The sequence below is a fragment of the Amycolatopsis alba DSM 44262 genome, assembly GCF_000384215.1.
GTDB classification, from domain to species: Bacteria; Actinomycetota; Actinomycetes; order Mycobacteriales; family Pseudonocardiaceae; genus Amycolatopsis; species Amycolatopsis alba.
Genome location: NZ_KB913032.1, coordinates 6,501,895 through 6,558,073, shown reverse-complemented (window position 1 = coordinate 6,558,073; position 56,179 = coordinate 6,501,895). Strand labels below are relative to the sequence as shown.

Annotated in this window: 54 protein-coding genes and 1 riboswitch (2 of these 55 running past the window's edge); of the genes, 22 read left to right on the top strand and 32 right to left on the bottom strand. The window is 69.0% G+C overall.

Going from position 1 to position 56,179, the window contains the following annotated elements; all coding sequences use genetic code 11:
* Both fabI and fabG read right to left on the bottom strand, forming a co-directional pair.
* Window positions 1-282, bottom strand: the 5' end (the start) of a protein-coding gene (fabI, locus tag AMYAL_RS0130735) for an enoyl-ACP reductase FabI (RefSeq protein WP_005150156.1). It extends 486 nt beyond the left edge of the window; 282 of the gene's 768 nt are visible here — the first part of the coding sequence; its start codon is at window positions 280-282; its stop codon lies beyond the left edge, outside the window.
* A gap of 49 nt (window positions 283-331) precedes the next feature.
* Window positions 332-1,036 (bottom strand): beta-ketoacyl-ACP reductase, encoded by a 705-nt coding sequence (gene fabG, locus AMYAL_RS0130730; RefSeq protein ID WP_016334125.1) that lies wholly within the window; start codon window positions 1,034-1,036, stop codon window positions 332-334.
* A gap of 191 nt (window positions 1,037-1,227) precedes the next feature.
* Here fabG and AMYAL_RS0130725 point away from each other — a divergent pair, with 191 nt between their 5' ends.
* From AMYAL_RS0130725 to AMYAL_RS0130700, 6 genes are all read left to right on the top strand, one after another.
* The gene (locus AMYAL_RS0130725) at window positions 1,228-2,577 is read left to right on the top strand and encodes an MFS transporter (protein WP_020635118.1); all 1,350 of its coding nucleotides are present in this window, start codon (window positions 1,228-1,230) and stop codon (window positions 2,575-2,577) included.
* A 16-nt stretch (window positions 2,578-2,593) separates the two neighbouring features.
* Window positions 2,594-3,256 carry a response regulator transcription factor gene (locus AMYAL_RS0130720; protein WP_020635117.1) on the top strand — a complete coding sequence of 221 codons (663 nt, stop codon included), beginning with the start codon at window positions 2,594-2,596 and terminating at the stop codon, window positions 3,254-3,256.
* Window positions 3,257-3,259: 3 nt separating this feature from the next.
* Entirely contained in the window at window positions 3,260-4,660 is a 1,401-nt protein-coding gene (locus tag AMYAL_RS0130715; RefSeq protein WP_020635116.1) for a sensor histidine kinase, read from the top strand.
* Window positions 4,657-5,598, top strand: a complete 942-nt coding sequence (locus tag AMYAL_RS0130710; protein ID WP_020635115.1) for a TAXI family TRAP transporter solute-binding subunit — start codon at window positions 4,657-4,659, stop codon at window positions 5,596-5,598. Before AMYAL_RS0130715 ends, AMYAL_RS0130710 begins: the two co-directional genes overlap by 4 nt.
* Window positions 5,599-5,697: 99 nt before the next feature.
* Window positions 5,698-6,984: an alpha/beta hydrolase family protein gene (locus AMYAL_RS0130705; protein WP_143267650.1), complete on the top strand. Its 1,287-nt coding sequence runs from the start codon at window positions 5,698-5,700 to the stop codon at window positions 6,982-6,984.
* Window positions 6,985-7,042: 58 nt separating this feature from the next.
* A complete protein-coding gene (locus AMYAL_RS0130700; RefSeq protein ID WP_020635113.1) occupies window positions 7,043-7,474 on the top strand; it encodes an acyl-CoA thioesterase in 432 nt (143 codons plus the stop codon).
* Here AMYAL_RS0130700 and AMYAL_RS0130695 read toward each other — a convergent pair.
* Window positions 7,462-9,057: an alkaline phosphatase D family protein gene (locus tag AMYAL_RS0130695; RefSeq protein WP_020635112.1), complete on the bottom strand. Its 1,596-nt coding sequence runs from the start codon at window positions 9,055-9,057 to the stop codon at window positions 7,462-7,464. The genes AMYAL_RS0130700 and AMYAL_RS0130695 overlap by 13 nt on opposite strands.
* A gap of 111 nt (window positions 9,058-9,168) precedes the next feature.
* Between AMYAL_RS0130695 and AMYAL_RS0130690 the strand changes: the two genes are divergently transcribed.
* Both AMYAL_RS0130690 and AMYAL_RS0130685 read left to right on the top strand, forming a co-directional pair.
* Window positions 9,169-9,630, top strand: a complete 462-nt coding sequence (locus AMYAL_RS0130690; protein WP_020635111.1) for a tRNA (cytidine(34)-2'-O)-methyltransferase — start codon at window positions 9,169-9,171, stop codon at window positions 9,628-9,630.
* Window positions 9,631-9,820: 190 nt separating this feature from the next.
* Window positions 9,821-11,800 (top strand): hypothetical protein, encoded by a 1,980-nt coding sequence (locus AMYAL_RS0130685; protein ID WP_245193157.1) that lies wholly within the window; start codon window positions 9,821-9,823, stop codon window positions 11,798-11,800.
* 24 nt (window positions 11,801-11,824) lie between these two features.
* Here the strand turns inward: AMYAL_RS0130685 and AMYAL_RS0130680 are convergent, their stop codons facing one another.
* The 5 genes from AMYAL_RS0130680 to AMYAL_RS0130660 all read right to left on the bottom strand — a co-directional run bounded on the left by AMYAL_RS0130680 (window position 11,825) and on the right by AMYAL_RS0130660 (window position 16,846).
* A complete protein-coding gene (locus tag AMYAL_RS0130680) occupies window positions 11,825-12,805 on the bottom strand; it encodes a VWA domain-containing protein (RefSeq protein ID WP_020635109.1) in 981 nt (326 codons plus the stop codon).
* Window positions 12,802-13,686 (bottom strand): DUF58 domain-containing protein, encoded by an 885-nt coding sequence (locus tag AMYAL_RS0130675; protein WP_221473007.1) that lies wholly within the window; start codon window positions 13,684-13,686, stop codon window positions 12,802-12,804. The genes AMYAL_RS0130680 and AMYAL_RS0130675 overlap by 4 nt, the downstream gene beginning before the upstream one ends.
* Window positions 13,687-13,756: 70 nt before the next feature.
* Window positions 13,757-14,824, bottom strand: a complete 1,068-nt coding sequence (locus AMYAL_RS0130670) for an AAA family ATPase (RefSeq protein ID WP_020635108.1) — start codon at window positions 14,822-14,824, stop codon at window positions 13,757-13,759.
* 124 nt (window positions 14,825-14,948) lie between these two features.
* Window positions 14,949-15,491, bottom strand: a complete 543-nt coding sequence (gene mobA / locus AMYAL_RS0130665; protein ID WP_020635107.1) for a molybdenum cofactor guanylyltransferase — start codon at window positions 15,489-15,491, stop codon at window positions 14,949-14,951.
* Window positions 15,492-15,493: 2 nt separating this feature from the next.
* The gene (locus AMYAL_RS0130660) at window positions 15,494-16,846 is read right to left on the bottom strand and encodes an NlpC/P60 family protein (RefSeq protein WP_026467585.1); all 1,353 of its coding nucleotides are present in this window, start codon (window positions 16,844-16,846) and stop codon (window positions 15,494-15,496) included.
* Between the two features lie 342 nt (window positions 16,847-17,188).
* On the opposite strand from AMYAL_RS0130660, the gene acnA reads away from it, so the two are divergent.
* Both acnA and AMYAL_RS0130650 read left to right on the top strand, forming a co-directional pair.
* The gene (gene acnA, locus AMYAL_RS0130655; RefSeq protein WP_020635105.1) at window positions 17,189-19,996 is read left to right on the top strand and encodes an aconitate hydratase AcnA; all 2,808 of its coding nucleotides are present in this window, start codon (window positions 17,189-17,191) and stop codon (window positions 19,994-19,996) included.
* 75 nt (window positions 19,997-20,071) lie between these two features.
* Complete coding sequence (locus tag AMYAL_RS0130650) at window positions 20,072-20,872, top strand: alpha/beta fold hydrolase (protein WP_020635104.1); 801 nt, start codon at window positions 20,072-20,074, stop codon at window positions 20,870-20,872.
* Here the strand turns inward: AMYAL_RS0130650 and AMYAL_RS0130645 are convergent.
* From AMYAL_RS0130645 to AMYAL_RS0130635, 3 genes are all read right to left on the bottom strand, one after another.
* Complete coding sequence (locus AMYAL_RS0130645; RefSeq protein ID WP_020635103.1) at window positions 20,869-21,345, bottom strand: MgtC/SapB family protein; 477 nt, start codon at window positions 21,343-21,345, stop codon at window positions 20,869-20,871. The two genes, AMYAL_RS0130650 and AMYAL_RS0130645, sit on opposite strands and share 4 nt — an antisense overlap.
* Before the next feature lie 588 nt (window positions 21,346-21,933).
* On the bottom strand, window positions 21,934-22,305 hold the full coding sequence (locus AMYAL_RS48635) for a discoidin domain-containing protein (RefSeq protein WP_020635102.1): 372 nt from the start codon (window positions 22,303-22,305) through the stop codon (window positions 21,934-21,936).
* 199 nt (window positions 22,306-22,504) lie between these two features.
* On the bottom strand, window positions 22,505-23,410 hold the full coding sequence (locus AMYAL_RS0130635) for a LysR family transcriptional regulator (protein ID WP_020635101.1): 906 nt from the start codon (window positions 23,408-23,410) through the stop codon (window positions 22,505-22,507).
* A 156-nt stretch (window positions 23,411-23,566) separates the two neighbouring features.
* Here AMYAL_RS0130635 and AMYAL_RS0130630 point away from each other — a divergent pair, with 156 nt between their 5' ends.
* Genes AMYAL_RS0130630 through AMYAL_RS0130620 form a run of 3 tightly spaced genes read left to right on the top strand, consistent with a single transcriptional unit; the run spans window position 23,567 to window position 26,252 of the window.
* Window positions 23,567-24,985, top strand: a complete 1,419-nt coding sequence (locus AMYAL_RS0130630; protein ID WP_039795888.1) for an MFS transporter — start codon at window positions 23,567-23,569, stop codon at window positions 24,983-24,985.
* A 14-nt stretch (window positions 24,986-24,999) separates the two neighbouring features.
* Window positions 25,000-25,890 (top strand): SDR family oxidoreductase, encoded by an 891-nt coding sequence (locus tag AMYAL_RS0130625; RefSeq protein WP_020635099.1) that lies wholly within the window; start codon window positions 25,000-25,002, stop codon window positions 25,888-25,890.
* 14 nt (window positions 25,891-25,904) lie between these two features.
* Window positions 25,905-26,252, top strand: coding sequence for a darcynin family protein (locus tag AMYAL_RS0130620; RefSeq protein WP_020635098.1), 348 nt, complete (start codon window positions 25,905-25,907; stop codon window positions 26,250-26,252).
* Between the two features lie 193 nt (window positions 26,253-26,445).
* On the opposite strand, the gene AMYAL_RS0130615 is transcribed toward AMYAL_RS0130620, so the two are convergent.
* The 7 genes from AMYAL_RS0130615 to AMYAL_RS0130585 form a co-directional block, all read right to left on the bottom strand.
* Window positions 26,446-28,053 carry an alpha/beta hydrolase gene (locus tag AMYAL_RS0130615; protein ID WP_020635097.1) on the bottom strand — a complete coding sequence of 536 codons (1,608 nt, stop codon included), beginning with the start codon at window positions 28,051-28,053 and terminating at the stop codon, window positions 26,446-26,448.
* Between the two features lie 156 nt (window positions 28,054-28,209).
* A complete protein-coding gene (locus AMYAL_RS0130610; protein ID WP_020635096.1) occupies window positions 28,210-28,632 on the bottom strand; it encodes a nitroreductase family deazaflavin-dependent oxidoreductase in 423 nt (140 codons plus the stop codon).
* 46 nt (window positions 28,633-28,678) lie between these two features.
* Window positions 28,679-29,656 (bottom strand): L-histidine N(alpha)-methyltransferase, encoded by a 978-nt coding sequence (gene egtD, locus AMYAL_RS0130605; RefSeq protein ID WP_020635095.1) that lies wholly within the window; start codon window positions 29,654-29,656, stop codon window positions 28,679-28,681.
* A complete protein-coding gene (gene egtC, locus AMYAL_RS0130600) occupies window positions 29,653-30,417 on the bottom strand; it encodes an ergothioneine biosynthesis protein EgtC (protein ID WP_020635094.1) in 765 nt (254 codons plus the stop codon). Before egtC ends, egtD begins: the two co-directional genes overlap by 4 nt.
* 5 nt (window positions 30,418-30,422) lie before the next feature.
* The gene (gene egtB / locus AMYAL_RS0130595) at window positions 30,423-31,772 is read right to left on the bottom strand and encodes an ergothioneine biosynthesis protein EgtB (RefSeq protein WP_020635093.1); all 1,350 of its coding nucleotides are present in this window, start codon (window positions 31,770-31,772) and stop codon (window positions 30,423-30,425) included.
* Window positions 31,769-33,031, bottom strand: a complete 1,263-nt coding sequence (locus AMYAL_RS0130590; protein ID WP_020635092.1) for a glutamate-cysteine ligase family protein — start codon at window positions 33,029-33,031, stop codon at window positions 31,769-31,771. Before AMYAL_RS0130590 ends, egtB begins: the two co-directional genes overlap by 4 nt.
* Window positions 33,032-33,161: 130 nt before the next feature.
* Window positions 33,162-34,085 (bottom strand): LysR family transcriptional regulator, encoded by a 924-nt coding sequence (locus AMYAL_RS0130585; RefSeq protein WP_020635091.1) that lies wholly within the window; start codon window positions 34,083-34,085, stop codon window positions 33,162-33,164.
* A gap of 171 nt (window positions 34,086-34,256) precedes the next feature.
* On the opposite strand from AMYAL_RS0130585, the gene AMYAL_RS0130580 reads away from it, so the two are divergent.
* Window positions 34,257-35,447, top strand: coding sequence for a Glu/Leu/Phe/Val dehydrogenase dimerization domain-containing protein (locus tag AMYAL_RS0130580; protein WP_020635090.1), 1,191 nt, complete (start codon window positions 34,257-34,259; stop codon window positions 35,445-35,447).
* Window positions 35,448-35,692: 245 nt separating this feature from the next.
* On the opposite strand, the gene pip is transcribed toward AMYAL_RS0130580, so the two are convergent.
* Window positions 35,693-36,640, bottom strand: a complete 948-nt coding sequence (gene pip, locus AMYAL_RS0130575; protein ID WP_026467584.1) for a prolyl aminopeptidase — start codon at window positions 36,638-36,640, stop codon at window positions 35,693-35,695.
* A 173-nt stretch (window positions 36,641-36,813) separates the two neighbouring features.
* On the opposite strand from pip, the gene AMYAL_RS0130570 reads away from it, so the two are divergent.
* The gene (locus tag AMYAL_RS0130570) at window positions 36,814-37,647 is read left to right on the top strand and encodes an SCO6745 family protein (protein WP_020635088.1); all 834 of its coding nucleotides are present in this window, start codon (window positions 36,814-36,816) and stop codon (window positions 37,645-37,647) included.
* 4 nt (window positions 37,648-37,651) lie between these two features.
* Here the strand turns inward: AMYAL_RS0130570 and AMYAL_RS0130565 are convergent, their stop codons facing one another.
* The 4 genes from AMYAL_RS0130565 to AMYAL_RS0130550 are packed head-to-tail and all read right to left on the bottom strand — an operon-like array spanning window position 37,652 to window position 40,767.
* Window positions 37,652-38,383 (bottom strand): ESX secretion-associated protein EspG, encoded by a 732-nt coding sequence (locus tag AMYAL_RS0130565; protein ID WP_020635087.1) that lies wholly within the window; start codon window positions 38,381-38,383, stop codon window positions 37,652-37,654.
* 24 nt (window positions 38,384-38,407) lie between these two features.
* The gene (locus AMYAL_RS0130560) at window positions 38,408-39,748 is read right to left on the bottom strand and encodes a WXG100 family type VII secretion target (protein WP_020635086.1); all 1,341 of its coding nucleotides are present in this window, start codon (window positions 39,746-39,748) and stop codon (window positions 38,408-38,410) included.
* The gene (locus tag AMYAL_RS0130555; protein ID WP_245193153.1) at window positions 39,745-40,335 is read right to left on the bottom strand and encodes a DUF3558 domain-containing protein; all 591 of its coding nucleotides are present in this window, start codon (window positions 40,333-40,335) and stop codon (window positions 39,745-39,747) included. Before AMYAL_RS0130555 ends, AMYAL_RS0130560 begins: the two co-directional genes overlap by 4 nt.
* Before the next feature lie 33 nt (window positions 40,336-40,368).
* On the bottom strand, window positions 40,369-40,767 hold the full coding sequence (locus AMYAL_RS0130550; protein WP_020635084.1) for a hypothetical protein: 399 nt from the start codon (window positions 40,765-40,767) through the stop codon (window positions 40,369-40,371).
* Window positions 40,768-40,969: 202 nt separating this feature from the next.
* On the opposite strand from AMYAL_RS0130550, the gene AMYAL_RS0130545 reads away from it, so the two are divergent.
* The 5 genes from AMYAL_RS0130545 to AMYAL_RS0130525 all read left to right on the top strand — a co-directional run bounded on the left by AMYAL_RS0130545 (window position 40,970) and on the right by AMYAL_RS0130525 (window position 45,804).
* Window positions 40,970-41,566, top strand: coding sequence for a TetR/AcrR family transcriptional regulator (locus AMYAL_RS0130545; protein ID WP_020635083.1), 597 nt, complete (start codon window positions 40,970-40,972; stop codon window positions 41,564-41,566).
* A gap of 163 nt (window positions 41,567-41,729) precedes the next feature.
* Complete coding sequence (locus tag AMYAL_RS0130540) at window positions 41,730-43,076, top strand: hemolysin family protein (RefSeq protein WP_026467582.1); 1,347 nt, start codon at window positions 41,730-41,732, stop codon at window positions 43,074-43,076.
* The gene (locus tag AMYAL_RS0130535) at window positions 43,073-44,116 is read left to right on the top strand and encodes a hemolysin family protein (protein ID WP_020635081.1); all 1,044 of its coding nucleotides are present in this window, start codon (window positions 43,073-43,075) and stop codon (window positions 44,114-44,116) included. Before AMYAL_RS0130540 ends, AMYAL_RS0130535 begins: the two co-directional genes overlap by 4 nt.
* Entirely contained in the window at window positions 44,113-45,024 is a 912-nt protein-coding gene (locus tag AMYAL_RS0130530; RefSeq protein ID WP_020635080.1) for a hypothetical protein, read from the top strand. The genes AMYAL_RS0130535 and AMYAL_RS0130530 overlap by 4 nt, the downstream gene beginning before the upstream one ends.
* Before the next feature lie 93 nt (window positions 45,025-45,117).
* Window positions 45,118-45,804 (top strand): hypothetical protein, encoded by a 687-nt coding sequence (locus AMYAL_RS0130525; RefSeq protein WP_245193151.1) that lies wholly within the window; start codon window positions 45,118-45,120, stop codon window positions 45,802-45,804.
* A gap of 486 nt (window positions 45,805-46,290) precedes the next feature.
* Here AMYAL_RS0130525 and AMYAL_RS0130520 read toward each other — a convergent pair whose 3' ends face one another.
* Window positions 46,291-47,118, bottom strand: coding sequence for an aldo/keto reductase (locus AMYAL_RS0130520; protein WP_020635078.1), 828 nt, complete (start codon window positions 47,116-47,118; stop codon window positions 46,291-46,293).
* Between the two features lie 46 nt (window positions 47,119-47,164).
* Window positions 47,165-47,992 (bottom strand): helix-turn-helix domain-containing protein, encoded by an 828-nt coding sequence (locus tag AMYAL_RS0130515; protein ID WP_020635077.1) that lies wholly within the window; start codon window positions 47,990-47,992, stop codon window positions 47,165-47,167.
* 114 nt (window positions 47,993-48,106) lie between these two features.
* Between AMYAL_RS0130515 and AMYAL_RS0130510 the strand changes: the two genes are divergently transcribed.
* On the top strand, window positions 48,107-48,469 hold the full coding sequence (locus AMYAL_RS0130510) for a nuclear transport factor 2 family protein (RefSeq protein ID WP_020635076.1): 363 nt from the start codon (window positions 48,107-48,109) through the stop codon (window positions 48,467-48,469).
* A 4-nt stretch (window positions 48,470-48,473) separates the two neighbouring features.
* Here AMYAL_RS0130510 and gcvP read toward each other — a convergent pair whose 3' ends face one another.
* Window positions 48,474-51,353: an aminomethyl-transferring glycine dehydrogenase gene (gene gcvP / locus AMYAL_RS0130505; protein ID WP_020635075.1), complete on the bottom strand. Its 2,880-nt coding sequence runs from the start codon at window positions 51,351-51,353 to the stop codon at window positions 48,474-48,476.
* Window positions 51,354-51,524: 171 nt separating this feature from the next.
* Window positions 51,525-51,626, bottom strand: a riboswitch (glycine riboswitch).
* Between the two features lie 46 nt (window positions 51,627-51,672).
* Window positions 51,673-52,254: a MerR family transcriptional regulator gene (locus tag AMYAL_RS0130500; protein ID WP_020635074.1), complete on the bottom strand. Its 582-nt coding sequence runs from the start codon at window positions 52,252-52,254 to the stop codon at window positions 51,673-51,675.
* Between the two features lie 295 nt (window positions 52,255-52,549).
* Between AMYAL_RS0130500 and AMYAL_RS0130495 the strand changes: the two genes are divergently transcribed.
* Window positions 52,550-53,164: a TetR/AcrR family transcriptional regulator gene (locus tag AMYAL_RS0130495; protein ID WP_020635073.1), complete on the top strand. Its 615-nt coding sequence runs from the start codon at window positions 52,550-52,552 to the stop codon at window positions 53,162-53,164.
* Between the two features lie 364 nt (window positions 53,165-53,528).
* Here the strand turns inward: AMYAL_RS0130495 and AMYAL_RS0130490 are convergent, their stop codons facing one another.
* The 5 genes from AMYAL_RS0130490 to clsA form a co-directional block, all read right to left on the bottom strand.
* Entirely contained in the window at window positions 53,529-54,002 is a 474-nt protein-coding gene (locus tag AMYAL_RS0130490; RefSeq protein ID WP_005150031.1) for a bifunctional nuclease family protein, read from the bottom strand.
* 219 nt (window positions 54,003-54,221) lie between these two features.
* On the bottom strand, window positions 54,222-54,983 hold the full coding sequence (ftsR, locus tag AMYAL_RS0130485; protein ID WP_039794407.1) for a transcriptional regulator FtsR: 762 nt from the start codon (window positions 54,981-54,983) through the stop codon (window positions 54,222-54,224).
* Complete coding sequence (garA, locus tag AMYAL_RS0130480) at window positions 54,980-55,447, bottom strand: glycogen accumulation regulator GarA (RefSeq protein WP_020635071.1); 468 nt, start codon at window positions 55,445-55,447, stop codon at window positions 54,980-54,982. Before garA ends, ftsR begins: the two co-directional genes overlap by 4 nt.
* Window positions 55,448-55,575: 128 nt before the next feature.
* Window positions 55,576-55,959, bottom strand: coding sequence for a glycine cleavage system protein GcvH (gene gcvH / locus AMYAL_RS0130475; protein ID WP_020635070.1), 384 nt, complete (start codon window positions 55,957-55,959; stop codon window positions 55,576-55,578).
* 63 nt (window positions 55,960-56,022) lie between these two features.
* Window positions 56,023-56,179: the 3' portion of a cardiolipin synthase ClsA gene (gene clsA, locus AMYAL_RS0130470; protein ID WP_020635069.1), read on the bottom strand. 479 nt of this gene lie beyond the right edge of the window; 157 of the gene's 636 nt are visible here — the last part of the coding sequence; the start codon falls outside the window, past its right edge; the stop codon is at window positions 56,023-56,025.

Sequence of the window (56,179 nt, the reverse complement as noted above, 5' to 3'; positions counted from 1 at the left end):
GAACCCGATCGAGTGCAGCACGCCGTCGAGCCCGTCGACGTGCTCACGGACGCGGTCGGCGAGCGAGTCGAGGTGCTCCTGGTTGGTGACGTCCAGCTCCAGCACCGGCGCCTCCTCGGGGAGACGCTTGGCGATGCGCTCGACGAGCGACAGCCTGCCGAAGCCGGTGAGCACGACCTTCGCGCCCTCCTGCTGCGCGATCTTGGCCGCGTGGAACGCGAGCGAGGCGTCGGTGATGACGCCGGTGATCAGCAGGCGCTTGCCTTCGAGCAGTCCTGGCACGGGACCTCCAGTCCGGAGTGGTTTCGATCAGTACGGGAAAACGGGGACGTCAGTGGCCCATGCCGAGGCCGCCGTCGACCGGCAGCACCGCGCCGTTGACGTAACCGGCCTCTTCGGAGGCGAGGTAGCGGACAGCGGCGGCGATCTCCGACGGCTCGGCGTACCGGCCGGAGGGAACCTGGGCGAGGATCTCCTTCTTGCGGTCCTCGCCGAGTTCGTCGGTCATGTCCGTGGCGACGAAGCCGGGGGCGATGACGTTCGAGGTGATGTTGCGCGAGCCCAGCTCACGCGCGAGCGAGCGGGCGAGACCGACGAGACCGGCCTTGCTCGCCGCGTAGTTGACCTGACCGGCCGAACCGGTGAGGCCGACGACGGACGAAATGAAGATGTAGCGGCCCCACTTCCCGCGCAGCATGCCGCGGGAGGCGCGCTTGGCGACCCGGTACGCGCCGGTGAGGTTGGCGTCCACCACGCGGGTGAACTGCTCCTCGCTCATCCGCATGAGCAGGGTGTCGTCGGTCATGCCCGCGTTCGCGACGAGGACCTCGACCGGGCCCTGGTGCTCCTCGACGAGCTTGAAGGCGGCGTCGATCTGCTCGGCGTCGGTGACGTCGGCCTGCACCCCGAAGAGGCCTTCGGGCGCGCCGGAACCGCGGTGCGTGATCGCGACCTTGTGCCCCTGCGCCGCGAGGTCCTTCGCGATCGCCAAACCGATGCCGCGGTTGCCGCCGGTGACCAGTACCGACCGTCCCACTTCAGCTCTCCTCGCCTCGTCTTCGTCCGTGACCGCACTGAGGCTATCGGCTCACCCGGCGCACGCCGGAGCCGCGCCACCCCTACCTCCGGGTAACCGCGACCGTCCTAAGCGGATGTTAGGAACCGGGCCGAAACCTTGCCCGGCCGTCACGGATTGTTCACCGTGAGCCGGAACACAGGAGGTCAAAGATGACAACCCGGATCGGTGAAGCGTCGCCGCCCGCAAGCGAGAGGCGAGTCGTCGGCAACGTGCTGCGCGGCTCCATCGGCAACCTGGTCGAGTGGTACGACTGGTACGCCTACGCCGCCTTCACCACGTACTTCGCCAAGTCCTTCTTCCCCACCAAGGACACGACGGCGGCCTTCCTCGGCACCGCGGCGGTGTTCGCCGTCGGCTTCCTCATGCGACCACTCGGCGGCTGGATGCTGGGCCGGTTCGCCGACCGCTTCGGGCGACGAAGCGCACTCGTGCTTTCCGTCACGTTGATGGCGACGGGGTCGCTGATGATCGCCGTGACGCCGACCTACGCCAGTATCGGGATCGCCGCGCCGATCCTGCTGCTGGTCGCCAGGCTCATCCAAGGACTGTCGGTCGGCGGCGAGTACTCGACCTCCGCGACCTATCTGTCCGAAGTGGCCACTCCGGGCAAACGCGGCTTCTACTCCAGCTTCCAGTACGTGACGCTGTACGGCGGCCAGCTGCTGGCGCTCGGCCTCCAGCTGCTGCTGCAGGCCGTCCTCACCGAGCAGCAGCTGACCTCGTGGGGCTGGCGGATCGCGTTCGCCGTCGGCGCGCTCGCCGCGGTCGTGGTGATGATCCTGCGCCGCGGGATGGACGAGTCGGCCAGTTTCGAGGAGACCAAGGCCTCCGGCACCGGCAAGGACGCGGGCGACAAGGGCACGCTGCGCGCGCTGGCCAAGTACCCCAAGGAGATCGCGCTGGTCGTCGGCCTCACCCTCGGCGGAACGGTGTCCTTCTACACCTTCGCCACCTACAGCCAGAAGTTCATGGAGAACACCGCGGGCATCCCGCGCCGGACGGTCACGCTGATCCTGTTCTGCGCGATCCTCGTCGCCGCGATCCTGCAGCCGCTCGCCGGGAAGCTGTCCGACCGGATCGGCCGCCGCCCGCTGCTGATGTTCTTCGGGATCGCGGGCACGCTGCTGACCGTCCCGATCATGACGCTGATGGGCGGGACCAAGGAGCCGGTGCTCGCCTTCCTGCTGATGCTGTCCGGGCTGGTGATCGTCACCGGGTACACCTCGATCAACGCGATCGTGAAGGCCGAGCTGTTCCCGACGAAGATCCGCGCGATCGGCGTCGGTCTCCCCTACGCGCTCACCGTGGCGATCTTCGGCGGGACCGCCGAGCTCATCGCGCAGGCGCTCAAGGGAGCGGGCCACGAATCGGTGTTCTTCTACTACGTCGCGGGCTGTGTCCTGGTCTCGCTCATCGTGTACGGCACAATGCGGGAAACCTCGAAGACCTCGGAGCTGGACAGCAAGAAGGCCGAGCAGGTGTCGGCTCGCGAAGGCTAGACGGGAAGGTGTGGTCATGCGGTTGCTGCTGGTCGAAGACGACTCCGGCGTCGCCGACGCGCTCGCCGAAACACTGCAGGCGCGTGGCCACACCGTCTCCCACGCGGTCCGGGGCTGCGACGCGCTGCACCGGCATCGCGAGGCCGACGTGATCCTGCTGGATCTCGGCCTGCCCGACATGGACGGGCTCGACGTCCTCCGCAAGGTGCGGCAGGTGTCACTGGTGCCGGTGCTGGTCCTCACCGCGCGCGGGGACGAGCGGTCCGTGGTGCGCGGGCTGCGGCTCGGCGCCGACGACTACCTGACCAAACCGGTCCGCCTCGCCGAACTGCTGGCGAGGATGGACGCGGTCGTGCGCCGCGCCGCCGTCCCGGCCGTGCCGCAGGACGACGTCGTCCGCGTCGAGGACGTCGAGATCGACCTCGGGGCGCGGCGGGTGCTGGTCGACGGGGCCGACATCGGTCTCACCACCAAGGAGTTCGCCGTGCTGGCGGTGCTCGCCGCCCGGCCCGGCACCGCGGTGAGCCGCCAGCAGCTGATGGACGAGGTCTGGGGCGACGCGTACCTCGCCGTCTCCCGTTCGCTCGACGTGCACCTGACCCAGCTGCGCGCGAAACTCGACCGGCCGGGGTTGCTGACCACGATCCGGGGATTCGGCTATCGCTTCGGCCGGGACTGACCGGTGCGCGCCCGGCTGCTGGTCGTCCTCGTCGCGCTCGCGCTGACCGTGGTCGCCGCGTTCGCGATCCCGCTCTTCGGGTCGACCGCCGCGCAGCGGACCCAGCAGCTGGTCATCGCCCGTAACGCCGACGTCGACCGGTTCGTCGTCCTCGCCCAGCAGGCCGTCGACGCCGGTGACGCGACCACGCTGGCGGTCGACGCGGCGCGGTATTCGTCGTTATACGGCGAAGCCGTCGTGGTGGTCGACGCGCGGGGGCTGCCGCTGGTCGAAACCGGCGGGATGACGGCCGCGGAGCCCGTCGTGCGTTCTCTCGTCGAGTCCGCGCTGCGCAACCAACCGGCGAAGGGGCCGGAACAACTGAGCCCGTGGTCCGCGGATCCGGTCTCTTTCTCCCGTCCGGTCGGCACCGGGACGCGGGTGGCCGGGGTGGTCGTGCTCCGCGCTTCGGTGACCACTGCGGCGGCCGACATCACCACCCGCTGGTCCGCGATCGTCGCGGGTGCGATCCTCGTCGCGGTCGTGTTCGTCCTGCTCGCGGTGCTCCTGGCCCGCTGGATGGTGCGGCCGCTGCACGAACTGGAGACCGGCGTGCAGGCGGTGACCGAGGGGTATCGCGCCCAGGTCCCCGACCGGGCCGGGCCGCGGGAACTGCGTTCGCTCGCGACGTCGTTCAACCGGATGTCCGACGCCGTCGTCGAAGCGTCCGAGCAGCAGCGGCGGCTCGTCGCCGACGCCTCGCACCAGTTGCGGAATCCGATGGCGGCCTTGCGGTTGCGCGTGGATTCGCTGGCCGCGCAGGTCGACGGCGACGGCCAGCGGGCCTACCGGGCGACCGTCGCGGAGGTCGAACGCCTGGAGTCCCTGCTCGACGGGCTGCTCGCGCTGGCGCTCGCCGAAAGCGCCGCGACCCGGCTCGCCGCGGGCGAATCCGGTGACGAACCCTGCGATCTGCCGGCGGTGCTGGCCGAACGGGTCGACGCGTGGCGCCCGTCTGCCGAAGACGCGGGAGTCGGCCTCGCGGCGGCGGACTGCCACGACGAGCCGGTGCCCGTGCGGTGCTCGGAAAGCGAACTGGCCCAGGTGCTGGATGTCCTGCTGGACAACGCGGTCCACTACGCCGGCCGGGGCGCCGCCATCACCACCGGCTACGAAACCGGCGACGCGACGGCCACGGTCTTCGTGTCGGACAACGGTCCCGGACTGTCCACTGAGGACCGTGAACGGGCGACCGAACGGTTCTGGCGGGCCGGTGGCGACGGCGCGCCGCGCGGGACCGGCCTCGGGCTCGCGATCGCGAGCCAGCACGTGCTCGCCAGGGGCGGGACGCTCGAACTGCGCGAGGCGGCACCGCACGGCCTCGAAGTCCGCGTCGAACTCCCCCTCGCCGGGAGAACACCATGACCGTCACCAGGCGCACCGCGCTCCTCGCCGGGCTCGCCACGCTCGCGGGCTGCTCGACGGCGGGCTACCAGGGCCCCGAACGCGAGGTCGTCATCGCGGCGGGCGAGAGCGGCGGCTTCTATCTCGCCTTCGCCGAACTGCTGGCCCAGCAGCTGAACCGGGCGGAACCGCGCCTGCGCGCGACGGCCGTCGCGACCGAGGCCAGTGTCGAGAACCTGCGACGGCTGCGGGACGGCCGGGCCGATCTCGGGCTCGTCCTCGGCGACGTCGCCGAGTCCGCCCTCGCCGGAGCGGAACCGTTCTCCGTGCCGATCGCGTTCTCCGCCATCGGCCGCGTCTACGAGAACTACCACCAGCTCGTGGTCCGCGCGGACGGTGGCGTGCGGTCGCTTTCCGATCTGGCCGGGCGGCCGGTGGCGATGGGCGCGAACGGGTCCGGCGTCGCCGTGTTCAGCACCCGCCTGTTCGCGCGCGCCAAGATCCCGGTGCACGCGAAGAACCTCCTGCTCGGGGAAGCGATCAACGCGCTCGTGGCCCACGAGGTCGACGCGCTGTTCTGGTCCGGCGGGATCCCCACGCCCGCGCTCAGTGACCTGAATCGCACTACCCCGATAACGCTCCTCCCACTCGACGCCCACCTTCCCGCCCTGCGCGCGGGCTACGGCCCGGTGTACGACCAGGTCCACGTCCCGGCGCAGGCCTATCAAGGGGTCGGAGAACTACGGACGATCGGTGTCGCGAACCTGCTGCTCGCGGCGCCTTCGCTGCCCGACGACGCCGCGGCCGCCGTCGCGCGAGTGCTGGCCGGGCACGCCGCCGACCTCGTCCCGGCGCCCGCCGTCGGGACCCAGTTCCTCGACGTCCGGACGCTGATCGGCACCGGCCAGGTGCCGCTGCATCCCGGAGCCGCGTCGGCCTATCGTGCCCTTCACGGGTGAGTCCGGCTCAATCTCGAGAGTGATGCGCGTAGCGCCGAAGCGCTGCCAGGGTCGGAAACAGGCGGTCACCCGGCCGCCCCGATCCGGAAGGACTCCATAGTGTCATCGAGACACACCAGGGTGGTGCGGGGTTCTGCGCTGGTCGCGGGCCTCGCGCTCGCCGGCGGCCTGGCCACCGCAGCCCCCGCCGTCGCGGCGCAACAGGTCAAACTCACCGCACCCGGCCTCACCGGGCACTACGACATCGGCACCACCGATCTCCACCTCGTCGACAACGCCCGTCCCGATCCGTGGAAACCGGAGCGGCGCCGGGAAGTCATGGCCACCGTCACCTATCCGGCCGACCGGTTCGCCGCCGGCCCGCGGGCACCGTGGCTCACGCCCGGCATGAGCGCCGTCATCGACCAGTCCATAGCGGACGAGAACGACCTCGGCGTCCCGGTCGGCTCCATCGACTGGGCCTCGGCGAAGCGAAGGGCCGAGACCGGCGTCCCGGTCGCGCCCGGAGCACCGAAGCCCGTCGTGCTCTTCTCCCCCGGTTTCGGGGCACCTCGCGAGACGTACTCGGCGACCGTCGACGACCTGGCGAGCCGCGGCTACGTGGTCGTCTCGCTCTCGCACACCTACGAGAGCATGGCCGTCGAGTTCCCTGGCGGCCGGCTCGAAGCGGCGCTTCCGCCGGGTGAAGGTCCCGAGTTCATGAAGAAGGCGCTCGACGCGCGGGTCGGCGACAGCCGGTTCGTCCTCGACCAGCTCACGAAGATCACCCGCGGCGAGAACCCCGACGCGGAGAAGCGACGGCTGCCCCGTGGGCTCGGCTGGTCGCTCGACCTGTCCAAGGTCGGTGCCTACGGGCACTCCTACGGCGGGTTCACCGCGGGCGAGACGATGATCCACGACCGGCGGGTCGACGCCGGGATCAACCTGGACGGCGCGATGGCGACCGCGTTCGGGTTTCCCCCTGGCAGCCCCTACATCCCCGGCGAGGTCACGAAACGCGGCCTGGACCGGCCGTTCATGCTGATGGGCGCCGAAGGCGTCGGCCCGGACGGGAAGCCGCTCCAGCACACCCACCGTCAGCCCGAATTCGACCGGAGCTGGGCGGACTTCTGGGCCAACCAGCGCGGCTGGAAGCGTGACCTGCTCCTGAGCGGCGGCACCACGCATATGGCCTACAGCGATCTGCAGGTCATCGTGCCGCAGCTCGGAGCGCTGGTGACACCGGAGAAGCGGAAGACGGCCATCGGCACCATCGATCCCGGTCGTTCGGTGGCCGCGCAACGGGACTACATCGGCGCGTTCTTCGATCTCCACCTGAAGGGCCGTGACCGGCATCTGCTCGACGGCGAGTCGCCGCGGCATCCGAACATCGACTTCATCGACTGAGCCTGGTGAAGGGCCCTTCCCCCGCAGGGGAAAGGGCCCTTCACGTAGGTTGGAAAACGTGACCGAGCCACGGAAACCGATCGTCGAAATGCCGCTGCGCGTGCGTTACCACGAGTGCGACGGGCAGGGCATCGTCTTCAACGCGAACTATCTCGCCTACGTCGACATGGCCATGTTCGAAGTGGAGAAAGTCCTCTTCGGCTCCCACGAGGAAGCACTGGCACGCGGTGTCGACGTCGTCGTCGCCGAATCGAACCTCCGCTACCGCGCGCCCTGCCGTTACGACGACGAACTGGTCGTCTCCGTGTTCCTGAACCATCTCGGCACGACGTCGCTGATCATCGACTTCGAGATCACCCGCGGCGGGAACCTGTGCACGGAGGTGAACACCCGCTACGTCTTCGTCGATCCGGCCACGCTCAAGAAGGCGGCGCCACCCGCGGCCGTGCGCGAGGTGTACGCCGCCCTCCTGCCCGCTCAGGCGGACTGAACGCCGGGACGCCGGTCTTCGACGACGTAGCTGGCCCGCGTGCTGATCGGCGCGCCGGGGGTGTTCACGAACGGCACCACCCGGAAGTCGCTTTGCCAGCGGTGCCGGTCGACGTTGACCCGGACGTACCCGCGCTGGTTGTTGAAGAACTTCATGTGCGGGTTGGCCTTCAGCAGGTTCTCACCGGCGGGCGTCATGTCCGCGCCGTTGCCGCCGCTGGTGATCGACGTCCCGACGAACTCGCTCGCCACGGTGGGCGAACCAGGGTCGCCGAAGTTCCGCTTGAGGTCCCAGGCGTAGTTCTGGTGCCGGTCACCGGTGATGACCACCAGGTTCCGCACCCCCCGGTCCTGCGCCGCGGCGAGCACACGGTCGCGGTCGGCGACGTAGCCGTCCCACGGGTCGAGGTAGACGTTGGTCGGCTCGCCCGCGTCGGTGTCGGTCTGGCCCATCGGCGCCTGGTTCCCGAGGATCTGCCACCGCGCGCGGGACCGGGAGAAGCCGTCGAGCAGCCACTTCCGCTGTTCCGCACCGAGCAGGGTGCGGTCCTCGTCGAACCGCTCGGTGCAGTTCGCCGACTGGCCGTCGCCGCACGGCTGGTCGTCGCGGTACTGGCGGGTGTCGAGCATGGTGAAGTCGGCCAGTGTGCCGTAGCTCAGGCGGCGGTGAAGCCGCGCGTCCGGCCCCTTCGGCAGCTGCGCGATGCGGTACGGCAGGTGCTCGTACATCGCCTGGAAGGCCTGCGCGCGGCGCCGGCGGAAGACCACCGGGTCCTGGTCGGGCTCGTTGTCCTCCTGGGAGTGGTCGCCCGCCCAGTTGTTCTCCACCTCGTGGTCGTCGTTGACGTGGATCCACGGGAACGCGGCGTGCGCGGCCATCAGCGGCGCTTCGGACTTGTAGAGCGCGTACTGGAGCCGGTAGCGGGCCAGGTCGAAGGTCTCGCCCTTGAACTGCGGGCCCACCGGCGTGCCGCGGCCGACACCCGTGACGCCACTCTCGTAGAGGTAGTCACCCAGGTGCACGACCAGGTCGAGGTCCTCGGCCGCCATGTGGTCGTACGCGGTGAAGTGCCCGGCTTCCCAGTTCTGGCAGGACGCGAACGCGAAGTTCAGCTCACGCGGCGAAGACCACGCGACGGGCGCTGTCCGGGTGCGGCCGACCGGCGAGATCACTCCACCGGTACGGAAGCGGTAGAAGTACTCGTGGTCCGGCGCGAGCCCGTGGATCTCGGGGTGCACGGAATGGCCGAGCTCGGGCGTGGCGACCACCGAGCCGCGACGGATCACCGCGCGGAAACGCTCGTCGAGCGAGACCTCGTACTCGACCCGGACCGGCGTCCGCGGCATACCGCCGAAGCCGTCGGCCTCGTAGGGCTTCGGCGCGAGCCTGGTCCAGAGCACGACGCCACCGGGCAACGGGTCACCCGAAGCGACACCGAGGGTGAAGGGATTTCCGGAGCCGCTCGCGAGCGGCATCGCGCCGGCGGCGTTCCAGGCACCGGTCCCCAGCAGGACGGCGGCCGCGCCCGCGGAGCCGTAACCGAGGAAGCGGCGCCGCGACAGGGGGTGAGGGAGTGAAGGCATGAAGCCCTCCTGTGGTGGGATGGTCACGGGCGGGCCTCATGCTCGTCCGGCTTGATGGCCACCCGGCCGCGCCAAGGCGAAGCGCCCGTGAACGAAAGACGATCAACCCTCGTGTTCCGCATCCTGTTCTACCGCCCCGAAATCCCGCCCAACACGGGTAACGCGATCCGCTTGACCGCGAACACCGGCTGTGAGCTCCACCTGGTGGAGCCGCTCGGTTTCACGCTGGAGGACAAGCAGCTGCGGCGCGCCGGGCTCGACTACCACGACCTCGCGCGCGTCCACGTCCACGCGGATCTCGACGCGGCGTGGGCGGTCTTGCTGCCCGCCCGTGTCTTCGCGTTCAGCGCCTCGGCGACGCGGCTGCACACCGACGTCGCGTACGAGCCCGGTGACGTGCTGATGTTCGGGCCGGAGTCCGCGGGGTTGCCCAGTGAGGTCCAGGAGTCCTCGCAGGTGACCGATCGGGTGCGGCTGCCGATGCTGCCGTCGAGCCGATCGCTGAACCTGTCGAACACCGCGGCGATCAGCGTCTACGAGGCTTGGCGGCAGCACGGCTTCGCCACCCCCTGAGTCGAATCCCCCGTAAGACCCTTGTGGATCAACGGATTCCGTATCTCCACAAAGGACACAAAACTCCGCGAGCGGACGAGTGTGCCCGCGTCCGATCAGCGGTTCCGGCCGCTGCCCGTGTTTCGCCATACTCCGGTGGGCGGCGCACTCAGGCGGATCGGGAGGGGTTCACGTGGTGCGGGGAAAGTTCTTGCTGTGCAGGTTTTTCTCGGTCCTTCTGCTCGGCGGCGCCATCGCCGCGGGCGGCGCGCAGGAGGCGGCGGGTGCCTCGGCGCCGATCGTCGACCTCGGCGCGTTCCCCGTCGACAGCGACAGCCGCGTCGCCGCGATCAACGACGACGGCACCATGGCCGGCGTCTACAGCACCCCGGCCAAAGGGTCGATCGCCGCGCGCTGGAACCCCGACGGCGCGGTGGCCCCGCTCGCGGTGCCGAGCACGCACCGCATGACCGAAGCGCGGGCGATCAACGCCAAGGGGTTCATCGCCGGTTCGGCCTACGACGACATGTCCATCCGGCGGCCCGTGCTGTGGCGTCCGGACGGCTCGTTCACCGAGTTGAGCTCGCCGGATCGCTACGAGCACTCGGAAGCCACCGCGGTCAACACCGCGGGCGTCGTGGCAGGCACCGTCTCGATCGGCTCCCCGCCGGTCGAACGCGCGGCGCGGTGGGACGCGAAGGGCGTCATGACCCTGCTTCCCTTGGCACCGGGCGACACCAAGTCGGCAGCCGCGGCGATCAACGACGCGGGCGTGATCGCCGGGACCTCCGGGGAGCAGCCCGTGCGCTGGAACCCGGACGGCACGGTGGTCCGGCTGCCCCTGCTTCCCGGCGACGACCGCGGTTCGGCCCAAGGTGTCAACAACGCCGGGGTCGTCGTGGGCGGTTCCGGCGCCCACCCGGTGCGCTGGGCCGCGAACGGCACCGCCACCGCCCTGCCCTTCCTCCGCCCCGAGAACCCAGGGGGCGATGCCAGGGCGATCAACGACTCCGGTGTCGTCACCGGCATCTCCAGCGTCGGGGGCGGCCATCACTCCGCGGTGGTGTGGGACGCGCGGGGCGCGATCACCGGCCTCGGCACCCTGCCGGGACACGACCAGAGCGCGGGTGCGGCGATCAACTCCCGCGGCGTCGTGGCCGGTGAATCGGAGCAGACCTCCGTCCGCGGAAGGCACGCCGCGCGCTGGACGGCGCCGGACAAGGCCACCGATCTGAGCCGTTCGTTCCCAGGGGGCGACCGCGCGGAGGCTTTCGCGATCAACGTGCACGGACAGGCCATCGGCCAGTCCCTCACCCCGGACGGGGTGATTCACCCGGTCACCTGGACACAGGGCGGGGTCCTCACCGACCTCTCCCCTGGCTCGAACCGCCCGGAGGCCAACGCCATCAACGCCCACGGCGTCATCGTGGGTACCGACAACCAGAAGCTGAACAAGGACCGCGCGATCCGCTGGGAACGGGACGGGACCATCACGGCCCTCAAGGAGCCGGAGTACCACACCTACCGTTCACGCGCCTATGGGATCAACGACAGTGGGGTGATCGTCGGCAGCGCGAGTTCCCGGCGCGGCAGCGCGCAGCCGACCCGATGGGCCCCGGACGGGACGCCGAGCCTCTTGCCCCTCCTGCCCGGCGACGCCGGTGGCGCCGCGAAGGCGATCAACAACCGCGGGGTGATCATCGGCAGTTCCGGAATCCGCAATGAGACCAACGAGCACGTCGTCCGCTGGGACCCGGACGGGACGATCACCGAGCTGACCGGCCTGCCCGGCGAGAAGTACACCCATGCCGTCGCACTCAACGATCGTGGCGACGTCGTCGGCTACTCCGGGGATCACCCCGTCCGGTGGAGTCCGGACGGCCGGATCACCGAGCTGGCCCTTCCCGAGGGCACCAGCCGCGGCGAGGCGAGCGGGATCAGCGACACCGGGGTCGTGTCGGGCTGGTACCAATTCGGTGTCGCCGGGGCTCCGGGGCGGGCGCTGCGCTGGGCCGCGGACGGGAAGGTGACCGTGTTGCCGTCGCTGCCCGGCGGACAGGAGACCAAGGCTGACGGCATCAACGCCCTCGGTGAGATCGTGGGCTCGTCCGACAACGGCGCCGGTCAAGTGCACGCGGTGCGCTGGCCTGCCACCTCGGAAGCGGGGATCCGACCGGTGCTGAGCCGGTAGCCGGATCCCGCGCCACCACATGGGTTACGGCAGGCGCTGCCCCAGGAAGAGCGAAGCGGCGGCACCGATCATCAGCACCAAGGTCCCGACGATGACCCAAGGCCTGCTCGCGTCGGCGTCCTTCAGCTCGTACCCGATCTGCTCACCGAGGTCGTCGTACACGCGTTTCAGCTCGTCCGCGCTCGCCGCCTTGTAGAAGTCGCCACCGGAAAGGCGGGCGATCTCCTCCAGTGATTCGTCGTCGACCTTCACGTCCTGGGGCTTGCCGTCGATGTCGACGGAGCCGTGCGTGGTCCCGAACGAGATCGACGAGATCGGCACCTGGGCCTGCTTCGCCGCCTGCGCGGCCGTGTAGCCGCCTCGCGGTGCGTACAGGTCGTCCGGGACGGTCTGCTTGCCGTCGCTCATCAGGACGATCCGGGCGGGCGGCGGGCCTTCCGCGCCGCCGACGATCGCCGAGAAGCTCTCGATCGACTGCAACGCGGCGAAGATCCCTTCGCCGGTGGCCGTCGACTGCGCCAGCTTCAGGTTGTCGATCGCCTTCACGACGCCACCGCGATCGGTGGTCGGCGCGACCAGCACGGTCGCCGTCCCCGCGAAGGAGATCAGCCCGAGGTTCACCCCAGGGGTCATGTTCTGCGCGAACGAGCGCGCCGACTCCTGAGCCGCCTTCAACCGGGTCGGGGCGACGTCGGTCGCCTCCATCGACAGCGAGGTGTCGATCACCAGCATCACGGTGGCGCGGTTACGGGGCACCTTCTGCTCGGCCGTCGGCCCGGCGAGCGCGACGGTGAGCACCAGCAGCGAGAGCACGATCAGGATGGCGGGGACGTGCCGCACCCACCCCTGGCTCTTCGGCGCGACCTTCTCCAGCAGTTCCAGGTTGGCGAACCGCATGGTGCGCTTGCGCCGCGCTCGCTGGGAGAGCACGTAGCCCACGGCCACCGCGGCGACCGCCAGCAGCAGCAGGAACCACCACGGCGACGCGAATCCGGTCAGGCTCACGCGACACCACCGGACCAGCGGCGTTTGCGGGCCACCACGAACCGGACCATGTCCGCGATCCAGTCCGAGTCGGTGCGCAGCACCAGATGCGCGGCACCGGCCCGGCGCAGCGCGGCCGCGACCTCCTGCCGGTGAGCGTGCGCCGCGGCGCCGAATTCCTTGCGCAGCAAGGCCGAAGCGTGCACTTCGCGCTGTTTCCCTGTCTCCGGGTCGGCCAGCACGACGGTGCCCACGTCGGGCAGGTCGATGTCGCGCGGGTCGAGGACTTCGATGGCGATGAGGTCGTGGTGCCCGCCGAGCGCGCGCAACGGGCGCTGCCATTCGGTGTCACCGAGGAAATCGGAGATCACGACGGCGAGCCCGCGACGGCGGGGCGGACGGCGCAGTTTCTCCAGTGCCGCGGCGAGATCCCCGCGGACGCCTTCCTCGGCGCGCGGGGTCTCGGCGAGCTTGCGGACCAGCCCCCGCGCGTGCGGGAGCCCGCCGCGCGCGGGGATCCGCGTGATGCTGCCCGCCCCGTTGGAGACGAGCGCGCCGATCCGGTTGCCACCGCCGCCGGTCAGATGCGCGACCGCGGCGGTCGCGCAGACGACCAGGTCGCGTTTCTCGCACAGCGCCGTGCCGAAGTCGAGACTCGCGGACACGTCCGCCACCAGCCATGTCTCCAGCTCGCGGTCGGCGACGGTCTCCCGGATGTGCGGGCTCGTCGTCCGCGCGGTGACCGCCCAGTCCATCCGGCGGACGTCGTCACCGGGCTGGTACGGCCGGGCCTCCCCCGGTTCCGAACCCGGTCCCGGCACAAGGCCGAGATGGTTGCCCTGCAGCAGACCGTCGAGACGGCGGCGCACGTCGAGTTCGAGCGTGCGCAGGCCCGCCTCCATCCGCTCCCCGCGGAGCACCGGCGGTGCCCAGGAAGGACGTTCGCCCTTCTCGTTCTTCACGCTCGCTTCCCTACCTGACCGGTGCACCGGCCGGGACCGGGCCGCCCTGCCCGGCGCCGCCCTGCGGACGGGCCGAGACCTGCGGCAACGGCACGGTCTGCAGCACCCGCGTGATGATGTGGTCGATGGGGACGCCGTCGGCCAGCGCGTCGTAGGACAGCACGAGCCGGTGCCGCAGCACGTCGGGGACGACGTCGACGACGTCCTGCGGCAGCACGTAGTCCCGGCCGCGGACCAGCGCCAGCGCGCGGGCCGCGGCGATGATGCCGAGGCTGGCACGCGGCGAGGCGCCGTAGGACACCCAGCCCGCGACGTCGGCGAGGCCGTGGTCGTTCGGCGTACGGGTGGTGAGCACGAGGCGGACGACGTAGTCGACGAGCGCGTGGTGCACGAAGACCTGCGAAGCGACGTTCTGCAGCCGGACCAGCTCGGACGGGCTCAGCACCTCTTGCGGGGTGGGTGGGGTGACCCCCATCCGGTAGATGATCTCCCGCTCTTCCTCGGCGGTCGGGTACTCGACGACGATCTTGAACAGGAACCGGTCGCGCTGCGCCTCGGGCAGCGGGTACACGCCCTCGTTCTCGATCGGGTTCTGCGTGGCGAGCACGAGGAACGGGTCGGGCATCGGGAAGGTCTGGCCGCCGATCGACACGTGCCGTTCGGCCATCACCTCGAGCATCGCCGACTGCACCTTCGCCGGCGCGCGGTTGATCTCGTCGGCGAGGACGAAGTTCGCCACCACCGGGCCGAGTTCGACGTCGAACCGCTCGGCGCCCTGGCGGTAGATCCGGGTACCGAGGATGTCGGCGGGGACCAGGTCCGGGGTGAACTGCACGCGCGAGAACGAGCCGCCCACCACGCGCGCGAAGGTCTCGACGGCGAGGGTCTTCGCGACGCCGGGGACGCCTTCGAGGAGGAGGTGCCCCCTGGCCAGCAGGCCGACCAGCATCCGCTCGACCAGCCTGTCCTGGCCGACGATGATCCGCTTGACCTCGAACACGGTCCGCTCCAGCAACTGGGCGTCCCGCGCCGGCGTTCCGGGCTGCTGCGCGCCGTCGGCGTAGCCGGGCTCGGTCACTCGTGCCTCCTGTGTTCCCCGCTTGCGTTGTTCCGTCCGGATGTGACCGTAGTGGTCGGTGGCACAGCCGTTCGTGAAGGTAGCCAACCCGATCAGCGGTATGACGGCTGTGAAGGGGCTTTACTCAGGACCAGCGGTCCAGGTCCTCCGGTGTGTCGATGTCGTCGCTCTCCCCCGGTTCCCCCGGCACCTCGACGATCTCCAGCCCGCCCAGCGTCCGCCGCAGCGACGCGTTCTCGACCGTCTCCGGCAAGGCCCCGCGCAGTGCCTCCACCTGCCAGGCGCCGAGCAGCCACTGCCGCTCCCCCGAGTCGTCGACCAGCACGGCTCCCGACGCGACGCCGAGTGAACCCACCAGCCGATCCACTGTGGACGAGCGGACACCGGCGAGATCACCGGCCAGTACGACGACGATCTCCGTGTGTACCAACGCGAGACCGGCGGCCAGCGCGGCCACCGGTCCTGTTCCGGGCGAGGACTCCCGAGTCCACAGCACGTCCCCGAAACCCGGCCGTTCGGGGCCGACGACGATCACCGGGTCCGCGGCCGCTAGTGCGGCCAGAGCCCTGGCCAGCAACGGTTTCCCACCGACGGGGAGCGCGGGTTTGTCCACACCGGACAGTCGGCGCGCGGCACCGCCCGCCAGTACGATCCCCGCGTAAGTCACGACTAGCCGATCAGGCGGGCCGCGTAGGGCATGATGCCGCCGTAGCGCACTGGCGCGACGCGGACCCGCAGGCCCGACTGCGGTGCTTCGACCATCTGTCCGTTCCCGAGGTACATCGCGACGTGGTGGATGCCTCCGCCGCCGCCCCAGAAGAGCATGTCGCCGCGGCGCATCTGGGAGAGCGGCACCCTCCGCCCGGCGTTGTACTGGTATCCGCTGTAGTGCGGGAGCGCCCGCACCCCGGCGAACGCGTAGATCATCAGGCCGGAGCAGTCGAAGCCGATCTTGTTGTAGTCGCCGTAGCGGTCGGCGACGCCGCCGTCGCGGATACCGCGCGTCGGGCCGGAGGTGTTGCCACCGCCCCACGCGTACGGAAGCCCCAGCTGCGACAACGCCCGCTGGACCGCCGCTTCGACGCTCGCCCCGGCGGGAGCCGACTGGACCGGCCTGCTCGACGGGCGGCCACCGCCGCCCTGGCCCTGGCTGGGCCTCGACGCGGCGAGGGCCGCCTGCCGGGCGCGTTCCTCGTCCTCGCGGGCCTTCTGCGCCTTCCAGTCCTCGTAGCGCTGCCGCTGCCCTTGCAGGCCGCTGACCTTCTGCTGCGCTTCGAAGAGCTGCTTCTCGACGCCGGCCTTGTCGGCTTCGAGCTTGTCGTTCTGCGCGACCTGGGTGTCCTGCGCGTGCTGCGCGGCGCTCTGCGCGTTGTCGGCCTCGTGTTTGGCCGCCTCGGCCGCGCGCTTGCGCTCCTGCGCGATCTCCAGCTTCTTGCGCGCCGTCGCGTCCTTGTTGGACTTCTCCGTCTGCGCGCGCTTCATCGTGTCGAGCGCGTTGAGCCTGCTGCCGCCGACAGCGTCGAGCATCTGCGCGCGGCCGAGCAGTTCCTTGGGGCTGTTGGCGGTGAGGTACGCCGACACGGAGCCGATGGTGCTGCCCTGCTGGAAGCTGGCGGCGGCGAACTTGTCGAGGTCGGCGCGGGCCTTGTCGATGGTCGCCTGCGCGGCGTCGGACTGGGTGCGCGCGGACTGCGCCTCGCGGTCGGCCTGGGCGGCTTCGTCCTGCGCGGTGTCCGCGTCGACCCTGGCCTTGTTGGCCTCTTCCATCTTCAGCTCGACGTCGTCGTTGAGCTGGGCGAGCTTCGACTCGGCCTGGGCCAGCTGGTTCGTGAGCCTGCCGACATCACCCGCCTTGGCGTTGGCGTCGGCCTTGCTGGAGTTGATTTCGGAATCGCTGGGATTCGGCGGGGGCGGCGGTACCGCGATGGCGGTACCCGTCACCCCGAGCAACAGGGCGATCCCCAGCGCACCGATGGTCGCGCCACGGCGGGCACCGGCCACAGACCCGGCTTCACCACGCACGATCCACCCACCTCCTGATCTTGAACTTCGAGCTCACTGTGCCACTGCCGTCACAGCATTACCAGAAGCACCACCAGGAACTTACACACCGTAGGCACCATTTCCCCTCAACGGGGGACGAACAGGCGATCGCTTTGTCACTCGAACGGCCGCAGGTCGATGAGACCTTCCCTACCCGCGTGTCGGGTTGCCAGCCAAAAAGTACAGGCGTACTGTTTGAGGGGACGAACGAGGTGTGCCATCCCGCGTCCGGACCTACGGTGGGGGTGCGCAACACTCGCTCCGGGCCTGCCCGAACGGCCTGGAGAACCACACCGAACTGACCCGCCACTGGAGTAAGAAGTGACAGCACCTGCCAGCAAGGACAGCTTCGGCGCCAAAGACACGCTGAAGGTCGGCGACGCCTCCTACGAGGTGTTCCGCCTGAACAAGGTCGAGGGCTCCCAGCGCCTTCCCTACAGCCTGAAGATCCTGCTCGAGAACCTGCTGCGGACCGAGGACGGCGCGAACATCACCGCCGACCACATCCGCGCGCTCGGCAACTGGGACGCCAGTGCGGACCCGTCGATCGAGATCCAGTTCACGCCCGCCCGCGTGATCATGCAGGACTTCACCGGCGTGCCCTGCGTCGTCGACCTCGCCACCATGCGCGAGGCCGTCACCGACCTCGGCGGCGACCCGGACAAGGTCAACCCCCTCGCCCCCGCCGAGCTGGTCATCGACCACTCGGTCATCATCGACGTCTTCGGCCGCGCCGACGCCTTCGAGCGCAACGTCGAGATCGAGTACGAGCGCAACCGCGAGCGTTACCAGTTCCTGCGCTGGGGCCAGGGCGCCTTCGACGAGTTCAAGGTCGTCCCGCCGGGCACCGGCATCGTGCACCAGGTCAACATCGAGCACCTCGCGCGCACGGTGATGTCCCGCAACGGCCAGGCGTACCCCGACTCCTGCGTCGGCACCGACTCGCACACCACCATGGTCAACGGCCTCGGCGTGCTGGGCTGGGGCGTCGGCGGCATCGAGGCCGAGGCGGCCATGCTGGGCCAGCCGGTCTCCATGCTCATCCCGCGCGTCGTGGGCTTCAAGCTCACCGGCGAGATCCCGACCGGCGTGACCGCCACCGACGTCGTGCTCACCATCACCGAGATGCTGCGCAAGCACGGTGTGGTCAGCAAGTTCGTCGAGTTCTACGGCGAGAGCGTCGGCGCGGTGCCGCTGGCCAACCGCGCCACCATCGGCAACATGAGCCCGGAGTTCGGCTCCACCGCGGCGATCTTCCCGATCGACGACGAGACCGTCCGGTACCTCAAGCTCACCGGCCGCTCCGAGGAACAGGTCGCGCTCGTCGAGGCGTACGCCAAGGAGCAGGGCCTCTGGCACGACCCGTCGCACGAGCCGGAGTACTCCGAGTACATCGAGCTGGACCTGTCGACGGTCGTCCCGTCGATCGCCGGCCCGAAGCGCCCGCAGGACCGCATCGAGCTCACCGACGCGAAGAACTCGTTCCGCAAGTCGATCCACGACTACGTCGGCGGCGAGCAGGTCCCGCACACCAACGTGGACGAGACCGTCGAGGAGACCTTCCCGGCCAGCGACCCCGCCGCCCTCTCCTTCAAGGACGAGGACGCGGTCGACCTCCAGTCGGCGGCGAACGGCCACAGCGGCCGCCCGACCAACCCAGTCAAGGTCAGCACGTCCGACCGCGGCGAGTTCATCCTCGACCACGGCGCCGTGGTGATCGCCTCGATCACCTCCTGCACCAACACCTCGAACCCGTCGGTCATGCTCGGCGCGGCGCTGCTCGCGCGGAACGCGGTCGACAAGGGCCTCGCGGTCAAGCCGTGGGTCAAGACCTCGATGGCGCCTGGTTCGCAGGTCGTCACGGACTACTACACCAAGGCCAACCTGTGGCCGTACCTGGAGAAGCTGGGTTACCACCTGGTCGGCTACGGCTGCACCACCTGCATCGGCAACTCGGGCCCGCTGTCGGACGAGATCTCCGCCGCGATCCAGGAGAACGACCTCACCGCGGTTTCGGTGCTCTCGGGCAACCGGAACTTCGAAGGCCGCATCAACCCCGACGTGAAGATGAACTACCTCGCGTCGCCGCCGCTGGTCATCGCGTACGCGCTCGCCGGCACGATGGACTTCGACTTCGAGAACCAGCCGCTCGGCCAGGACACCGACGGCAACGACGTCTTCCTGAAGGACATCTGGCCGTCGGCCAAGGAGATCCAGGAGACCATCGACTACGCGATCACGCAGGAGATGTTCACCAAGGACTACGCCGACGTCTTCGACGGTGGCGAGCGGTGGAAGTCGCTGCCGACCCCCGAGGGCAAGACCTTCGACTGGGACGCGGAGTCCACCTACGTCCGGAAGCCCCCGTACTTCGAGGGCATGAAGGCGGAGCCGTCGGCGGTCACCGACATCTCCGGCGCGCGCGTGCTGGCGAAGCTGGGCGACTCGGTCACCACCGACCACATCTCCCCTGCCGGCGCGATCAAGCCGGGCACCCCGGCCGCGCAGTACCTGACCGAGCACGGCGTGGAGAAGAAGGACTTCAACTCCTACGGCTCGCGTCGCGGTAACCACGAGGTCATGATCCGCGGCACCTTCGCGAACATCCGGCTGCGCAACCAGCTGCTGGACGACGTGCAGGGCGGCTACACTCGCGACTTCACCCAGGACGACGCCCCGCAGTCGTTCATCTACGACGCGGCGCAGAACTACGCGGCGCAGGACATCCCGCTGGTCGTCCTCGGCGGCAAGGAGTACGGCTCCGGATCGTCGCGTGACTGGGCGGCCAAGGGCACGCGCCTGCTGGGCGTCCGCGCGGTGATCACCGAGTCGTTCGAGCGCATCCACCGGTCGAACCTGATCGGCATGGGTGTCATCCCGCTGCAGTTCCCGGCCGGCGAGTCGGCCTCGTCGCTCGGCCTCGACGGCACCGAGACGTTCGACATCTCGGGCATCACGAAGCTGAACGACGGCGAGACCCCGCGCACGGTCCACGTCACCGCGACGAAGACCGACGGCACCAAGGTGGAGTTCGACGCGGACGTCCGCATCGACACTCCGGGTGAGGCGGACTACTACCGCAACGGCGGCATCCTGCAGTACGTCCTGCGGAAGATGACCCAGGCGTAGGCACACGCACGAAAGGCCCCTTTTCCCGCACTTTGGGGAAGGGGGCCTTTCCTGGTTTTCGGTACCGTGGGGCCTATGACCAGGGGGAAAATTCAGCTCGAGAACGGTGAACTGGCGTACGAGCTCCGAGGCGAGGGTGATCCCGTCATCCTGCTGCACGGCGGCATGCTCGACTCCCGGATGTGGGACGCCGAGATGACGACGCTCGAAAGCCGCTACACGGCCATCCGTTACGACGCGCGCGGACACGGCGAGTCCTCCACGCCGACGGAGCGCTTCAAACACTACGAAGACCTCCGCGCGCTGATGACCGCGCTGGAACTCCCCCGCGCGTCGCTGGTCGGACTGTCCGGCGGCGGGCGGATCGCGGTCGACTTCGCCTTGACCTATCCGGACCTCGTCGAGAACCTGGTCCTGGTGGCCACCGGTCTCAGCGCGATGGTGACGAAGGATCCTTTTGTCCTGGAGCAGAACAAGAAACTCGAGGAGGCGGGCGCCAGGGGCGATCTTCCCGCCGCCATCGAGTGTGTCCTGCGGATGTGGGTGGACGGTCCGCACCGTGCTCCGGGAGCCGTCGATCAGGACGTCCGGCGGCGGTGCCAGGAGATGTACACGGAGACGATCACCCGGCACCGCGGCAGCGGTTTCATGCTGATGGACGAACTGCGGGCCGTCGAACGTGTCGGGGAGCTGACCCCGCGCACGTTGACACTGGTGGGCGATCTGGACTCTTCGGACATCCTCGCCATCGCCGACCAGATCGAAACCGAGGCGTGCGACGCCCGGAAGCTCGTCGTCCACGGGGTCGCGCACATGATCAACCTGGAGAAGCCCGCCGAGTTTTCGCGGATATTGCTGGACTTCCTGGATTGCTAGGCCCGCTCGGGCTCTTCCTGCTCCGAGCAGTCCTCCCGGTTCTCCGGACGGCGGTCGACGACGCGGCCGAGCGGGCGCAGCAGCACGTTGACCCCGACGATCACCGCGGTCCCGGCGAGCGCGACGACGTAAAGTCCCGCTCCCGCAAGGGATCCGACGGCCGCCGAGCACCACAGCGTGGCGGCGGTGTTGAGTCCGCGCACATTCAGCCCGTCCCGCAGGATGACCCCGGCGCCGAGGAAACCGATCCCGGAGACGATCTGGGCGGCGACGCGGGTGGGATCCGCGTCGCCGCTGGTGTTCAGGCCGCCGAAACCGTGGGCGGACAGCAGAACGAAGAGGGTGGCGCCGACGGCGACGAGGGCGTTGGTGCGGAGTCCGGCCATCCGGGCGCGGTACTGGCGCTCGATCCCGATGACGGCGCCGAGGCCGACGCCGGTGCCGACCCTGAGCAGCATTTCGAAGGTGTTCATGATTCCGGCTCTTTTCTGGCGTGCGTACACAAGGCCAGACAGGAAAAGGAGACCGGAAAGGGTCAGCGCACCGCGCACACGGGTGAACGGCGACCACGTCCGGTCGTTCCAGAACTGTCTTCCGGCATGTGCCGCTCACCTCGCTTTCGTACTCGATCGGTGGTGATCAACCTTCGGGACAGTACCACCGGACGGCCGTCCGGTCACCCCGCGCGTGGACGGGCTCACACCGGATCGTGCCAGCGGGCCGGACGGAGCGAAGGGAAGCGTGCGCCGCCCCGGCAAAGGCCACACCCTTCTCGACTGTCCACAAGGGACGTTCCGGAAACGAACGCCACTCACGACCACCTCGCCCCTGTGCGTTCCAGCGGCGCCGAGCGCCGCGAAAGCCACTTTGAGGACATCAGACGTCCCGAAAGTGGCTTTCGGACACACCCGAAGCCGACCGCCACTGCTCACGGGCGCGGCGGTCTCGCCGGACAGTGTTGCAAAAGCCACGTTCGCAACGCTCAAGGTTGCGAACGTGGCTTTCACAACACCAGTTCCTCCGGCTCTCACCGATCCGTTCCCGCCACCCACGGGAACCGGTCAGTAGACCTCGAATTCGTAAATCCTCGCCGCACCGTTCCCGTCGTTCGCCGGGGTGGTGACGTTCACCCGGACATAGCGCGCCGACCGCTGGCTCACCGGATGATAGGTCCGGCTGGAGCGCGCGTCGGTCACGCTCGCGGCCGTCGTCCAGTTCGTCCCGTCGAGCGACGTCTGGATCGTGAAGGCGCCGGTGTTCCACCCGGTCGTCTCACCGCCGAGGCCCGCGTGTTTCAGCACGAACGACGACACGTTCCGCGCGGATCCGAGATCGGCCTGGAGGAACTTCGTGCCCGGCGCGAGCGAGTACCACTTGCTGTTGCTCGCCAGTGCGGTGGCGCCGGCCGCCACCAGCAGGGCCGTGAAGGCCACCGGGAATGATCGTCTCAATCTCCGCGACAGGGGCATCGGGCTTTCCTCTCCGAGCGACAACGTTGTCATCCGACGAGCTGGAGCCAAGCGAATTCTTCGGGAGCGGGTGCGACTCGAGGGGTGATCGTCCCACCGCCTTTCGGCGGCGGGTACCTCCATTGGGACTCGCGGCGAGCCAGGTGACCGGACAGGATTTCCGCTACGACGGCACGTCGAGCGCGTCGCGGATCGTGTCGCGCAGCCAGCGCTGGGCCGGGTCGGCGTCGAGGCGCGCATGCCAGAGCAGGCAGACGTCGATCTCCGGAAGGTCGGCGGGGATCGGGAACCAGCGGAGGCCGAGCGACCGGCCGTACTGCTCGGCGAGCCGCGAGGGCACGAGTCCGATGTAGTCGCTGGACGAGACCAGGAACGCGGCGACGGCGGACGTCGGCACGACCGCCGCGACCCGGCGCTGGAGACCGGCCGCTTCCAGCACGTCGTCGAGCGGTCCCCTGGCCCTGCCCCGCCGGGAGGACGAAACGTGGGGATACCGGCACAACTGGGCCAGCGTCGGACGCCGCACGCCACCGAGCGGACCGTCCGCCCTGACGAGCCCGACCACTCGTTCGCGGTACAGCGGCATCGAGCGGATGTCGGGGGCGGTGAGGTCACCGGCGCCGATGTCCAGATCCACCGAACCGTCCCTCAGCGCTTCGGTGCTCTCACTGCCTTCCGCGACGAAGCGCAGGACCACGCCCGGCGCGACGGCGGCGGTCGCCTCGACGGCCGCCGTCGTCAGTGTCGCTGCGACGCCATCGTTGATGCGGATGGTGAAGGTGCGTTCGAGGTCGCCGATCGCCAGATCGCGGTCGGCACTGATCAGTGCCGACGCCTCGTCGAGCAGCGACCGCACGCGCGGCGCGGTCCGGAGCGCGAATGGCGTCGGCACCATCCCGCGGCCGGCGCGGACCAGGATCGGGTCCCCCATCGCCCGCCGCAACCGGCCGAGTGCCCGGCTCGCCGCCGGGATCGACAGGTGCAGCCGCTCGGCGGCCGCCGTCACGCTGCCCTCCCGCAGCAACGCGTCGAACACCCGCAAAAGGTTCAGGTCCAGCTGGTCGGCCATAGTTGCATTGTACGCAACTACTGTTTGCCAAAGTTGCGTGGCACGAAGACCATACAGGTCAATAGCGTGGCGAACATGCCACTCCGACTTCAACTCCGCGACGATCCCGCAGCCGCGGCGAGCCGTCCGGTCTCGCGAAAAGGCCTGCTGGCCGCCATGTGCGCCTGCGTCGTGCTCGTGGTCGGGATGGTCGCCGCGATCAACCTCGCCGTCCCGATGCTGGCCGCGAGCGACCTCCACCCGTCCGCGTCGGCGCTGATCTGGATCGTCGACACCTACGTCGTCTTCTTCGCCTGTCTCGTGATCCCCGGTGGCGCCGCGGGCGACCGCTTCGGCCGCAAGGGGGTCCTGCTCGCCGGCCTCGCCCTGTTCGCGGTCGGCGCGCTGCTGTCGGCGGTCGCGCCGAACGTGCCCTTCCTCCTGGCTGGCCGGGCGATCACCGGGATCGGGGCCGCCGCCGTGCTGCCCAACACGCTCGCCGTTCTGCTGCACGCCGTCCCCGCCGAACGCAAGGGCGTGACCATCGCGACCTGGGCGTCCATGACCGGGATCGGCGGTGTCGTCGGGAACGTCGGCGGCGGCGCCGTGCTGTCGGGCGGGTCGTGGCGCTGGCTGTTCGCCGCAGCCATCCCGCTCGCTCTGGTGCTCGCCGCGCTCGTCGCCCGGATCGCGCCGGTGTCCGCGAGGCACGACCGCCCGCTCAGCCCGGTCGGCGCCGCCCTGCTCGTCGGCGCGTCGGTCGCGTTGCTGCTCGGCATCGTCGAAGGGCCCGAAAAGGGCTGGGGAAGCCCGATCGTGGTGATCGGGTTCGCCGGTGCCGTCGTGCTGTTCGCCGTGTGGACGTTCGTGGAACTGAAGGCCGAGCATCCGCTGCTCGATCCCCGGTTGTTCCGTGTGCCCGCGCTGCGCAGCGCCTGTCTCGGCATGACCGCGATCTTCTTCGGGATGTTCGCACTGTTCTACGTCAACGCGTCGTTCCTGCAGTACGGCAAGGGATTCAGTGTTCTGCTGACCGGGCTGGGGATCATCCCGCTGACCGTCCCGGTCATCCTCGGTGCGCGGCATGTCGGCAAGCTCGTCCGGCGCGTCGGTGTCGACGCCACCGTCGCCATCGCGTTCGTCTTCTGTGGCTGCGGCCTCATCGGACTGTCCACAAACGACGCATCGACGCCGTATCCGGTCTACGCGGCTTGGCTCGTGGTGACCGGCGTCGGTGTCACGCTGGCCCTTCCGACGCTGTCGGCCGCCATCTCCGGTTCACTGCCCGCGGCGCAGGCCGGTGTCGGCGCCGGGCTGCAGGCCACCACCCGCGAATTCGGCAGCGCGCTCGGCGTCGCGGTCATCGGCACCGTTCTCACCGGACAGTTCGTCGCGGCACTGCCCGCCGACCTCCGCGCCGCCCACGATCCGCACACCGTGGCGCAAGCCCTCGCCGCGGCACCCGGCCGCGCGCCCGAAGTGATTTCCGCGTTCGTCACCAGTACGGGCACGGCCCTGCGGGTGATCGGCGTGAGTGTGCTCGTCCTCGGGGCGCTCGTCGTCCTGCAATCACGCCTTTCCCGCACCACCAAGTAAAAGGAGAAAATCCCATGCACGTATTCGTCACCGGGGCGACCGGCTGGATCGGCTCGGCCGTCGTGGACGAGCTGCTCGACGCCGGTCACGAGGTCACCGGCCTCGCCCGCTCGGACACCTCCGCCGCCGCGCTGGAGCGGAAGGGCGCGCGGGTCCGCCGCGGCGACCTGGACGACCTCGACGGTCTCCGCGCGGGCGCCGACGAGGCCGAAGCCGTCATCCACCTGGCGAACAAGCACGACTGGGGCAACCCCGCCGAGTCCAACCGTGCCGAGCGGGCCGCGGTCGAAACCTTCGCCGACGTGCTGACCGGGACCGGACGGGCCTTCGTGCTCGCCGCGGGGCTCTCGACCCTCGTCACCGGGCGCCCCGCCGTCGAAACAGACCTCTCCCCCGCTGTCGGCCCCGATTCTCATCGCGGCGGCGCCGAGAACCTGGCCCTCGAGTACGCCGAGAAGGGCATGCGGGTGATCAGCGCCCGTTTCGCGCCTTCGGTCCACGGCGTCGGCGACCACGGCTTCGTTTCGGGGCTCGTCGCGGCCGCGCGCAAACACGGCGTCTCCGGCTACCTCGGCGACGGCACCGCGGCCTGGGCGGCGGTGCACCGCACCGACGCGGCCCGGCTCGTCCGGCTGGGCCTGGAAGGCGCGCCTACCGGCTCGCTGCTCCACGCGGTCGCCGAAGAAGCCGTCACGACAAGGGAAATCGCCGAAGCTATCGGGAGGACGCTCGACGTCCCGGTGGTGTCCGTGGCGCCGGAAAACGCCGCCGAGCACTTCGGGTTCGTCGGCCGGTTCTTCGCGCTGGACATGTCCGCGTCCAGTGAACACACCCGCGAACTCCTCAAGTGGGCTCCCTTCGGACCGACCCTCGTCGAGGACATCGAAGCCGGCGCCTACGCCTGAAAGGAAGGAACACCATGTCCGAAGTGACCGCGTTCATGCTGGTGAAGACCACTCCCGAATGGCTCGGCCTCACCGTCGAACAGCGGGTGGCGTCCTTCAAGACCGAAGTACTCCCGGCGATCGAGAGCAAGGTGAAGGGGGTCCGGTCCCGGTTCTTCGACACCGAGTTCTACTCCGCGCGGGTGACCGACGTGTGGGTGTGGGAGGCCGATGACCACCACTCGTACCAGCTGCTCATCGAGGCGCTGCGCGAGACGCCGTTCTGGGACCGGTACTTCGAGATCGTCGACCTGCTCGTCGGAGTCGAGAACGCGTACGCCACGAACTACGGTTTGGACGCCTACGCGAGCGTCGACGTCTGAGACCGGCGAGGCCAGGGCACCGGCCGTCTCGGCCGGTGCCCTGGTTACCCACCCGGACGACCCGGAGCGAGAATCTCGTTCCGGTCCATCCGGCCTCCCCGCCCAGAACCTAACGCCGGGTGCTCGGGACCGGTCCCGAACGCCACGAAGGCCACCGCCGAGACGGTGGCCTTCGTGGTTACGTGCCCGTGTTTCAGGCGGTGGTTTCGAACGGCTGAACGTTCGGCTGGAACACCTGTCCGTTGGCCGGGACCTTCAGATCGATCAGGTAGTCGGCCGTCACCTTGTCCACCCCGAGCGAGTCACCCAGGATGCAGTGCCCGAAGGCGTCGACCGAGAGCAGCCGGGCGTTGCCCAGCTCGTCGGCCATCCGCTTCGCGAACAGGTACTGGGTCGCCGGGTCGTAGTAGTTGCCGACGACCAGCACCGGGGTGTCGGTCTTGGCCTGCCACGGGCCGCGGTAGACGTCCGGCTTCTTCGCAGGCCACACCGGGCAGCCCGCCACGTCCGAGAACGCCTGGTAGCGACCGAAGGTGGGCGATTCCTTCTCCCACTTCGCGGCGATCTCGGGGACCTTCTCCTGCTTGATCGTGATCTTCTTGTCCGAGCAGTTCACGGCGAAGTAGGAGTCGTCGCCCACATACGGGCTGTCCGGGTTCGCGTCCGCGCGCCCGTTCGCTCCCGACCGCAGCACCTTCAGCTCGACGGCCTGCGCCGTCTGCGCCTGCGCCGACGGCGGGTGGACGACGTTGTACAGCGCCTGCAGGTCGTCGGCCAGCGGCGGGAACGACGTCGGCGAGTACAGCACCCCGGAAACCGTGCTGGTGAACGCGTTGATGTCGTAGCTGCTCCCGTCAGGCAGCTTGATCGGCTGCTGGCGCAGGTAGTCGCGGATCTCGTCGAACTTCTCCCGCGGCGTGCCCGAGCTGAAGGAGCACTTCGGCCCGGCCTGGGCGCACTTGCGCAGGAATCCGTCGAGCGAGATCTCGAACCCGCGAGCCCGCTCACGGTCGTACTGCACGCCGTCGCTGGTGCGCAGTGCCGGGTCGACGTTGCCGTCGATGACGATCGCCCGGCTCTGCTTCGGGAACATCGACGTGTACGTCGACCCGATCAGGGTCCCGTACGAGAAGCCGACGAAGGTCAGCTTCTGGTCGCCGACCGCGGCCCGCATCTTGTCGAGGTCACGCACAACGTCCTTGGTGGACATGTGGTTCAGCAGCGCGCCCGCGTTGTTCTTGCAGAACTGGCCGTAGTCGCGGTAGGACGCCAGCGTGCCGGAGATCTCCTGCCGCGACAGCGGCACGGGGATCTGCGCGGCGAAGACGTCGTTCGCGTCCTCCTGCGTGGTGAAGCATTTGAGCGGGTTGCTTGCCCCGACCCCGCGCGGGTCGAACCCGATCACGTCGAACCGGTCCAGCACCTGCGGCTGGAAGTAGTTCGCCGCGCCGATCGGCATCCGGAACCCGGAGCCGCCGGGACCGCCGGGGTTGAGGAACAGCGAGCCGACCTTCTTGTCGGGCGTCTTCGCCGCCCGCTTCAGCATCGCGATGTCGATCGTGCCGAGCGCCGCGTTGTCGTGGTCGATCGGGACGCGATACCGCGCGCAGCTGTAGAACTTGACCTGGTCGGCGGGAACACCGCGGACCTGGTCCGCCGTGCAGGCACCCCAGGTCACCGGCGCGGTCACGCCGACCTGGGCGGCGGACGTCCCTGCTTCCGGAGCGGCGGCCGCCGTCCCGGAGGCACCGGTCAACGCGGCCCCGGCCACGAGTGCCCCTACCAGTGCGAAACCGCGCACCGGCCTCCTTGTGGATCTCGGCAAAACGACTCCTCCCTCGCCTGGCGACGTGTCGGACCACGTCGCACCCTGCGCCGCCGATGTCACGGCGCGTAACACCAAGCGAGCCTCGCACAAGCCGGTAACCCAGTCACCGGCCGAAAGGATGGTACGAACCTATCGAGTGGTTGTCTTTAACTCGAAAATCGGTAACACACGGCAAGCGGCTTCCTCCTCCATGGAGTAACCGGGCCAGAAGTCCAGCAGCAGCTTCCACATCACTTCGTACTCGTCGCCGAGGAGTTCCCTGGCCCTGACCGGGATCTCCTTGCCCGACAGCGCGATGACCGCGTCGGGTTCCGAACGCAGGTTGTGCGTCCAGGCGGGATCATTCGGCCTCCCCCAATTGGAGCCGACGAGCACGAAATCCTCGTCGTGCGGGAAGTACAAAAGGTTGGTACTGCGGGCCAGCCCGCTCTTGCGGCCCGTCGTGGTCAGCCGCAGGGAAGGGAGCCCGGCCAGCGCGACCAGGCTCACCTTCCCCTTGAACAGCCGGTGGAGTCTCTTGTCCACCCAGATGATCCCGCCCGCGAGTCCCATCAGCCACGGTTTCGTGCCGAGCGCGCGAGCGAGCAAGGTGAGAGGGTTAGTCACGGACAGATCTTGCCAGGCTCACCCCGAACCGCGATGCCGAGTCCGTCCACCATTTCTCGACCGCGAAGCCTGCCGCGGCCAGTTCCGCGGCGATTCCCTCCCGCCGGAACTTCGCGGAGATCTCGGTGCGCACGTATTCACCCTCGGCGAACTTCACCCGCAGATCGGCACCGGGGATCTCGACGGTCAGCGCTTCACGGGCGCGCAGGCGCATTTCGATCCATTCGTTCTCCTCGTCCCAATACGAGACGTGGTCGAAGGCGGCCGGATCGAAGTTCGCGCCGAGACCGTTGTTGATCACGTGGAGCATGTTGCGGTTGAACTCGGCGGTGACGCCGTCCGCGTCGTCGTAGGCGCGTTCCAGTGTCTCCCGATCCTTCACCAGATCTGTCCCGAGAAGGAGCCACTCCCCCTCGTCGAGTACTTCACGGACCGAGCGAAGGAAGGTGGCCCGGTCGGCCGGGAGGAAGTTGCCGATCGTGCCGCCGAGGAAGACCACCAGCCGTGGCCTGTCCCCCGGCAGCAGGTCGAGATGCTGGGTGAAGTCACCGACCACGCCGCGGACTTCGAGCGACGGATAGTCGGCGGTGATGGCCTCCGCAGCCTCGGCGAGCGCGGTTTCGGAGACGTCGAGCGGCACGAATTCCTTCAGCGTGCCGTGGCCGGTGAGCGCGTCGAGCAGGAGCCGGGTCTTCTCACTGGACCCGGATCCGAGCTCGACCAGGGTGTGCGCGCCGGAGATCTCCGCGATCTCGCCACCGCGCGCGGCGAGCACCTCCCGTTCACTGCGGGTCGGGTAGTACTCGGGAAGGGCGGTGATCTTTTCGAACAGTTCACTGCCGCGCGCGTCGTAGAACCACTTGGGCGACAACCACTTCTGGTCCGCTTCCAGGCCGGCGCGGACGTCCGCGCGCAGCTGCTCGGTGATGTCCGACTCGCTGTGGTGTACGTCGAGGTCCACTTCGGTCATCGTGTCTCAGCGCTCCGATCGGCTTCGAGGGGAAGGATTCGCACGCCTTCGCCGGTGACCCGGACGGCGTGGTGGTCGGGAACCGGGATCCAGCCGGGGTGCTCGTCGCACGGTTCCGACGCGACGAGCACACCTCCACCGGTGTCGCGATAGGACAGGGAGTGCGTCCACGCCGTGCCGATGAGCGTCCGGCCGTCGGTCAGCAGGAGGTTGAGCCGCGAACCCGACCCGGCTTCCTCGACCACACCGGTCAGCCACGTGACGGCCGCGAGCGGGTCTTCGCCCGCTTCGAGCCGCTCACGCAGCAAAGCCCACAGCAGCACCGAGTCCGTGGTCGCCTCCAGGGTCAGGAGGCGGGTGATCGGCAGTTTGGCGGCGAGTTCGGCCATCGAATCCGGCCAGCCCTTCACCACTCCGTTGTGGCTGAAGAGATAGCCGCCGCCGGTGAACGGGGCGTTCGCCGCCTCGACCACCGGCATCCCTGTCGTGCCGTTGCGGACCGCCGCCATGAAGGCGTGCGACCGCACCGACCCGGCCAGCGCGGGCAGGTCACCGTCCGTCCACAAGGGAGCGGACCGGCGCAGCCGGAGCGGATCGGGGGCCTCGGCGTACCAGCCGAGGCCGTACCCGTCCGCGTTGACCGAGCCGCCGCCCCGCATGTCGGCCGGGGCGTAAGACTGCACGAGCAGCGAATGAGGGGCGTGAAAAAGCGTCTCGGCGGGCGAAATCGGCTCGCCGAGATACGCGAGGTGACGGCACATGCCGCTTAGGCCACCTCGCCAGGTCGTGCGTCACGGGCACAGCGGAACCCGGAAAAGATCTGCCGCCGGATCGGATGGTCCCAGTTGCGGAACGTGCCGCGGATGGCCGCCGCGTCCGTGCCGAACGAGCCGCCGCGCAGGATCCGGTAGTCCCCGCCGAAGAACACGTCCGAGTACTCCTTGTACGGGAACGCGGCGAACCCCGGATACGGTTCGAATCCGCTGCTGGTCCACTCCCAGACGTCGCCGATCAGCTGGTGCACACCCAGTGGCGAGGCACCCGCCGGATACGCGCCGACCTCCGCGGGCCGCAGGTGCCGCTGCCCGAGGTTGGCGTGCTCGGGGGCGGGTTCCTCGTCACCCCAAGGGAACCGGCGCGAACGGCCGGTCGCCGGATCGAATCGGGCCGCCTTCTCCCACTCCGCCTCCGTCGGCAGGCGCCGGCCGGCCCAGGCCGCGTACGCCTCGGCCTCGTGGAAGGAGACGTGGACGACGGGTTCCGCGGCGGGCACCTTTTCGTAGACGCCGAACCGCGTCCGCCACCAGCCGTCCTGTTCCCGTTTCCAGAAACGCGGCGCGTGGATACCGTGCTCGCTGCGGTACGCCCAGCCGCGTTCGCTCCACCACTTCGGGTCTTCGTAGCCCCCGGAGTCGAGGAACTCGGCATACGCCCCGCAGGTGACCGGGGTGGTGTCGATGAAGAACGCCTCCACCGTGACCTCGTGCGCCGGACGCTCGTTGTCCAGCGCCCACGGTTCGGCGGAGGTGCCCATGGTGAAGGCACCGCCGGGCACGAACACCTCCGCGGGCAGCCGCCCGGATCGCGACGGCGGCGGGGCGGGCGCGTGCAGCACCGGATCGCCCTTGCGAAGCTGGTGGGTGGCCAGCATCGTCTCGTCGTGCTGCTGCTCGTGCTGGGTGATCATGCCGAACGCGAAGGCGTCCTCGGTGAGCCGCCTGCCTTGCAGCGGAACGTTTTCCAGGATGTCGAAGGATTTCTCCCGCACCTCGCGGACGTACCGGCGGGTCTCCGCCGGGCCGAGCAACGGCAGCTCCGGACGGTCCGCGCGGGCGTGCTGGAACGCGTCGTAGATGTCGTCGATGTCCGGCCGGAGCGCCTCGCGTCCGCCGACGTCGCGGACCAGCCAGAGCTCCTCCTGGCTGCCGATGTGCGCGAGGTCCCAGACCAGCGGCGACATCAGTTTCGAATGCTGGCGGACCAGCTCCTCGTCGTCGACGTCGGTCAGCGCGACACTGCGCTCGCGGGCCCTGGTGAGCGCCTCGGCCGCGTGCGCCCGCAGGTCTTGCGGGCTCAGCGCGCGAAGCGGGTTGGTGTCGGTGCTTTCCACGCTCATGACTGGTGGCTCCTCGAACCGCGTACGAGGGACTGCACACCCTCGCTGATCTCGGTGATGGTCTCCGGCGGCAGACCGGTCGTGCCGAGTTCGGCACAGCCGAGGTCCACCACCTTCCTCGCGACGGTGGCGATCGCCGGGTCGGCCAGGCCGAACCTGGCCGCGCACTCCCATCTGCCCAGTACCGGCTCGCACAGTTCGAGCACTTTGTCCACTGTGGACGGTCGCTCGAGCAGTGCGGCCAGCAGGGCCACCGGATGCAGCCACCTGGCGGCGGGCTGGGCGTCCAGGTAACGGATCTCCAGGTACCCCTGCGGACGGACCGGCGTGAAGAAGGTCGTCAGGTGATAGGCCAGATCGTCCTCGGTCGGCTTGCCGAGTCCGGCGCTCTCTCCCCGTCCGTCGATCCAGTCGGCGAAGGTCAGGGAATCGGGCGCGTCCCAGCGGCCGTCGCGGCCGGGAAGGACCATCAGCGGGGTGTCCAGGATCCTGCGTGCCCACTCCCCCGCCGGATCACCGGTCGGTTCCGCCGACCGGGTGCGGACCTTTTCGGTGTCCATCACGGCCAGCCAGCGCGCGGACGCGTGGCCGGTGTCGCGTCCGGCGTGGATCCGGGAGTTGGCGAAGGTGGCCAGCAAGGGTGGACCGAGCGCGTGGACAGCGGCCCAGCGGTCGGCCAGATCGCCTGCCTCGCCGGTGTCCACACAGACTTGCAGGCCGGCGGTGCTGCACATCATCGTCGCGCCGCCTGTGCCCATCGGGGCGAAGCGGCGTTCCATCGCGGCGTAGCGCGGGGTGCCCAGTTTGCGGGCAGGAGCGCGATGCCGGTCTATCCCGGTGTCACCCAGGTACAGGCCTCGGGCGGCGAGGAGGTTTTCGAGGTGGGCCAGATCGGCCGAGACGACGGCGTCCAGGTGACGCAGCGTGGTCTGGGGTTGAGCGGAGATCTCCACCTGGCATCCGGGCTCGAGGCTCAGCGGTGAACCTGCCGGAAGCGGGAGGGCGGGGCTGTCGGGGCGCAGTGTCCGCGGGGTGTGCGGGCCGAGCGCGGTGGCGAGATCGTCGGGATCGAGGGGCCGGGCGGGCTCGTCGGCGTAGTGCACGGTGAACTCCAGCTCTACGCCGAGGAGTCTCGGTGGCCCGTGTTTGAAGCACACGGAAGCCACGTACGCCTCGCCCTCGGCGCGGTCCGAGAGGACCTTGGCCGTGGCGTTCGACGCGCTCCCGGACTTCTCGGGGAAATCATGAACAGTAGTCATCTTTCCGCCGTCCAGTCGGTTGTCCGATAACTGAGAAACCTTGACTTCGGACGCTACACGCGGGGTCTGACAAATTCAGGTGCGTTCTTGCCGGGCAGGATCGGCGGACCACCATTTAGGACGGGACGAATCAGGGCAAAGCGGGCTCGGTTCCCAGGCCCAAGGCCACCGCGGCGTCGCGGACCGCCCCGATCACCAGCTGGAGAGCCGGTCGCCGCGACGTGGTCGTCCGGTAAGCGATCGAAACCGTTCGGAGCAACGGTGTGGTCAACGCGACCACGTCGATCCCCGGCGGGCGGAGGCCGAGCCCGAGATCCGAAACAAGGGTCACCCCGAGCCCCGCCCGGACCATCGCCATCGCCGTCGACTGCTCTTCGACCTCGTGGTTGATCTTGGGTTCGAACCCGTGGCGGTGACACGCCGTGCGCACCGCGCGGCCGAAGTGACTCTTCGGGCTGGCGAGGATCCACGGATGCTCGGCCAGTTCGGGCAACGACGTGCTGCCAGCGGGAACGGCGCCGGCTGGCACCGCGGCGTGCAGCCGTTCCACCGCGATCACCGCCCGCTCCAGCCCGGTGTCCCACGGCATCGGCGCGTCGGAGTAGTCGATCACGAACGACAGATCCAGTTCACCGTCACGGACGGCGTCCGCGGTGTCCTCCGGCGCCAGCTCGCGGGTCCTGACCTGGATCCCCGGATGCGCACCGGCCAGAGCCGTCAGCGCGTGCGGCAGCAGCCCCGAAGCGACCGACGCCCACACCCCGGCCATGAGCCGGACCGAAACGGTCTCCTGCGCCTCTTCCAGCGCCAGCGTCGCCCGCTCGACCGACCCCAGGATCTCCTCGGCGTGCTCGGTGAGCAGCAGCCCCAGTTCGGTCAGCTGCACCCGCCTGCCGAATCGTTCGAACAGCTTCGCGCCCACGTCCCGCTCCAGCTGCGCCAGCTGCTGCGAAACCGCCGAAGCGGTGTAATGCAGCGAAGCCGCGGCTGCCGTGACGGTGCCGCGACGGCTCAGCTCGCGGAGCATCCGCAAGCGGTGCAACGAAAGCTCCATGGTCCCAACGTAATCGGGCGCGCTGGCAGATGCCGGATGACGCGTCGAGCGGCGTTACACCAGTTTTTCTGCACATCATCGTTCAGATTCGGTAAATGGACGTCCGCGCCCGGACGGGGGCACCCTCGGAAGTGGCGCAGGACGACCCCAGATCCCGAAGGAGGTGGCCGCATGGCCGCGAGGAACGCCGAACCGCTGATGAGGCTCATCTGGACCGACTCCGTCACCGGTGCCACCGGCTTTCTCGTAGTGCACAGCCTGGTTTCCGGTATCGCGACCGGCGGGACCCGGATGCGCGCGGGCTGCACGATGACGGAGGTCGAGGACCTGGCGAGGGGGATGGCGAACAAGACCGCGACCTTCGGCCTGCCGGTCGGCGGGGCCAAGGGCGGCATCGACTTCGATCCGAAGGACGAGCGTGCTTTCGGTGTGCTGGAACGGTTCTGCGCGTTCCTGCGGCCGTGGATCGACAACCACTGGGTGACCGCCGAGGATCTCGGCGTGCCGCAGCACCTGATCGACGAGGTGTTCGCGAAACTGGGGCTCGAACAGTCGTACCACGCCGCCATCCGCCGTTCGGCCGATCCGGCGCACACCCTTCGCCGGGTTCAGGCCGGGCTGAGCACCCCGGTCCCCGGCGGGCTCCTGCTCGGCGACGTCATCGGTGGCTACGGCGTCGCACAGGCCTGTCTCGGGGTCGCCGACGCGTGGGAGTGGCCCGCCGGGAAGACCACGGTCGCCATCCAGGGCATCGGCACGATGGGCGGCGGCGCGGCCTGGTACCTGCACGAAGCCGGGATGAACGTCGTCGCGGTCGCCGACGCCGCCGGGACGCTGTACCGGCCCGAGGGCCTCGACATCCCGGCGCTGCTGGACCTGCGCGACGAGTACGGCGAGATCGACCGGAGCAGGCTTCCCGCCGATGTCCGGCTGCTCCCCCGCGACGAGATCGTGGCGACGGACGCCGACATCTTCGTCCCGGCCGCGATCTCCTACGCGCTGCGCGCCGCGAACCAGGGCCTGGTCAAGGCGAAGGTCGTCATCGAGGCCGCCAACGCGGCGACCACTCCGGACGCCGAAGCGGGCCTGACCGCTCGTGGTATCCCGGTGATCCCGGACTTCGTCGCCAACGCCGGCGCGGCCGCGTGGGCCTGGTGGCTTCTGCTCGGCGAGGTCGGCGCCGATCCCGCCGACTCGTTCCTGCGGCTGCGGACGGAGATGCGGGCGAAGGTGGCGCTGCTGCTGAGTTCGTGGAACCTCGACCGGATCGCGCCGCGCACCACCGGCCTGCGGCTCGCCGAAACCACCCGTTCGGACGCCGCCACCGCTTCCGAATCCGCCCCCGTTCTGGTCATTCCCTGACAGTTCGCGCGTGAAGGCCTCCTTCGGGACGGCCACCGACTTAGTGAGCCGAAGGTCCGGGCAGGTGGCCTTGTCGGGAAGGGTCGCGAAAGCCACTTTCGAGACATCAGACGTCCCGAAAGTGGCTTTCGCGACACCAGAAACCGGCATGCGGGCGAGCAGCCGAACACGACAGGTTGCCTTACCCCCCGATAAGACAGGTGCGGTCCCTCAAGGAGGCCTTCACGGACTTGGAATTCGGAGGTTCAGGAGGCGAAGCGGTCTGTAGCGCCGATGAGGACTTCGCGCATCGGCTCGTCCTGCGTGCTGTGGCCGACCTCGTCGATGACCACCAGCTCACTGCCCGGCCAGGCGTGCGCCAGTTCCCACGGGGTCCCGATGAGGTTGCTCAGGTCGAGACAGCCTTCCGCGAGCACCGCAGGAATGTGAGCCAGCGTCTTGGCCTCCCGCAGGACCACCCCTTCGTCCAAAAAGGACCCTTGGCTCCAGTAGTGCGTGACCAGCCTGGCGAACGCCAGCCGGAACTTCGGCGTCTCGAAACTCTTGTACGGCGGCGAAGTCGGGATGATCGCGTCCTCCCAGTCACACCAGTCCGCGGCCGCCTTCGCGTGCACCGCCGGATCCGGGTCCATGAGCAGCTTGAGGTACGCCGCCGCCAGGTCGCCGTCACGATCCGCTTCGGGAACCCCGTCGCGGAACTTGGCCCAGGCCTCGGGGAAGACACCGCCGAGGCCGCGGGTGAGCAGGTCGGTCTCGCTCCGGCGCCCGGTGGCCAAGCCCATCAGGACCATCTCCGAGACCCGGCCCGGATGCCGCTCGGCGTAGACCAGCGCGAGCACCGAGCCCCAGGAACCGCCGAAGAGCAGCCACTTCTCGATGCCCAGGTGCTCGCGAAGCCGCTCCATGTCGGCGACCAGGTGATCGGTGGTGTTGGCGGAAAGGTCCGCCTCGGGCTCGCCCGCGTGCGGCGTGCTCCGGCCGCAGCCGCGCTGGTCGAACAGCACCACGCGGTACTTCGCCGGGTCGAAGTACCGGCGCAGACCGGTACTGCAGCCCGTTCCAGGGCCGCCGTGCAGCGTGACGGCGGGTTTGCCGTCGGGGTTCCCGCAGACCTCCCAGTACACGAGGTGCCCGTCGCCGACGTCGAGCATCCCATGGTCGTGCGGTTCGATTTCCGGATACAGCCGTGTCACGTTCTCGTCCTCCCAGACCCGCCAGAAATACAACAGCGCTGTCACAATAGCGCCGGCCCTGACCTCTCGGCGAAAATTTCCGGAGTTCGTCTGTCGGATCCGGCAGGAGCCGTTCGTGGAGGAGGTGAGCAGCGGCCACGACGACGCCGCCGCCACGAACCGCAGGAGATGAGATGTCGCACCAGGAACCCGTCGCCCGCCGCATGTACGACCTGATCGAGCCCATCGGCCTGACGCCTTACTTCGCCGACGAGTCGGACCAGGCCCTGCTCTCGCTCGGCCTGCGCAACCAGTGGGACGCCTACTTCGCCGGGCGGGCCGCGCCGTTCGGCCGGTCGGTGCCCGCCGAGGTGGTCCACGCGGTCTTCTACAACTTCGCCCCAGGCGAGGTGGCGCGCCACATCCCGAAGGTCTGGGACCTGACCACACCCGAAGCGGCGCTGGCCGCCCGCGAAAGGGGATGCGTCGCGGGGCTACGGCGGATCCTCGGTGACCTCGCCGACGCCCCCGGTGTCGAACGTGCCGCCGACCTTCTGCTGAAGGCGGCCATCAGCGCACCGGTGGAGGGACGCGCCCTCTACGCCGCCCTTCGCGCGCTTCCGGTCCCGCAGGCACCCCTGGCCCGGCTGTGGCACGCGGCGACCCTGCTGCGCGAGCACCGCGGCGACGGCCACATCGTCGCTTTGCTCGCCGAGGGCATCGGCGGAACCGAGGCCCACGTGCTCCACGCCCTGTCCGTCGACATGCCCGCGCACGAGTTCGGCAGGATCGGTCACCTCCCCGCCGCGCAGCTCGACGCGGTCATCGACGGCATGCGCGACCGCGGCCTCGTCGGGGCCGACGGCTGGCTCACCTCCGCGGGCCGGGCCGCGAAGGAACGCGTCGAGGCGATGACCGACAGGCTCGCGGAGGCGCCGTACAACGCCCTGGACGCCGACGAGATCGACCGCCTGGTCAAGGAGCTCGAACCGATCTCGGCCGCCGTCCAGGCGGACTTCCCGTGGTGACGGCCTACCCGCCCAGGGTGCTGGAGACGTGCCGGAGCGCGCCCGCCAGTTCCGCCTGACCGGCGGGTCCGATGTGGACCACCGCGTCGTTGCCTTGCCCGGTCGTGTAGCTGAGGTACCGGCCCCAGTCGGTGTCGGCGAAGTGGAGCGGATCCTCGACGGCCACGTGCCTGCCGACTTCGTCGCGCTTGCCGACGTAGAGCTCACCGCTCCCCTCGACCGGCCGCTGCACGAGGCTGACGATGTCCGCGATCACCGGCGGCAGCGAATGCGTGTCCGGACCCCGCCGGGCCGCCTCTTCGAGCTCGTACGCGCGGACCGTGCGAAGCCTGCCGCCGCCCGCGGGAACGGGCGGCAGCTGCTCGATCAGCGTCTCGGGCAGCCGCCTCCGGTCGATCTCCTGCAGCCCGACCCATCCGCCGGACGACACCGCGAGCACCGCCTGCAACCCCAGGGAGGCGGCGAGGAGCCCGTAGGTCTCACCGCCGGCGTTCACCCAGCCGTAGTACTCGATGGCCGGTTTCGTGAGCACCGGGAGCCAGTCCAGGAAGTCGACCGACGCGCGGCCGCTCGAGTCCAGCAGCCCGGCTTGCGCCAACGCGGCTTCCACTCGCTTGTCCGCCTCCGCGCGGGCCGTCCTGGACAGCCAGCGCGGTTCGGGACGCAGCGTGATGTGCAGGTCACCGACGCGTTCGCGTTCGGCGAGCACCGCCAAGGCTTCGACCGGGACATCCACCCGGCCTGTTCTGACGGTCATCCGCTACTCGCCGATGACCGGCGGGCTGGTGCGCTGGTCGGTGCCGAAGATCGCGTCGGGGTCGGCCTCGATCAGGTAGTCGGGACGCTGGTGCTCGTCGTCCTCGTCGCCTTCGGCACGCCTGCCGCCTGCTCCCATCGGGCCCATCTGACCGCCGCCGCGACCTGCCGCGCCACGGCCACCCGCCAGGTGGTCGGCGCCACCCATGCCGCCGCCGAGGCTGCCCATGCCGGAGCCCCTGCCACCGCCGAGACCGCCGGAACCGGGCCCGCCGGGACCACCAGCGCGGCCACCGGGGCCGCCTTCGCCACCGAGAAGCCTGCCCGCGGCACTGTTGGGGCCGGGAACATTGCGGCCGCTGGTGCCGCCGGGCTGGTTGGGCCCGCCGCCACCGGGGCCGTAATTCTGGTTCAGCCCGTTGGTGAGGCCGACGACGTCTTCCAGGTCGCCGGTACCGCGTCCGGGGGTCCGGCCAGGGATCTCCGTGGTCCCCCCGCCGGGCCTGCCCCGGCCCCCGCCGGACGGGAGCGTCGTGTCCCCCGGACCCGGCTTCCTCGTGGGCGTGGTGATGTTGGGGTCGCCGCCGGGCTTCTCTTTCGGGCCCACCGGGCGATCGTCGTTCGAGCCAGGCTTGGTCTGATTGTGGTCGCCGCCCGGCTTGTTCTGGTTGGTGCCGTTGTCGTCCGTGCCGCTGGTGTCGGTGCCGTCGTTGTCGTCCCCGCCACCGTTCCGGACCCGCTTGATCGGCGGGACGACGGGCGGCGGCTCGATCGGCGGCGGACCGCTGCCGACCTTGACACTGACGTTCGCGCCGTCGTTCTTCAGCACGCCGTAGTCGGTCGGCAGGCTGGAACTCGTGCTGCTGGTGACCGAGTCGTACTGGTCCATCACGCGCACGTTGTTCTGGTTCGCCGCCTCGTGCTTGGCGACGCCCTCCTGGTAGTTCTTGATGTCGTTGTTGACCATGAACGGCCCGGCGATCGGGATCGCGCCCTTGAGGCCGGTGGTCCAGGGGTTGGGCTTGTCCGGCTTCGGCGGCACGGGGACGACGGACGACCCCGAATCGTCGAAGCTGTCAGCCTGCTCGGTGACCGAATTCCTCGTGGTGAACAACGGGTCCGCCGTCTCCTTGAAGGCCTGTTCGAGCGGGCCCGCGCCCGCGTTCGCCGCGTCGGCGGCCGAACCCGTCCAGGACGACGCCATCCTCGACTGCAGGGACTTGATGGCCATGCCGCGCTCGACGTAGGCGTCCGAGAGTTCCGCGACGCGGTCGGCCGCGCTGCGCAGGTTGCGGGTGTCGCCCTGGGTGAAGTTCTCGTAGATCTGTTTGCCGTCCACCCTCATGCCCCCTTGAGTGTCTTGATCATGGCCGACGCCGCTTTCTGCGCATTCCCGCAGGAATCCTGTTCGCTCTTGTAGCCCTCGGCTTGGGCACTGATCGTCAGGTCATCGGCAACACCGACGGACAGATCGCAGTTGCCAGAAGCTCGCCGGTCCGCAAGTCCGTAGTAGACGGTCGGGTAGCCATCGACCTCAGGCCCTGGCTCCAGGAACCTCAGTTGCCCGGACTTCTTGGCCTTGTGCAGGCCGGCCAGGCCCCCCATGCCCTTTTCGCGGTTGCCGCTGCCGAGGATGATCTGCAGGCTGGCGGCTTTACCGCGAATCCCCCAGCTGCAAGCGGGGTTGCTGGTGTCGCTCTTCGGCTCACCGGGCTCGGTGAACCCCAATTCCGCGGTCGTGGCAGCGGGAAGCAGCTTGCAGACGTCGCCGACGTACTTCGAAGCGTCCAGCGGAGTCGCCACCTTCGGGACATCGGGGTCATCCGGCGAGGCGGACGAAGCCGACGACGTTCCCGTGGTCGGCGTCGGCGTACCAGGGGTCTCCCCCGTGCAGCCGGTGACCGCGACGGAAACAAGCACGAGCGCCGCCACCGCGGCGCGATTCCTCAACACGTTCGGCATCCCTCAGGTCGTGCGCATGGTGTTGGCCTGGTCGGTGGCCATGGTCTTCGACCGAGCGACTTCGAGCTTGGCGATGTAGCCCTCGATGTAGGCCTTCATCGAGTCGTTCTGCTTCTGCAGGGACATCAAGGAGTCGATACCGGAATTGACATAGCTCGAGCTGGCTTCGTCCTGTCCCGGCGGCATCAGGTCCTCCGAGATCCGGCGGATCTTGTCGCCGTCGTCGACGACCTTCTTCAGCTCGTCTTCCCACAGGCCGATGACGGTCTTCAGCTCCTCCGGGCTCATCTCGAACCCGCCGCCACCGCCACCCCCACCGCCGTAAACGGTCGGTTCCTTCGGCGTGGCCAGGTCACCCCAGACGGCCTTGATCGCGCTCGCGGCGTTGTCGATGATGTTCACGCCCGTACCTTCCCCTCAGCACTCACTCACCGTGATGGACAAAGAGTAGCCAAGCGGCGGACGACATGTCAGCCGATCCGGCCGAGTGGTCCGACGTGTTTCGGAGCGGTCCGGTTCCCGGATGGACGCATCATCCCGCGAACTGGTCACAGTACGTACGTACGGATTGCATTGACCCGGTTCCCGGTGACAGGATCCCAGGATGCCACGGGTCAGCCAGGATCACCTCGACGCACGACGGCGCCAGATCCTCGACGGCTCCCGCGTGTGCTTCGCACGCTACGGCTACGAGGGTGCCACTGTCAGGCGGCTGGAGGAAGCCACCGGTCTTTCCCGCGGCGCCATCTTCCACCACTTCCGGGACAAGGAGTCCCTCTTCCTGGCCCTGGCCGAGGACGACGCGGTCCGCATGGCGGACATCGTCGCCGAACAGGGCCTCGTCCAGGTCATGCGTGAGCTGCTGTCGAACCGCAGCGAGCACCCGGCCGACTGGCTCGGCACGCGGCTGGAGGTCTCCCGGCGGCTGCGCACCGACCCCGAGTTCCGCGCCCGCTGGGCCGAGCGGTCCCACCAGCTGACCGCCGCGACCCGCCGCCGTCTGCTGCGGCAGCGCGAAGCCGGGATCCTGCGCGACGACGTCGACGTCGACGTCCTGACCGCGTACCTCGAACTCGTCCTCGAAGGACTCGTCTCGCACCTCGCCATGGGCCAGCCCGGCGACGATCTCGGTCCCGTCCTCGACCTGGTCGAGGAGAGCGTCCGGCGGCACCGCGCCCACGCGACCGGGGGAACACGTTAGGATTGTCCTATCGCCGCAGTACAGCGGCGGTGTCTGTTGATCCCGATTGAGGAGTGACTCTTTTCGTGCGCGACGCGCAGTCACCTGGTGACAGTATCGAGCCGGGTGGCACACCCGGCTGTTCCATGGACCTCCCTGCCGATCCCGTCCCCGCCGGCAGGAAATGATGGAAATCCTGTTCGCCGTTCTCGGCATTCTCCTGTTCCTCCTGCTGACCGTGGGTACCGGCCTCGCCGTCGCCGCTGAGTTCTCGCTCACCGCGCTCGAGCGCAGCACGGTCGACGCGAACGTCCGCCAGGTCGGCGACCGGCGCGCGCACACCGTGCAGAAGGCGCACCGCACCCTCTCGTTCCAGCTCTCCGGCGCGCAGGTGGCGATCACGATCACCACCCTGATCACCGGTTATCTCGCCGAACCGGTCATCGGCGACTTGCTGCGCCCGCTCTTCACCGCCATCGGCCTCTCCGAGGGCGTCGCGAGCGGCGTGTCGCTGGCGGTCGCGCTGATCCTGGCGACATCGCTGTCGATGATCCTCGGCGAAATGATGCCGAAGAACCTCGCGATCGCCCGCCCGCTGCAGACAGCGCGCGCTGTCGCGGGGTATCACTCGCGGTTCTCGTCGCTGTTCCGCTGGCTCATCACCCTGATGAACAACAGCGCCAACTTCCTGGTCCGCAAGTTCGGCGTCGAACCGCAGGAGGAATTGCGGTCGGCCCGTTCCCCGCAGGAACTCGGCTCGATCGTGCGCTCCAGTGCCGAAAGCGGCACGCTCGACACGTCGACGGCCGAATTGCTGGACAAGTCGCTGCGCTTCGGCGAGCGGACGGCCGACGAGCTGATGACCCCGCGCGTCCAGCTCGAATCCCTGACCGTGGACGACACGATCTCCGACCTCATCGAGATCTCGCGCCGCACCGGCTTCTCGCGTTTCCCGGTCTACACCGAGGATCTCGACGACGTGCAGGGCGCGGTGCACATCAAGCAGGCGTTCACCGTCCCGGCCACCCAGCGCGCCACGGTGCGGATCGGTTCGGTCATGCGGCCGATCCCGACCGTGCCCGAATCGCTGCCGGGCGACTCGCTGCTCAACCGGCTGCGCGACTCCCGGTTCCAGCTCGCGATCGTCGTCGACGAATACGGCGGCACCGCCGGGCTGGTCACGCTCGAAGACGTCGTCGAGGAGATCATCGGCGACGTCCGCGACGAGCACGACGAGCGGGAAACGCCTTCCTCCCAACAGGTCGGCGCAGACAACTGGCTCGTCTCCGGACAGCTCCGTGCCGACGAGGTCACCGACGAGACCGGGTTCCGGATGCCCGACGGCGACTACGAGACCATCGCCGGGCTGATCCTCGAGCAGCTCGGCCGGATCCCCGCCCCCGGCGACGCCACCGATCTCGACGGCTGGCGGCTCACGGTGACCAAAATGGACCGGCTGCGGATCGCCGAGGTCGAAGTACGCCGGGTCAGTGAAAGCCCCGTGCCCGCCGAGCAGGAGCCCGCCCGATGAGCGACTGGTTCTACATCTTCCTCGTCGTGGTCCTGCTGCTGGCCAACGCGTTCTTCGTCGGCGCCGAGTTCGCGCTGATCTCGTCGCGTCGCGACAGGCTGGAAGCGTTGCTGGAGCAGGGTAAGACCCGCGCCAGGATCGTGATCAACGCGAGCAGGAACGTCTCGCTGATGCTCGCGGGCGCGCAGCTCGGCATCACGATCTGCTCGCTGCTGCTGGGACGGCTCGGCGAGCCGGCCATCGCGCATCAGCTGGCCGGGTTCTTCGAACTGCTCGGGATCCCCGACGTCCTGCTGCATCCGATCTCGTTCGCGATCGCGCTGGCGTTCATCACCATCCTGCACGTCCTCATCGGCGAAATGGTGCCGAAGAACCTCGCGATCGCCGAGCCGGAGCGGCTGGCGTTGTGGCTGGTCCCGGTGCACGTGGCCTGGGTGAAGGTCGCCAACCCGTTCATCTGGCTGCTGAACTTCGTGGCGAACTCGCTGCTGCGGTTGTTCAAGGTCGAGCCGAAGGACGAGCTCGAAACCGCGTACACCTCCGACGAACTCGCCGAGCTGCTCAGCGAGTCGCGGCGCGAAGGGCTGCTGGAGCACTCCGAGCACCAGCGGCTCAGCAAAACGCTGTCGTCGGTGGAGAAGACGGTGGCCGACGTCCTGGTCCCGACGGCGCAGCTGACCACGCTGCCCTGCTCCCCCACGCTGGGCGACGTCGAGCGCGCGGTGTCCTCGACCGGGTTCTCCCGCTTCCCGGTGTGCACCGACGACGGAACGCTGACCGGCTACATCCACGTCAAGGACATCCTCGACCTCGTGGGCGAGGACCCGACGACCGTGGTGCCGTCGGACAAGACACGGGCGCTGACCGAACTGCACGCCGACGCCCGGCTGGACGAGGCGTTGTCGGCGATGCGCAAGGAAGGCAGTCATCTCGCGCGGGCGCTGAGCCCGGCGGGGGCCGCTGTCGGCGTCGTCGCGCTGGAGGACCTCGTAGAGGAATACGTGGGAACCGTCCGCGACGGCACCCACGTCATGTCATGACCGGACCGATCGTGCTTCCCGAGCCCGTCTGGCGGGCTCGGGAGGACGACCACGTCACGCGGATGCGGCGCTGGACGATCCCGCACCAGCGCCGCCGTTCGCGGGGCGAGAAGCATCCGGTGCTCGACTTCCTCTTCACCTACTACTCGCACCGGCCGGGGCACGTCGAACGCTGGCAACCGGGGCCGGGCGTGGCGCTCGAAGGCCGGTCCGCGCACCGGTTCCTGGAGCGGAAGGGCTACGTCGAGACGCCGGACGGCGTGATGCTGGATCCGGCGGGCTTCACCGAGGGCCGGGCCAGGACCGCCGAATTCGTCCTCGAACTGCTTTCCGCGACCGCGTCCCGCGCACCGAGACTCAGTTGTTTCGGCCTTCATGAATGGGCAATGGTTTACCGGGAATCGGCGGATGAGGTTCGTCACTCACAACTTCCGCTCCGGCTCGGTTCGACCGGAACGGACGACGTCGTCGAGTCGCTCGAGATCCGGTGCGGACATTTCGACGCTTTTCGGTTCTTCACCGAGCCCGCCCGGCCGCGCAACACGCTGCGGCCGGCGCGGGAGAACCAGATCGAGTTCGAGCAGCCGGGCTGCCTCCACGCCAACATGGACTTGTTCAAGTGGGCGTACAAACTCGACCCGTTCGTCCCCGCCGAGCTGGTCGGGGACTGCTTCGAGCTGGCCGCGGACGTCCGTGAGCTGGACATGCGGGCCAGCCCGTACGATCTGGAGTCGTTCGGGTACTCGCCCGTGCCGATCGAGACCCCGGAAGGCCGGGCCGAGTACGCCCGAGCGCAGGCCGGTTTCGCCCGCCGGGCCGCGCCGCTGCGTGAGCACCTGATAGCGCATTGCCAACAGCTTCTGGCGGAGTTAAAGAAGGTGCCCGCGACACGCGAAAAACAACTGTGAGTCGTCGCATTCCCCGTAACACCTTCCCCTGTTAGAGTGATAACGGTTTGATTGCATACGCAGCGCGAGCGCGCACGTTTCGAAAGGACAACGATGGGGCGACACAGCGTGGCCGAGGAGCCGGTGCCGCATCCCCTCGACCCGCCGAAGCGGTATGAGGGGCGCGGTGAGGCGACAGGTTCACACCGGATCGTCGGGAAGAAGGCCCCGCGGCGCAAGGTCGCCAAGTGGCCTATCGCCGCCGTGGTCCTGGTGGCCCTGATCGCGATCGGCGTATTCGGCTGGAACTGGGCGGACGGCGAGCTGAGCACCCGCGCCGAAGCCCAGGCCAAGGCCTGTGTCGCCGGCGACACCTCGATGCGGGTCGTCGTCACCCCCAGCATCGAGAAGCCGGTCCGCGCGGCGGCCGAGCGGTGGAACAACGCCGCGACCGTGGTCCGCGACCACTGCGTGGTCATCCAGGTCGACGCGCTGGCCTCGGCCGCCGTGCTCGACGGTCTCGTCGGCCGGACGAACCTGGACGCCATCGGCGGCCTCCCCGCCGCCTGGATCCCCGAGTCGTCGTACTGGGTGACCGAACTGAACACCGCCAAGCCCGAACTGGTCGGTTCGCCCGCCCAGTCGGTCGCGACGGCGCGTTCGGCCGACTACCCGCTCGTCGGGCTCGCCGGCAAGAGCATCGACGAGGTCCAGATGCGCGCCTCGCAGACGTTCCGCCAGTTCCTGCAGCAGCCCGCCCAGCAGGCCGACTTCGCGGCCGCGGGCATCAAGGCCACCTGAGTTTCCCACGGCAAGTCCGTGAAGGCCTCCTTGAGGGACTCTGAGTCCCTCAAGGAGGCCTTCACGGACTTTGTTCACCTATGCCTGACCTGCGCGAGGGTGGTAGTTGCGCGGGTGTATTCCGGTCACAGACCTTGATCAACGGAAGATTCGGAACGCTCAACGTCCCCGATCCTCCGTTGATCAAGGTCGTGCCTGCCATGAACCTGACGGGGGAGGATTCCGGACGTTCAACGGCCGGAATCCTCCCCCGTCGACCACACCGCCGCCCAGCACAAGCCCCGCCCGGCACCAAGACGAAACAGAACCCACCTGTGAAGGATTGAGACGTTCACTATCCCAAATCCCTCATCAACGAGACCGAGCGTGGAAGATCCAGGACGTTCAACGTCCCAAAACCTCCACACCCGACCGCCAACCGCACCAATGGGTAAGCAAACACTCGACCCTCAAGGAGGCCTTCACGGACTTGCCACTTGTCAGGCGCTAGATCAGGTCGAAGGTGTCCGGGTCGGGGCCGGTGCGGGTGCCGTCGTCGAACTCGGCGAGAGCCGCGAGATCGTCTTCGGCCAGTTCGAAGTCGAAGACGTCGAGGTTCTCGCGGATCCGGGACGGGGTCACGGATTTCGGGATGGCCACCGTGCCGAGCTGCAGATGCCAGCGCAGCACCAGCTGGGCCGGGCTCTTGCCGTATTTGGCCGCGAGCGCGGTCAGCGTCGGATCCGCGAGCAGCGATCCCTGCGCCAGCGGGCTCCACGCCTCGGTGACGACGCCGTGCTCGGCGTGAAACTCCCGCAGCGCCTGCTGCTGGAGCCGGGGATGCAGCTCGACCTGGTTGACCGCGGGCACGATCCCGGTTTCGTCGAACAGCCGCCGCAGGTGCGGGACGTGGAAGTTCGACACCCCGATGGCTCGCGTCCGGCCGTCCACGTAGAGCTTTTCCAGTGCCCGCCAGGTTTCGACGTACTTCCCGCGGGTCGGCATCGGCCAGTGGATCAGGTACAGGTCGACACGGTCCAAGCCGAGCTCCGCGAGGCTCGCGTCGAACGCCCGGAGGGCTTCGTCGTAGCCGTGGGCGGGGTTCGGCAGCTTCGTGGTGATGAACAGGTCCTCGCGGGGCACGCCCGCCGAGCGGATCGCTTCGCCGACACCGGCTTCGTTCCGGTACGACGCGGCGGTGTCGATGCTGCGGTACCCGGCCTCGATGGCGGTCCGGACGACCCTGGCCGTATCGCCCGCGGGTACTTGCCAGACGCCGAAACCGAGTTGGGGGATGGCTACCTCGTTGTTCAGGACGACGGAAGGCACGGCCATGGAAGAGGAATCCTCACTGGTCTGTGGCAGGGCTTCTTGACCGGCATCATTCCATCCCGCGCCCGGCGTACGCGCGCAAGTACTCCGCCGTGGCCGTGTCGGCCGGGAAGAACGACTCGATGACAAGCTCGGCGACCGTGATGTCCAGCGGCGTCCCGAACGTCGAGACCGTGCTGAAGAACGTGAGATCCACGCCCTCGTGCCGCAGCCGCAGCGGGACGAAGATGTCGCCAGGGCCGGGGACCTCCACCTCCGGGACGGGGTCGTCACACGGATAGGCGACCAGTTCCTCCAGGAGCTCGGTCAGCGCCGGATCGGCCGTCTGGGTCACCTGCCGCCGCAGCCTGCCGAGCAGGTGGGCCCGCCACTCCCCCAGGTTCAGCACATGCGGCGCCATCCCCGCCGGGTGCAGGGTCAGGCGGAGGACGTTGGCCGGTGGCGCCATCAGCGCGGGCGAGACCAGGTCGGTCATGATCGACACGCTCGCGTTGGCGTCGACCAGGTTCCACCCGCGATCGACGACGGCGGCCGGATAGGGCTCGTGACTCGTCATCAGCTGTCGGACCGCCTTGCGGACCGCCGCCAGCTCCGGGGCGCCGAGGCCGCTTTCGGGGTACGCGGGCGCGTAGCCCGCCGCCAGGAGCAGCTGATTGCGTTCCCGCAAAGGCACCTCCAGGTGTTCGCCGAGCCGCAGCACCATGTCGCGGCTGGGCTTGGACCGGCCGGTCTCCACGAAGCTCAGATGCCGGGTGGAGATCTCCGCGGAGATGGCGAGGTCGAGCTGGCTGATCCGGCGGCGATCGCGCCATTCCCGGAGGAGCTCGCCGACGGGGCGGCCCGCGCGGCTCGCGGTCAGTGTGGTCGTCACGATCACGAACCTACGCACCACGGGTGCCGGGCCGCCATTACCTCACGCGTAATCGACGAGACCCACCCTCGGCCGACAGAGTTGCGGCATCGGTTACCCGCCAACGAAAGAGGAGACACCATGTCGGACATCCAGCGCGTCGCCGAGCAGTACATCGCCGTGTGGAACGAGACCGACGCGGACAAGCGCCGCAGGCTCATCGCCGAAGTGTTCACCGAAGACGCCGCCTACACCGACCCGCTCGGCGCCGTCACCGGCCACGACGGCGTCGACGGCTTCATCGCCGGCGCCCAGGCCCAGTTCGCGGGCCTGACGTTCAGCCTGCCCGCGGCCCCCGACGCGCATCACGACATCGCACGGTTCCAGTGGTATCTCGGCCCGGAGGGCGCGGAGGAGCCGCTGGCGATCGGCTTCGACGTCATCACCGTCGAGGACGGCCGGATCAAGCAGGTGCTGGGCTTTCTCGACAAGATGCCCGGCTGACGGCTCAGGCGAAGGCCTCCGGTGGCGGGCAGGCGCAGACGAGGTTGCGGTCCCCCGCGGCCCCGTCGATCCGCCGCACCGGAGGCCAGATCTTCGGCGCCCCGAAGCCGGCCGGGAAGACCGCGATCTCCCTGCTGTACGGGCGATCCCACTCACCCGCGAGGCAGCGCGCGGTGTGCGGGGCGTTCCGCAGCGGGCTCCTCTCCACCGGCCACTCCCCCGCGGCGACCTTCTCGATCTCGCCGCGGATCGCGATCATCGCGTCGCAGAACCGGTCGAGCTCGCCGAGATCCTCACTTTCGGTGGGCTCGACCATGAGCGTTCCGGCGACCGGGAACGACATCGTGGGCGCGTGGAGGCCGTAGTCGGCCAGCCGCTTGGCGACGTCGTCGACGGTGACGCCGGTCCGTTTGGTGAGCGCGCGGAGGTCGAGGATGCATTCGTGCGCGACCAGGCCGTCGTGCCCGGAGTACAGCACCGGGTAGTGCTCCGCGAGGCGCTTGGCGACGTAGTTGGCGTTCGCGACCGCGGTCAGCGTCGCACGCCTGAGGCCTTCCGCGCCCATCATGCGGACGTAGGCCCAGGAGATCGGCAGGATCGACGCGCTCCCCCACGGCGCGGCGCTGATCGCGCCCACGCCGGTGGCCGGGCCCGCGTCCGGCTGCAGCGGGTGGTTCGGCAGGTACGGCGCCAGATGCGCGCGGACGCCGATCGGCCCGATGCCGGGCCCACCGCCGCCGTGCGGGATGCAGAAGGTCTTGTGCAGGTTGAGATGGGAGACGTCGGCGCCGAACCTGCCGTACTGCGCGACACCGATCAGGGCGTTCAGGTTCGCCCCGTCGACGTACACCTGGCCGCCCGCGTCGTGCACCAGCGCGCAGACGTCGCGGACGGTGTCCTCGTAGACGCCGTGCGTCGAGGGATAGGTGATCATGATCGCGGCCAGGTCGTCCGCGTGCTCGTCCACAGTGGACTTGAGGTGGCCGAGGTCGATGTTGCCCTCTTCGTCGCATTTCACGACGACCACCCGCATGCCCGCCATGACCGCGCTGGCCGCGTTCGTCCCGTGCGCGCTGGACGGGATCAGGCAGACGTCCCGCGCCGCGTTCCCGCGTTCGCGGTGGTAGGCCCGGATCGCCAGCAGTCCGGCGAACTCACCCTGGCTCCCGGCGTTCGGCTGCAGGGAAACCGCGTCGTAGCCGGTGATTCCCGCCAGCCACCGCTCCAGGTCCTTGACGATGGTCAGCAGCCCCGCCGCGTCCTCGGCGGGCGCGAACGGGTGCAGTCCGGCGAACTCGGGCCAGGTGATCGGCTCCATTTCGGCCGTGGCGTTGAGTTTCATCGTGCACGAACCCAGCGGGATCATGCTCCGGTCGAGCGCGACGTCCTTGTCGGACAACGCCCTGAGGTAGCGCAGCAGCGCCGTCTCCGAGCGGTGCGCGTGGAAGACGGGATGGGTCAGGTAGTCGCTGGTGCGGCGCAGATCCGGCGGGAAGCCGTCGGCGGTGTCCGCGTCGAGTGAGTCCACATCGGACACCGCGACCCCGAAGGCCTTCCACACCAAGGAAAGATGCTCACGGGTGGTGGTCTCGTCGCAGGCGACGGCGACGTGGTCCGCGTCCACGAGCCGCAGGTTGACCCCGAGCTCACGAGCCGTGCCGATGATCCCGCCCGCCCGGCCGGGAACGGAGACCATGACGGTGTCGAAGAATTCGCAGTGCACGACGTCGACACCGCTTTCGGCGAGTCCCGCCGCGAGCACGGTCGCCATCCGGTGCGCGCGGTTCGCGATGGCGCGCAGCCCTTCGGGGCCGTGGTACACCGCGTACATCGACGCGATGACCGCCAAGAGCGCCTGGGCGGTGCAGATGTTGCTCGTCGCCTTCTCGCGGCGGATGTGCTGCTCACGGGTCTGCAGTGCGAGCCGGTACGCGGGAGCGCCATCGGCGTCCTTCGACACGCCGACCAGACGGCCCGGCAACTGCCGTTCGAGCCCCTGGCGGACGGCGAGGTACGCCGCGTGCGGGCCGCCGAAGCCCATCGGGACACCGAACCGCTGCGTCGATCCGACAGCGACGTCTGCGCCGAGCTCGCCCGGCGACCGCAGCAGCGTCAGCGCCAGCGGATCCGCGGCCATCACCACGGCCGCGCCCAGCGCCTTGACCTCGGTGATCGTGTGGTCCCATTCGCGGACGGCGCCCGAAGCACCCGGATACGACAGCAGCACCCCGAAGAAGTCGCCGCCGAGGCCGAGTCCGGTGATGCCCTGGGACAGGTCCGCGGTCACCAGCTCGATACCGAGCGGTTCGGCGCGGGTGCGCAGGACCTCGATCGTCTGGGGCAGGGTGTCCTCGTCGACCACGAACCGGTTCGATTTCGCCTTGCCCGCCCGGCGGACCAGCGTCATCGCCTCCGCCGCCGCGGTCGCCTCGTCCAGCATCGACGCGTTGGCGATCGGGAGACCGGTCAGATCGGCGACCATGGTCTGGAAGTTGAGCAGCGCTTCGAGGCGGCCCTGCGAGATCTCCGGCTGATACGGCGTGTACGCGGTGTACCAGGCCGGGCTCTCCAGGACGTTGCGGCGGATCACCGGCGGGGTCACGGTGTCGTGGTAGCCGAGGCCGATCATCTGGACCCTGGGCCGGTTGCGCGCGGCCAGGGCGCGGAGTTCGGCGAGCGCGCCGGTCTCGGTGGCGGGCGGCGGCAGGTCCGGTGGCGTTGCGGACTCCCTCAGCGACGCTGGAACGGCCCGTTCGGCAAGTTCGTCGAGTGACGCGACGCCGACGACGTCGAGGATGCGTGTGAGTTCTTCGGCACCGGGGCCGATGTGCCGGTCCGCGAAAGGGGTTCCGGTTTCGAGAGCGGCCAGTGAAACGGGCTCCATCGGGGACCTCCCAAGACGCGGGGGTGGGGCCGGGACGGATTGTCCTGGCCCTCCCCACTCTGTCCGTACCCCCGTGGGGGCGCCTGAGAGTTTCGCCCGAGTGTTGAGCCGGGCTTGCACCGTCGGCGGGGCCGCCAGGCTGTGACCTGGCGAACCACTTTCCAGAGGCGTCTCTTCCGCGCGGTCCAGGGTGCCTGAGAGGTTCCGGGGAGGACTTGCTCCTTCGGCGCCGAGCTCAACGGTTATCGACTCGGTCTCTCCCGCGCGGATTCGTCGACCGCGTGAGTGAGCCTACCCTGCCGCTCGCGCGGCTTCGTGATCAGCCGGTACGACGGGCGTTACGGCGCTGCGTGAGCTCGTCGGGCGTGACGGTTTCGATCACGCCGCCGTCGGCCCGCTCGGCCTGGAACTCGTGGATGGTGCCGCTGATCTCCTGCATGGCCCCGCTGACGGCGATCCCGAAAACGCCCTGCCCGCCCTGGAGTAAATCGACGATCTCTTCGGGCGAGGTGCACTCGTAGACGGTGGTGCCGTCGGAGAACAGGGTGACCCTGGCGAGATCGCGGACGCCGCGCAGCCGCAGGTGGTCGACGGCGACGCGGATGTTCTGCAGGGAGACACCGGTGTCCAGCAGCCGCTTGACGACCTTCAGGACGAGGATGTCCTTGAACGAGTAGAGCCGCTGCGAACCGGAACCGTGCGCCGTGCGGATGCTCGGCGCGACCAGCTTCGTGCGGGCCCAGTAGTCGAGCTGCCGGTACGTGATCCCGGCGATCTGGCAGGCGGCGGGACCGCGGTAGCCGACGAGTTCATCCGGAAGGGAAGAGTCGGGGAACAGCTCGCCCTGCTCGCCGTCAGCGATTGGAACGAGCGGCTCTTGAGGGCTACCAGCCTCGACCACGCCATGCCTCCCCTCGCCCGACCTGGCGGCCGGCGAACAAAGCCGCGCGGACCCACGTGAGTCCGCACCGGAGTCCATCGTCAAGACGGATGCCCCAGACATCCGAATCACACCTTGGCGATTTACCTCCATTGACGGTAAGCGCGTCCGGCAAAGCGGTCAACGCGACGCGCGGTCGACCTCAAGCTCTTCTTGAGGCTTGCCGCGCGCACTCCCCCGTTCGGCCGCATTTGCCACTTTTACTCAGCCGTGTTATTTTTTACTCATGCAAGTAACTCCCTCCACGCAAAGCGCCATGCAAGAGGTCCAGGCGGAGCTGGGGCTGTCAGTCACCGAAGCCGCGCGGCGGGCCCAGATCGTCGGAGCCACGATCGCGACGATCTCCGAACTCGGCTACCACAAGACGTCGTTCGCGAAGATCAAGGAGCGGGCTGGGCTGTCCAGCACCCGGATCATCTCGTATCACTTCACCAACAAGGCCGGCCTGATGCAGGCCGTGGTCACCACCGCGACCGGGATGAAGGACAAGTTCCTCGAGGAGCGGATCCAGGGCACGACCGACCGGGCGGGGCTCCTGCGCGGTTACATCGAGTCGGAGATCGCGTTCCTCGGCTCGTACCCGGAACTGGTGCGGGTCATGGTCGAGATGGCTTCGAGCGGCTCGGACGCCGAGGGCTGGTTCATGTCGGCGCCGATGGTCGAGGAGTTCCGGACCGGGCGGCTCGAACGCCAGCTGAAGCAGGGGCAGCACGAAGGCGCTTTCGGCGACTTCGCGGCCGACGTGATGGCGCTGTCGATCGCGCAGGCCATCGACGGGGTGGCCGCGAAGTTCGCGGCGGACCCGAAGCTGGACCTTGAGCGGTACGGACGGGAACTCGCGGACCTGTTCGTCAAGGCGACCGCGTCCTGAGCGCGGGCCGACGACCTCGGTCCGTGAAGGCCTCCTTACCTACCCTGAAGGTAGTGAAGGAGGCCTTCACGGGACTTGGGGTGTCGCGAAAGTGGCTTTCGGGACGTCTGATGTCGCGAAAGTGGCTTTCGCGACGCTCGGTGCCGCCGGGGCGAAAGCCGGTGGAACCGGTGTTGCGAAAGCCACTTTCGCAACCTTCAACGTTGCGAAAGTGGCTTTCACAACGCTCTCCGACGAGACCACCTGTCGCCCGGCAGGACGACTTCGCCTCCGCTCTCGCGGGAGCCGCCTTCACAGAGGCCGCGCACAAGAAGAGGGGCGGCGCCACCGGCACCGCCCCTTACTTCAAGATCCCAAGATGTGATCAGGTGTCCGCGCCGCGGAAGTCCTCCGGCGAGACCGAGTCGAGGAACTCGCGGAACTTCTCCACCTCGTCCTCCTGCTCGTCGGGGATGATGAGGCCCGCTTCCTCCAGCACCGCGTCGACGGCGTGGATCGGCACCCCCACCCGCAGTGCCAGCGCCACCGAATCGCTCGGCCGCGCCGAAACCCTGATGTCCCCGTCGAAGACCAGTTCCGCGAAGAACGTGCCTTCCTTCAAATCGGTGATGACGACCTGTTCCAGCTCGCGGCCCAGTGCCCCGATGACCTCCTTGAGCAGGTCATGGGTGAGCGGACGGGCCGGGCGGACTCCCTGCTGCTCCAAGGCGATGGCGGTGGCCTCGACCGAGCCGATCCAGATCGGCAGGTACCGCTCGCCTTCGGTTTCCCGCAGCAACAAGATCGGCTGATTCGCGGGTAGCTCCACCCGCACGCCGACGACGCGCATCTCGCTCATCGGGCTTCGCCTCCCTCTCGTGCGCACGGGCTGCAACGCTTGTCTCGACGACCAAGCATCGGCAGTCCCGACGCTACCCGTCTTCCGCGCGCTGTGCTCGCTGTCTCCGACATTCTCGGTTCGCCCGTGGCAAACCCAACTCTCACGGTACGGCATCGGGTGCCGAACATTCAGTCATTGACAAGTGGCCTCACAACGGTTCCCGGTTCCCGGAGCCGTTCAACCACCCGTGACAGCCCGTATTCCGGCCTTCACCAAGAGCGTATGTAACGCCACGGTCAGTGCGGCGAGCTCTCGGACGACCTCGTCACCCCTCGCTTGGGCGTCCTCGTCACGATGCCGATACACCGGGGTCACGATCTGCTCCAACAGGCCGACCTCGCGGTCCGCGGCGGCCCGGAAGGCACGCAGATGTCTCGGCTCGATACCGAATTCGGTCATCGCTTTCACGGTCTTCGCGACGAGGACGGCGTCAGGGTCGAAGAAGCCCGCCGCCCCGGAGCGGACGAGACCGTATTGTCGCAGCTCAGCCAGGGTGGCGGCGTCGATGCCGGCCTGGCGGAGCAGATCTTCCTCGGTCAGCCTGAGCTCGCGATCGGTCTCGAAGTCCCCAGGGGACGGCAAGCCGCCGTTCTCCCCTGGGGCGTCGAGCGAAACGAGTTTCCGCGGCGGCCTGGGCAGCGCCGCCGACGGCGCGGCACCCTGATCCGCCGCGTCCAGCTGCTCCTTGATGACCTTCAGCGGAAGGTAGTGATCCCGCTGGGCGGACAGGACGAACCGCAGCCGCTCCACGTCCGCCGCGGCGAACTGCCGGTACCCCGACGGGGTCCGGCCCGGCTGGACCAGACCTTCCGCTTCGAGGAACCGGATCTTGGAGATGGTGACATCGGGGAAGTCGCCGCGCAGCTGTGCCAGCACGGCCCCGATGCTCAACCCATCGCGCTGCGACGCATCCCGATCAGGCCGCCCGGCCGCCGTCACCGTGCCCCCTGGCCCCCGGAACCCGTGCCGGTCAGGAAGACCAGGCGGAACTTGCCGATCTGCACCTCGTCGCCACCGGCGAGTACGGCCTGGTCGACCGGCTCGCGGTTGACGTAGGTGCCGTTGAGGCTGCCGACGTCGATGACGACGAACTCGCCACCCTCACGGCGGAACTCGGCGTGCCGCCGGGAAACCGTGACGTCGTCGAGGAAGATGTCGCTGTCCGGGTGCCGTCCCGCACTGGTGGTGTCGCGGTCCAGCAGGAAGCGCGAACCCGCGTTCGGGCCGCGCTTGACGACCAGCAACGCGGAACCCGCGGGCAGCGCGTCCACACCCTGGACGGGGGCCTCGGCAGCCGGAGGAGCCTCAGTGCCTTCGACGTCGGCCAGGAAGTCGGCCCGGAAGACAGAAGTCCGCTCCGGAGACTGCTCCGGGGGAACGCCGGGCCCGTCGTTCGTGCTCACCTGAGCTCTCCTAACGCATGTGTGTTGCCACTACTACTCAAGAACGTGTGGAGGTCAAACGTACCGTGCCTGATCGAAACTCCGGCCCGCGGCTCCCCCTACTCTTCCCGGAGGGCCGCGGCCTGCGGCTATTCCTTGATCAGCGCCTGGTACGCCTCGGCCTCGAGCAGGGAATCGACGCTGCTCGCGTCGTCGAGGCGGAGTTCGATCAGCCAGCCCTCGCCGTAGGGGTCGCTGTTGATCAGCTCGGGTGACTCGGTCACCGCGTCGTTGACCGCGACCACCTCGCCGTCGAGCGGGGCGAACAGCTCCGAAACGCTCTTGGTCGACTCGACCTCGCCGAACGTGTCGCCCGAGCCGACCTGCTTGCCGACCTCCGGCAGTTCGACGAACACCACGTCACCGAGCTGGTCCTGGGCGTACTCCGTGATGCCCACGCGCACGAGCCCCCCGTCGCGCACGGAGACCCACTCGTGTTCCTCGGTGTACCGCAGTTCTTCTGGAGTCGACAACGCCGCTCCCCTTTCTGGTGCCCTCACTCGAAACCGACGCGCGCAGTTTCGCATCCCGCCGGGTCACGCGCCCGGCGCCTCCCGCAAGCCCGCCGGATCGGCCGTCCGCAGTGCCTGGATGGTCTGGATGACGTACAGCACGCCCGAATAGACGTACAGGACCGCGCCCCACGCCGTGAAGGCGTACCCGATCGGCCGGGCGATCGCGGCGATGTCGGAG

Excerpts from the sequence above, each read along its gene's own strand:
- AMYAL_RS0130725 (WP_020635118.1), top strand. The coding sequence starts at position 1,228 with ATGACAACCCGGATCGGTGAAGCGTCGCCGCCCGCAAGCGAGAGGCGA.
- AMYAL_RS0130720 (WP_020635117.1), top strand. The coding sequence starts at position 2,594 with ATGCGGTTGCTGCTGGTCGAAGACGACTCCGGCGTCGCCGACGCGCTC.
- AMYAL_RS0130710 (WP_020635115.1), top strand. The coding sequence starts at position 4,657 with ATGACCGTCACCAGGCGCACCGCGCTCCTCGCCGGGCTCGCCACGCTC.
- AMYAL_RS0130695 (WP_020635112.1), bottom strand. The coding sequence starts at position 9,057 with ATGCCTTCACTCCCTCACCCCCTGTCGCGGCGCCGCTTCCTCGGTTAC.
- AMYAL_RS0130675 (WP_221473007.1), bottom strand. The coding sequence starts at position 13,686 with ATGGAGGCGGGCCTGCGCACGCTCGAACTCGACGTGCGCCGCCGTCTC.
- AMYAL_RS0130650 (WP_020635104.1), top strand. The coding sequence starts at position 20,072 with ATGACCAGGGGGAAAATTCAGCTCGAGAACGGTGAACTGGCGTACGAG.
- AMYAL_RS0130645 (WP_020635103.1), bottom strand. The coding sequence starts at position 21,345 with ATGAACACCTTCGAAATGCTGCTCAGGGTCGGCACCGGCGTCGGCCTC.
- AMYAL_RS0130635 (WP_020635101.1), bottom strand. The coding sequence starts at position 23,410 with ATGGCCGACCAGCTGGACCTGAACCTTTTGCGGGTGTTCGACGCGTTG.
- AMYAL_RS0130630 (WP_039795888.1), top strand. The coding sequence starts at position 23,567 with ATGTGCGCCTGCGTCGTGCTCGTGGTCGGGATGGTCGCCGCGATCAAC.
- AMYAL_RS0130625 (WP_020635099.1), top strand. The coding sequence starts at position 25,000 with ATGCACGTATTCGTCACCGGGGCGACCGGCTGGATCGGCTCGGCCGTC.
- AMYAL_RS0130620 (WP_020635098.1), top strand. The coding sequence starts at position 25,905 with ATGTCCGAAGTGACCGCGTTCATGCTGGTGAAGACCACTCCCGAATGG.
- AMYAL_RS0130610 (WP_020635096.1), bottom strand. The coding sequence starts at position 28,632 with ATGGGACTCGCGGGCGGGATCATCTGGGTGGACAAGAGACTCCACCGG.
- egtD (WP_020635095.1), bottom strand. The coding sequence starts at position 29,656 with ATGACCGAAGTGGACCTCGACGTACACCACAGCGAGTCGGACATCACC.
- egtC (WP_020635094.1), bottom strand. The coding sequence starts at position 30,417 with ATGTGCCGTCACCTCGCGTATCTCGGCGAGCCGATTTCGCCCGCCGAG.
- egtB (WP_020635093.1), bottom strand. The coding sequence starts at position 31,772 with ATGAGCGTGGAAAGCACCGACACCAACCCGCTTCGCGCGCTGAGCCCG.
- AMYAL_RS0130590 (WP_020635092.1), bottom strand. The coding sequence starts at position 33,031 with ATGACTACTGTTCATGATTTCCCCGAGAAGTCCGGGAGCGCGTCGAAC.
- AMYAL_RS0130585 (WP_020635091.1), bottom strand. The coding sequence starts at position 34,085 with ATGGAGCTTTCGTTGCACCGCTTGCGGATGCTCCGCGAGCTGAGCCGT.
- AMYAL_RS0130580 (WP_020635090.1), top strand. The coding sequence starts at position 34,257 with ATGGCCGCGAGGAACGCCGAACCGCTGATGAGGCTCATCTGGACCGAC.
- AMYAL_RS0130570 (WP_020635088.1), top strand. The coding sequence starts at position 36,814 with ATGTCGCACCAGGAACCCGTCGCCCGCCGCATGTACGACCTGATCGAG.
- AMYAL_RS0130560 (WP_020635086.1), bottom strand. The coding sequence starts at position 39,748 with ATGAGGGTGGACGGCAAACAGATCTACGAGAACTTCACCCAGGGCGAC.
- AMYAL_RS0130545 (WP_020635083.1), top strand. The coding sequence starts at position 40,970 with ATGCCACGGGTCAGCCAGGATCACCTCGACGCACGACGGCGCCAGATC.
- AMYAL_RS0130540 (WP_026467582.1), top strand. The coding sequence starts at position 41,730 with ATGATGGAAATCCTGTTCGCCGTTCTCGGCATTCTCCTGTTCCTCCTG.
- AMYAL_RS0130535 (WP_020635081.1), top strand. The coding sequence starts at position 43,073 with ATGAGCGACTGGTTCTACATCTTCCTCGTCGTGGTCCTGCTGCTGGCC.
- AMYAL_RS0130530 (WP_020635080.1), top strand. The coding sequence starts at position 44,113 with ATGACCGGACCGATCGTGCTTCCCGAGCCCGTCTGGCGGGCTCGGGAG.
- AMYAL_RS0130525 (WP_245193151.1), top strand. The coding sequence starts at position 45,118 with ATGGGGCGACACAGCGTGGCCGAGGAGCCGGTGCCGCATCCCCTCGAC.
- AMYAL_RS0130520 (WP_020635078.1), bottom strand. The coding sequence starts at position 47,118 with ATGGCCGTGCCTTCCGTCGTCCTGAACAACGAGGTAGCCATCCCCCAA.
- AMYAL_RS0130510 (WP_020635076.1), top strand. The coding sequence starts at position 48,107 with ATGTCGGACATCCAGCGCGTCGCCGAGCAGTACATCGCCGTGTGGAAC.
- gcvP (WP_020635075.1), bottom strand. The coding sequence starts at position 51,353 with ATGGAGCCCGTTTCACTGGCCGCTCTCGAAACCGGAACCCCTTTCGCG.
- AMYAL_RS0130495 (WP_020635073.1), top strand. The coding sequence starts at position 52,550 with ATGCAAGAGGTCCAGGCGGAGCTGGGGCTGTCAGTCACCGAAGCCGCG.
- AMYAL_RS0130490 (WP_005150031.1), bottom strand. The coding sequence starts at position 54,002 with ATGAGCGAGATGCGCGTCGTCGGCGTGCGGGTGGAGCTACCCGCGAAT.